Annotated in this window: 65 protein-coding genes (2 of these 65 running past the window's edge); 37 read left to right on the plus strand and 28 right to left on the minus strand. The window is 31.1% G+C overall.

Annotated features, from left to right (window positions below):
- From rpsA to DFQ07_RS09895, 7 genes are all read right to left on the minus strand, one after another.
- Positions 1–1,426, minus strand: partial view of a 30S ribosomal protein S1 gene (gene rpsA, locus DFQ07_RS09865; RefSeq protein ID WP_133536343.1) — the 5' portion only. Its footprint begins 344 nt before the window's first position; the window shows 1,426 of its 1,770 coding nt (coding positions 1–1,426); it begins with the start codon at positions 1,424–1,426; the stop codon falls past the left edge of the window.
- Between the two features lie 242 nt (positions 1,427–1,668).
- Entirely contained in the window at positions 1,669–2,253 is a 585-nt protein-coding gene (locus DFQ07_RS09870; protein ID WP_133536345.1) for a hypothetical protein, read from the minus strand.
- 185 nt (positions 2,254–2,438) lie between these two features.
- A complete protein-coding gene (locus DFQ07_RS09875) occupies positions 2,439–3,044 on the minus strand; it encodes an IMPACT family protein (protein WP_133536780.1) in 606 nt (201 codons plus the stop codon).
- Positions 3,045–3,052: 8 nt separating this feature from the next.
- Positions 3,053–3,916: an EamA family transporter gene (locus DFQ07_RS09880; protein WP_133536347.1), complete on the minus strand. Its 864-nt coding sequence runs from the start codon at positions 3,914–3,916 to the stop codon at positions 3,053–3,055.
- Entirely contained in the window at positions 3,913–4,524 is a 612-nt protein-coding gene (locus DFQ07_RS09885) for an HAD-IA family hydrolase (protein WP_133536349.1), read from the minus strand. The genes DFQ07_RS09880 and DFQ07_RS09885 overlap by 4 nt, the downstream gene beginning before the upstream one ends.
- Positions 4,517–5,599, minus strand: coding sequence for a bifunctional diaminohydroxyphosphoribosylaminopyrimidine deaminase/5-amino-6-(5-phosphoribosylamino)uracil reductase RibD (gene ribD, locus DFQ07_RS09890; protein ID WP_133536351.1), 1,083 nt, complete (start codon positions 5,597–5,599; stop codon positions 4,517–4,519). Before ribD ends, DFQ07_RS09885 begins: the two co-directional genes overlap by 8 nt.
- A 4-nt stretch (positions 5,600–5,603) precedes the next feature.
- On the minus strand, positions 5,604–6,068 hold the full coding sequence (locus DFQ07_RS09895; RefSeq protein WP_133536353.1) for an LEA type 2 family protein: 465 nt from the start codon (positions 6,066–6,068) through the stop codon (positions 5,604–5,606).
- Between the two features lie 52 nt (positions 6,069–6,120).
- Between DFQ07_RS09895 and DFQ07_RS09900 the strand changes: the two genes are divergently transcribed.
- The 5 genes from DFQ07_RS09900 (at position 6,121) to DFQ07_RS09920 (ending at position 8,683) form a co-directional block, all read left to right on the plus strand.
- Entirely contained in the window at positions 6,121–6,612 is a 492-nt protein-coding gene (locus DFQ07_RS09900) for a GNAT family N-acetyltransferase (RefSeq protein WP_133536355.1), read from the plus strand.
- Positions 6,613–6,637: 25 nt separating this feature from the next.
- Positions 6,638–7,495 carry a peptide chain release factor N(5)-glutamine methyltransferase gene (gene prmC, locus DFQ07_RS09905; protein ID WP_133536357.1) on the plus strand — a complete coding sequence of 286 codons (858 nt, stop codon included), beginning with the start codon at positions 6,638–6,640 and terminating at the stop codon, positions 7,493–7,495.
- A 178-nt stretch (positions 7,496–7,673) separates the two neighbouring features.
- Entirely contained in the window at positions 7,674–8,015 is a 342-nt protein-coding gene (locus DFQ07_RS09910; RefSeq protein WP_133536359.1) for a roadblock/LC7 domain-containing protein, read from the plus strand.
- A 31-nt stretch (positions 8,016–8,046) separates the two neighbouring features.
- Positions 8,047–8,421: a hypothetical protein gene (locus DFQ07_RS09915; RefSeq protein WP_133536361.1), complete on the plus strand. Its 375-nt coding sequence runs from the start codon at positions 8,047–8,049 to the stop codon at positions 8,419–8,421.
- The gene (locus DFQ07_RS09920; RefSeq protein ID WP_133536363.1) at positions 8,408–8,683 is read left to right on the plus strand and encodes a hypothetical protein; all 276 of its coding nucleotides are present in this window, start codon (positions 8,408–8,410) and stop codon (positions 8,681–8,683) included. The genes DFQ07_RS09915 and DFQ07_RS09920 overlap by 14 nt, the downstream gene beginning before the upstream one ends.
- A 38-nt stretch (positions 8,684–8,721) precedes the next feature.
- Here DFQ07_RS09920 and pdxR read toward each other — a convergent pair whose 3' ends face one another.
- On the minus strand, positions 8,722–10,209 hold the full coding sequence (gene pdxR / locus DFQ07_RS09925; RefSeq protein ID WP_133536365.1) for a MocR-like pyridoxine biosynthesis transcription factor PdxR: 1,488 nt from the start codon (positions 10,207–10,209) through the stop codon (positions 8,722–8,724).
- Between the two features lie 82 nt (positions 10,210–10,291).
- Here pdxR and DFQ07_RS09930 point away from each other — a divergent pair, with 82 nt between their 5' ends.
- The 6 genes from DFQ07_RS09930 (at position 10,292) to DFQ07_RS09955 (ending at position 13,947) form a co-directional block, all read left to right on the plus strand.
- Positions 10,292–10,810 (plus strand): DinB family protein, encoded by a 519-nt coding sequence (locus tag DFQ07_RS09930; RefSeq protein ID WP_133536367.1) that lies wholly within the window; start codon positions 10,292–10,294, stop codon positions 10,808–10,810.
- 27 nt (positions 10,811–10,837) lie between these two features.
- A complete protein-coding gene (locus DFQ07_RS09935; protein ID WP_133536369.1) occupies positions 10,838–11,455 on the plus strand; it encodes an FMN-binding negative transcriptional regulator in 618 nt (205 codons plus the stop codon).
- The gene (locus DFQ07_RS09940; RefSeq protein WP_133536371.1) at positions 11,456–11,746 is read left to right on the plus strand and encodes a DUF1272 domain-containing protein; all 291 of its coding nucleotides are present in this window, start codon (positions 11,456–11,458) and stop codon (positions 11,744–11,746) included.
- Between the two features lies 1 nt (position 11,747).
- Entirely contained in the window at positions 11,748–12,314 is a 567-nt protein-coding gene (locus tag DFQ07_RS09945) for a GNAT family N-acetyltransferase (protein WP_133536373.1), read from the plus strand.
- Positions 12,283–12,942, plus strand: a complete 660-nt coding sequence (locus DFQ07_RS09950) for a pyridoxamine 5'-phosphate oxidase family protein (protein WP_133536375.1) — start codon at positions 12,283–12,285, stop codon at positions 12,940–12,942. The genes DFQ07_RS09945 and DFQ07_RS09950 overlap by 32 nt, the downstream gene beginning before the upstream one ends.
- An 87-nt stretch (positions 12,943–13,029) precedes the next feature.
- A complete protein-coding gene (locus DFQ07_RS09955) occupies positions 13,030–13,947 on the plus strand; it encodes an ATP-grasp domain-containing protein (protein ID WP_133536377.1) in 918 nt (305 codons plus the stop codon).
- A 72-nt stretch (positions 13,948–14,019) separates the two neighbouring features.
- On the opposite strand, the gene DFQ07_RS09960 is transcribed toward DFQ07_RS09955, so the two are convergent.
- Positions 14,020–14,862 (minus strand): outer membrane beta-barrel protein, encoded by an 843-nt coding sequence (locus DFQ07_RS09960; protein WP_133536379.1) that lies wholly within the window; start codon positions 14,860–14,862, stop codon positions 14,020–14,022.
- Positions 14,863–14,987: 125 nt separating this feature from the next.
- On the opposite strand from DFQ07_RS09960, the gene DFQ07_RS09965 reads away from it, so the two are divergent.
- The 4 genes from DFQ07_RS09965 (at position 14,988) to DFQ07_RS09980 (ending at position 19,416) form a co-directional block, all read left to right on the plus strand.
- The gene (locus DFQ07_RS09965) at positions 14,988–16,169 is read left to right on the plus strand and encodes a class I SAM-dependent methyltransferase (RefSeq protein WP_133536381.1); all 1,182 of its coding nucleotides are present in this window, start codon (positions 14,988–14,990) and stop codon (positions 16,167–16,169) included.
- Between the two features lie 185 nt (positions 16,170–16,354).
- Complete coding sequence (gene fdhD / locus DFQ07_RS09970; RefSeq protein WP_133536383.1) at positions 16,355–17,152, plus strand: formate dehydrogenase accessory sulfurtransferase FdhD; 798 nt, start codon at positions 16,355–16,357, stop codon at positions 17,150–17,152.
- Positions 17,153–17,265: 113 nt separating this feature from the next.
- Complete coding sequence (locus tag DFQ07_RS09975) at positions 17,266–17,889, plus strand: SPOR domain-containing protein (protein ID WP_133536385.1); 624 nt, start codon at positions 17,266–17,268, stop codon at positions 17,887–17,889.
- Between the two features lie 9 nt (positions 17,890–17,898).
- Positions 17,899–19,416: a hypothetical protein gene (locus tag DFQ07_RS09980; RefSeq protein WP_133536387.1), complete on the plus strand. Its 1,518-nt coding sequence runs from the start codon at positions 17,899–17,901 to the stop codon at positions 19,414–19,416.
- 56 nt (positions 19,417–19,472) lie between these two features.
- Here DFQ07_RS09980 and DFQ07_RS09985 read toward each other — a convergent pair whose 3' ends face one another.
- From DFQ07_RS09985 to DFQ07_RS09995, 3 genes are all read right to left on the minus strand, one after another.
- Positions 19,473–19,589 carry a winged helix-turn-helix transcriptional regulator gene (locus DFQ07_RS09985; protein ID WP_317126696.1) on the minus strand — a complete coding sequence of 39 codons (117 nt, stop codon included), beginning with the start codon at positions 19,587–19,589 and terminating at the stop codon, positions 19,473–19,475.
- 74 nt (positions 19,590–19,663) lie between these two features.
- A complete protein-coding gene (gene recG, locus DFQ07_RS09990; RefSeq protein WP_133536389.1) occupies positions 19,664–21,775 on the minus strand; it encodes an ATP-dependent DNA helicase RecG in 2,112 nt (703 codons plus the stop codon).
- A 21-nt stretch (positions 21,776–21,796) separates the two neighbouring features.
- Positions 21,797–22,600 (minus strand): SH3 domain-containing protein, encoded by an 804-nt coding sequence (locus DFQ07_RS09995; RefSeq protein WP_133536391.1) that lies wholly within the window; start codon positions 22,598–22,600, stop codon positions 21,797–21,799.
- An 87-nt stretch (positions 22,601–22,687) separates the two neighbouring features.
- On the opposite strand from DFQ07_RS09995, the gene DFQ07_RS10000 reads away from it, so the two are divergent.
- The gene (locus DFQ07_RS10000; RefSeq protein WP_133536393.1) at positions 22,688–23,899 is read left to right on the plus strand and encodes an RsmB/NOP family class I SAM-dependent RNA methyltransferase; all 1,212 of its coding nucleotides are present in this window, start codon (positions 22,688–22,690) and stop codon (positions 23,897–23,899) included.
- A 282-nt stretch (positions 23,900–24,181) separates the two neighbouring features.
- On the plus strand, positions 24,182–24,613 hold the full coding sequence (locus DFQ07_RS10005) for a hypothetical protein (protein ID WP_133536395.1): 432 nt from the start codon (positions 24,182–24,184) through the stop codon (positions 24,611–24,613).
- 57 nt (positions 24,614–24,670) lie between these two features.
- Here DFQ07_RS10005 and DFQ07_RS10010 read toward each other — a convergent pair whose 3' ends face one another.
- From DFQ07_RS10010 to DFQ07_RS10025, 4 genes are read right to left on the minus strand one after another with little or no spacing between them, the layout of a single operon-like run.
- Positions 24,671–25,132, minus strand: coding sequence for a MaoC family dehydratase (locus DFQ07_RS10010; protein ID WP_133536397.1), 462 nt, complete (start codon positions 25,130–25,132; stop codon positions 24,671–24,673).
- 8 nt (positions 25,133–25,140) lie between these two features.
- Positions 25,141–25,761, minus strand: coding sequence for a trimeric intracellular cation channel family protein (locus tag DFQ07_RS10015; protein ID WP_133536399.1), 621 nt, complete (start codon positions 25,759–25,761; stop codon positions 25,141–25,143).
- A complete protein-coding gene (locus DFQ07_RS10020) occupies positions 25,762–26,880 on the minus strand; it encodes a DEAD/DEAH box helicase (protein ID WP_133536401.1) in 1,119 nt (372 codons plus the stop codon).
- A 36-nt stretch (positions 26,881–26,916) separates the two neighbouring features.
- Positions 26,917–27,303 (minus strand): acyl-CoA thioesterase, encoded by a 387-nt coding sequence (locus DFQ07_RS10025; RefSeq protein ID WP_133536403.1) that lies wholly within the window; start codon positions 27,301–27,303, stop codon positions 26,917–26,919.
- An 89-nt stretch (positions 27,304–27,392) separates the two neighbouring features.
- On the opposite strand from DFQ07_RS10025, the gene DFQ07_RS10030 reads away from it, so the two are divergent.
- Positions 27,393–28,730 (plus strand): MATE family efflux transporter, encoded by a 1,338-nt coding sequence (locus DFQ07_RS10030; RefSeq protein ID WP_133536405.1) that lies wholly within the window; start codon positions 27,393–27,395, stop codon positions 28,728–28,730.
- Here DFQ07_RS10030 and DFQ07_RS10035 read toward each other — a convergent pair.
- Together DFQ07_RS10035 and ychF are read right to left on the minus strand one after the other, a co-directional pair.
- Complete coding sequence (locus DFQ07_RS10035; protein ID WP_133536407.1) at positions 28,722–29,396, minus strand: DUF2461 domain-containing protein; 675 nt, start codon at positions 29,394–29,396, stop codon at positions 28,722–28,724. The two genes, DFQ07_RS10030 and DFQ07_RS10035, sit on opposite strands and share 9 nt — an antisense overlap.
- An 80-nt stretch (positions 29,397–29,476) precedes the next feature.
- Entirely contained in the window at positions 29,477–30,568 is a 1,092-nt protein-coding gene (gene ychF / locus DFQ07_RS10040; protein WP_133536409.1) for a redox-regulated ATPase YchF, read from the minus strand.
- 182 nt (positions 30,569–30,750) lie between these two features.
- On the opposite strand from ychF, the gene DFQ07_RS10045 reads away from it, so the two are divergent.
- On the plus strand, positions 30,751–33,438 hold the full coding sequence (locus DFQ07_RS10045) for a TonB-dependent receptor (RefSeq protein WP_133536411.1): 2,688 nt from the start codon (positions 30,751–30,753) through the stop codon (positions 33,436–33,438).
- An 82-nt stretch (positions 33,439–33,520) separates the two neighbouring features.
- Here DFQ07_RS10045 and DFQ07_RS10050 read toward each other — a convergent pair whose 3' ends face one another.
- Complete coding sequence (locus tag DFQ07_RS10050) at positions 33,521–33,871, minus strand: 4Fe-4S dicluster domain-containing protein (RefSeq protein ID WP_133536413.1); 351 nt, start codon at positions 33,869–33,871, stop codon at positions 33,521–33,523.
- A gap of 70 nt (positions 33,872–33,941) precedes the next feature.
- Between DFQ07_RS10050 and DFQ07_RS10055 the strand changes: the two genes are divergently transcribed.
- From DFQ07_RS10055 to DFQ07_RS10100, 10 genes are all read left to right on the plus strand, one after another.
- Positions 33,942–35,003: an acyl-CoA reductase gene (locus DFQ07_RS10055; protein ID WP_133536415.1), complete on the plus strand. Its 1,062-nt coding sequence runs from the start codon at positions 33,942–33,944 to the stop codon at positions 35,001–35,003.
- A gap of 53 nt (positions 35,004–35,056) precedes the next feature.
- The gene (gene serC / locus DFQ07_RS10060; protein ID WP_133536417.1) at positions 35,057–36,121 is read left to right on the plus strand and encodes a 3-phosphoserine/phosphohydroxythreonine transaminase; all 1,065 of its coding nucleotides are present in this window, start codon (positions 35,057–35,059) and stop codon (positions 36,119–36,121) included.
- Positions 36,122–36,216: 95 nt separating this feature from the next.
- Positions 36,217–37,170, plus strand: coding sequence for a D-2-hydroxyacid dehydrogenase (locus tag DFQ07_RS10065; protein ID WP_133536419.1), 954 nt, complete (start codon positions 36,217–36,219; stop codon positions 37,168–37,170).
- Positions 37,171–37,173: 3 nt separating this feature from the next.
- On the plus strand, positions 37,174–38,412 hold the full coding sequence (locus DFQ07_RS10070) for a DUF1015 domain-containing protein (RefSeq protein ID WP_133536421.1): 1,239 nt from the start codon (positions 37,174–37,176) through the stop codon (positions 38,410–38,412).
- Between the two features lie 33 nt (positions 38,413–38,445).
- Entirely contained in the window at positions 38,446–39,108 is a 663-nt protein-coding gene (locus tag DFQ07_RS10075) for a YggS family pyridoxal phosphate-dependent enzyme (RefSeq protein ID WP_133536782.1), read from the plus strand.
- A 33-nt stretch (positions 39,109–39,141) separates the two neighbouring features.
- A complete protein-coding gene (locus DFQ07_RS10080; protein WP_133536423.1) occupies positions 39,142–40,239 on the plus strand; it encodes an exonuclease domain-containing protein in 1,098 nt (365 codons plus the stop codon).
- A gap of 31 nt (positions 40,240–40,270) precedes the next feature.
- Positions 40,271–41,086 (plus strand): ion transporter, encoded by an 816-nt coding sequence (locus DFQ07_RS10085; RefSeq protein WP_394346864.1) that lies wholly within the window; start codon positions 40,271–40,273, stop codon positions 41,084–41,086.
- Positions 41,087–41,995 (plus strand): tRNA (adenosine(37)-N6)-dimethylallyltransferase MiaA, encoded by a 909-nt coding sequence (gene miaA, locus DFQ07_RS10090; protein WP_133536425.1) that lies wholly within the window; start codon positions 41,087–41,089, stop codon positions 41,993–41,995.
- Between the two features lie 58 nt (positions 41,996–42,053).
- Positions 42,054–42,557: an OmpH family outer membrane protein gene (locus DFQ07_RS10095; RefSeq protein ID WP_133536426.1), complete on the plus strand. Its 504-nt coding sequence runs from the start codon at positions 42,054–42,056 to the stop codon at positions 42,555–42,557.
- A 7-nt stretch (positions 42,558–42,564) separates the two neighbouring features.
- Complete coding sequence (locus tag DFQ07_RS10100) at positions 42,565–43,380, plus strand: DUF1853 family protein (protein ID WP_133536427.1); 816 nt, start codon at positions 42,565–42,567, stop codon at positions 43,378–43,380.
- Here DFQ07_RS10100 and DFQ07_RS10105 read toward each other — a convergent pair.
- From DFQ07_RS10105 to DFQ07_RS10120, 4 genes are all read right to left on the minus strand, one after another.
- Positions 43,355–44,278 (minus strand): EamA family transporter, encoded by a 924-nt coding sequence (locus DFQ07_RS10105; protein ID WP_133536429.1) that lies wholly within the window; start codon positions 44,276–44,278, stop codon positions 43,355–43,357. The two genes, DFQ07_RS10100 and DFQ07_RS10105, sit on opposite strands and share 26 nt — an antisense overlap.
- Positions 44,279–44,394: 116 nt before the next feature.
- The gene (locus tag DFQ07_RS10110; RefSeq protein WP_133536431.1) at positions 44,395–45,069 is read right to left on the minus strand and encodes a type 1 glutamine amidotransferase domain-containing protein; all 675 of its coding nucleotides are present in this window, start codon (positions 45,067–45,069) and stop codon (positions 44,395–44,397) included.
- 78 nt (positions 45,070–45,147) lie between these two features.
- A complete protein-coding gene (locus DFQ07_RS10115; protein ID WP_133536433.1) occupies positions 45,148–45,717 on the minus strand; it encodes a Crp/Fnr family transcriptional regulator in 570 nt (189 codons plus the stop codon).
- Positions 45,718–45,726: 9 nt separating this feature from the next.
- Positions 45,727–46,881 (minus strand): class I SAM-dependent methyltransferase, encoded by a 1,155-nt coding sequence (locus DFQ07_RS10120; RefSeq protein WP_133536435.1) that lies wholly within the window; start codon positions 46,879–46,881, stop codon positions 45,727–45,729.
- Between the two features lie 96 nt (positions 46,882–46,977).
- Between DFQ07_RS10120 and DFQ07_RS10125 the strand changes: the two genes are divergently transcribed.
- The 8 genes from DFQ07_RS10125 to DFQ07_RS10160 all read left to right on the plus strand — a co-directional run bounded on the left by DFQ07_RS10125 (position 46,978) and on the right by DFQ07_RS10160 (position 52,890).
- Positions 46,978–48,399, plus strand: coding sequence for an amidohydrolase family protein (locus tag DFQ07_RS10125; RefSeq protein WP_133536437.1), 1,422 nt, complete (start codon positions 46,978–46,980; stop codon positions 48,397–48,399).
- Between the two features lie 152 nt (positions 48,400–48,551).
- Positions 48,552–48,995: a DinB family protein gene (locus tag DFQ07_RS10130; protein ID WP_133536439.1), complete on the plus strand. Its 444-nt coding sequence runs from the start codon at positions 48,552–48,554 to the stop codon at positions 48,993–48,995.
- A gap of 10 nt (positions 48,996–49,005) precedes the next feature.
- The gene (locus tag DFQ07_RS10135; protein WP_133536441.1) at positions 49,006–49,422 is read left to right on the plus strand and encodes a VOC family protein; all 417 of its coding nucleotides are present in this window, start codon (positions 49,006–49,008) and stop codon (positions 49,420–49,422) included.
- A gap of 19 nt (positions 49,423–49,441) precedes the next feature.
- Positions 49,442–49,888 (plus strand): GNAT family N-acetyltransferase, encoded by a 447-nt coding sequence (locus DFQ07_RS10140; RefSeq protein WP_133536444.1) that lies wholly within the window; start codon positions 49,442–49,444, stop codon positions 49,886–49,888.
- Between the two features lie 31 nt (positions 49,889–49,919).
- Entirely contained in the window at positions 49,920–50,375 is a 456-nt protein-coding gene (locus DFQ07_RS10145; protein ID WP_133536446.1) for a GNAT family N-acetyltransferase, read from the plus strand.
- A 7-nt stretch (positions 50,376–50,382) separates the two neighbouring features.
- Positions 50,383–50,673 (plus strand): YciI family protein, encoded by a 291-nt coding sequence (locus DFQ07_RS10150; protein ID WP_133536448.1) that lies wholly within the window; start codon positions 50,383–50,385, stop codon positions 50,671–50,673.
- A gap of 131 nt (positions 50,674–50,804) precedes the next feature.
- On the plus strand, positions 50,805–52,010 hold the full coding sequence (locus DFQ07_RS10155; RefSeq protein WP_133536450.1) for a cytochrome-c peroxidase: 1,206 nt from the start codon (positions 50,805–50,807) through the stop codon (positions 52,008–52,010).
- Between the two features lie 13 nt (positions 52,011–52,023).
- Positions 52,024–52,890 carry an endonuclease/exonuclease/phosphatase family protein gene (locus DFQ07_RS10160; RefSeq protein ID WP_166627764.1) on the plus strand — a complete coding sequence of 289 codons (867 nt, stop codon included), beginning with the start codon at positions 52,024–52,026 and terminating at the stop codon, positions 52,888–52,890.
- A gap of 92 nt (positions 52,891–52,982) precedes the next feature.
- On the opposite strand, the gene DFQ07_RS10165 is transcribed toward DFQ07_RS10160, so the two are convergent.
- From DFQ07_RS10165 to hisA, 5 genes are all read right to left on the minus strand, one after another.
- On the minus strand, positions 52,983–54,716 hold the full coding sequence (locus DFQ07_RS10165) for a PAS domain-containing hybrid sensor histidine kinase/response regulator (RefSeq protein WP_133536454.1): 1,734 nt from the start codon (positions 54,714–54,716) through the stop codon (positions 52,983–52,985).
- Positions 54,710–55,837 carry an FIST signal transduction protein gene (locus tag DFQ07_RS10170; RefSeq protein WP_133536456.1) on the minus strand — a complete coding sequence of 376 codons (1,128 nt, stop codon included), beginning with the start codon at positions 55,835–55,837 and terminating at the stop codon, positions 54,710–54,712. Before DFQ07_RS10170 ends, DFQ07_RS10165 begins: the two co-directional genes overlap by 7 nt.
- Before the next feature lie 230 nt (positions 55,838–56,067).
- On the minus strand, positions 56,068–56,652 hold the full coding sequence (gene hisIE, locus DFQ07_RS10175; RefSeq protein ID WP_133536466.1) for a bifunctional phosphoribosyl-AMP cyclohydrolase/phosphoribosyl-ATP diphosphatase HisIE: 585 nt from the start codon (positions 56,650–56,652) through the stop codon (positions 56,068–56,070).
- Complete coding sequence (hisF, locus tag DFQ07_RS10180; protein ID WP_133536468.1) at positions 56,649–57,401, minus strand: imidazole glycerol phosphate synthase subunit HisF; 753 nt, start codon at positions 57,399–57,401, stop codon at positions 56,649–56,651. The genes hisIE and hisF overlap by 4 nt, the downstream gene beginning before the upstream one ends.
- Positions 57,402–57,414: 13 nt before the next feature.
- Positions 57,415–57,671: the 3' end of a 1-(5-phosphoribosyl)-5-[(5-phosphoribosylamino)methylideneamino]imidazole-4-carboxamide isomerase gene (gene hisA / locus DFQ07_RS10185; protein WP_133536470.1), read on the minus strand. The gene runs 460 nt beyond the window's last position; the window shows 257 of its 717 coding nt (coding positions 461–717); its start codon lies off the right edge, out of view; the stop codon is at positions 57,415–57,417.

Consider the following 57,671-nt stretch of genomic DNA (forward strand, 5'->3'; position numbering starts at 1 on the left):
CGTGAGCATCCCAAGGGTTATCTTGAGTTTGCTTGTGACCTAAGTTTAACTTACGGTTTTCTACGTCTAACTCTAATACTTGTACTTCTAATTGATCACCTACAGTTACGAAATCTGATGGATGCTTAATTTTCTTAGTCCAAGATAAATCAGAGATATATACTAATCCGTCGATACCTTCTTCTAACTCTACGAATACACCAAAGTTAGTGTAGTTACGTACAGTACCAGTGTGAGTAGAACCTACAGGGTATTTAGAAGTAATGTCTGTCCATGGATCTGGGTGTAATTGCTTCATACCTAAAGACATTTTACGCTCTTCGCGATCTAATGTTAAGATTTGAGCTTCTACTTCGTCACCAACTTTTACGAAATCTTGTGCAGAACGTAAGTGAGTTGACCAAGACATTTCAGATACGTGAATTAATCCTTCTACTCCTTCTTCAACCTCTACAAATGCACCATAATCAGCTAAAACAACTACTTTACCTTTTACTTTATCACCAACTTTTAAGTTAGCATCTAAAGCTTCCCATGGGTGAGCAGATAATTGTTTTAAACCTAATTGAATTCTTGACTTGTTATCATCAAAGTCTAAGATTACAACGTTTAATTTTTGATCTAATTCAACAACTTCGTTCGGGTGGTTAATACGAGACCAAGATAAATCAGTAATGTGAATTAATCCGTCAACACCTCCTAAGTCAACAAATACACCATAAGAAGTTACGTTTTTAACAACTCCTTCTAATACTTGTCCTTTTTCTAATTGACCGATAATTTCACGTTTTTGATCTTCTAAATCAGCTTCGATTAACGCTTTATGAGATACTACTACGTTCTTAAATTCGTGGTTGATTTTCACAACTTTGAATTCCATAGTTTTTTCTACATATTGATCGTAGTCACGGATAGGCTTCACATCGATTTGAGAACCTGGTAAGAATGCTTCAATACCAAATACGTCAACGATCATACCTCCACGAGTTCTACACTTAACAAAACCGTTAACGATTTCACCAGTTTCGTGTGCGTTGTTAACACGATCCCAAGCTTTGATTACACGTGCTTTTTTGTGAGATAATACTAATTGACCAGATGAATCTTCTCTTTTGTCAACTAATACTTCTACTTTGTCTCCAACAGCTAAATTTGGGTTGTAACGGAATTCGTTTAACGAAATTACACCCTCTGACTTAGAGTTGATGTCGATAATAGCATCACGATCAGTAATACGTACTACTTCACCTTCGATAACATCGCGCTCGTTTACGAACCCTACAGTACCTTCTAAGGCAGTTTCAAATTCTTTTAATTTAGACTCATCAACTTCATCAATACCTTCTTCGTATTTATGCCAGTTAAAGGTTGCTAAAAATTCTGCTGGATTTACAGCTTCTGCTGTGTTTTTTGTTTCTTCAGACATGTCTGAAATAAGTTTTGTATCTTTTTGTTAACCAGATTTTTAACGATACTAACGCCAAGAGAAATTAAACTTAATAAATATAATTTTTAACCTTTTTTAAATCTGTACTCGTAAAAAGGCGTGCAAATTTACGAATAATTCTTGAAGTAACCTAAAATGTTTTGGTTTTTAGAGGGTTATGCAGGTTTTAGTTAGTGGTTAACTTGATAAGTGTTACAAAAAGAGTAAAATTATGTCATAAATTATAAACAACTCATGTTAGAGATACCTCTAAACATTCTATTAAAGTCTCCATGATCTGTTGTATATCTATAATGTTTTTTTGTGTTTTCATTGACAAGTCTTACGAAAACAAAACATTCTTTAAAATAAGGTAAAATAAATTTTTTAAATTTTTTCTGATCTCTTTTATGATTCCAAGAGATTTTTATCTTCTTTTCGACAAACTTACCTGTTGTTTTATCTTTAACATAAGCATAATGAAAACCTGCCTCAAAATATTGTGTTAAAAGGTACTTGTCATTTTGTATAATTACTTCATGTAATCTACGGAACCCAAACATAGAACCTATTTTCATATTAATATATTTTTTTTCTCCATCTACCAACTCTTTTAATCTCGATTGAGCAATCTTTTTTAACTTACCTTCTTTATTGTGGTAATGTAAATAATATCCTCCATAACCATAATCCCCTTCTATATTAGTTTTATTAGTAGTGTTTTTATACATAATGGTTTTAATCCCATCATTGTCTATAAAATATGTTTCTTGAGAGAATACATTGTAACAAATAAAAAGTAGGAAGAATAAAATTGTCTTTTTCATATTTTTAAAATTTTAGGAGGCAATATTAATAAAAAATCCTCTATTTTTATTAATACCATAAATCAATTAAAAATGATTTTAATCATCTTTCAAAAATCGTTAATGTTTATGGTGTTTTCTTTAAATAAAGCCACATTTAGGGTGTTGAAAATTTTATGCAAGCAAATAGAGTTACTTAAACATACTTATTCTATTTCCTTAATCTCCACCTTAAACAAATTATCAAAAATTTCAAAAATACTCTCAGCTTCTTTTTTACGAACAGAAATAGTGTATTCGCAGTCTAATTCTAATTTTTGATTGATAATATCTAAGCTTCGTTCTTTTATAATACGCTGAACTTTATTCATCATATCGTAGCCAAACTTTAACTGATAATGTATATCTATAGTTTTCTCTATAATCTCAGAAGCTTCTAAAGCAAGTTGTGCAGAAGATCTATAAGCATTAATCAACCCTCCTACTCCTAATTTGGTGCCTCCAAAATAACGTACTGATACAATTAAAATATTGGTTACGTCAAAAGCTTGTATTTGTCCGTAAATTGGTTGTCCTGCTGAATTACTAGGTTCTCCATCATCATTGGCACGAAAACGAATCTTTTCGGTTCCTAACTGCCACGCGTAACAATGATGACGTGCAGTGTGGTGTAGTTTACGGAGTTCTTCTAGTCGTTCTTTAATATCATCTTCAGAAAACACAGGAAAAGCATAACCGAAAAATTTACTGTTTCGATCTTTAAAAAGGGTTTCTCCTGAAGGTTTTATAATTGTTTTGTAAGTGTCTTTCATCTCATTCATCACGCCGAAACTACTAATAAAATACTAATTATAGCGAGTCCAATACCAATCCAGTTTTTTTTGATGAGTTTTTCTTTGAAAAATAAAAGGGCAAAAACGGTCGTTAAAATTACTACAGAAACATTATTTATAGTAAAGACAGAAGAACTCTCTAAGCCTTCAGTTTGTAATGCTTTTAATAAGAATTCCATTGAGTAATAATTCGGAATTCCTAAGGCTATTCCACCGATAATACTCATCCAGTGAAACTTAAATTTTTTATCTAAAAGTTGAATAATTACAAAAAAACTTCCGAAGATAAAAGCGCATCCAAAAATAGTGGCGAGGAAAAACGGAACAGCTTCTGCAGCAACATAGTTTGTTTCTACATATTTTAAAAGTGTATCAATACTTCCTGAACCTAAAAAAAGTAATAAAGGAAATAGTAAATTCTTAAATTTCACAGGAGAAGTATCGCTTTTTGCAGAGGATAAATACACGGCAATTAAAGCGAGTATAATTCCGATAACCTTCACGAATCCAATGCTTTCATTGTATAAGAACATTCCTACTACAACAGGGATTACTACAGACATTTTTCCTGCTACAGAGGCAACAGATAAACCATTTTTTTGAGCGGTAATTCCCATAACATTAAATACGGTAATAAATAAAAAGCCTAAACAAATAGCTCCAAAAAACCACGATTGTTGTGGAATGTCTGGTACTGTAATTGTTGCTTCAGAATTTAGGAGACCCAAAGATAATGCAATAGCGTAGTTGATAACAATTGCATGTATCGTATTGATTTTAAAAACATCAAATAATTTAAAAACAACAAAAAGTAAACTAGATATTAAAACGCTTAATGCTAAGTATATCATTTTGCAAACTCTTTTCGTTTTAGTAAATCAACTATATCTTCAGTTTGTGGACAATTATTCCATACCTGTATGCCCAATTGTTGTGCAGCATTAGTATTTTCTCTGGTATCATCAATAAAATAAGTTTCAGAAGCTTGTAGATTGTTTTCGCTTAACACAAACTCAAAGATATCTGTGTTTGGTTTTCTAAAATTAATTTCATGTGATAAATAAAATTGCTCGAAGCAATTTTTAAATTCACTATACAACTCCATTCCCCAGTCGTTTTGAATCCATGAAATATGTAAATCGTTAGTATTACTTAATAAAAACAATCGGTATTGATTGCTTTTTGCTAATTCTTTTAAGAAATCAAAACGATGTTTTGGAAAATCTAACAAAATTGCGTTCCAAGCAAAAACTAAATCTTCTTTGGGTATTTTAAACTTATTGAAAAAGAACTCTATAAATTCATTGGTAGAGATTAATCCCATTTCATACTGAAAATATTGATGCATCATCTCTTCGCTAATTTCAGTAACTCCAAGTTTTGCAAGTTCTTTGTACGTTGCTTCTTTATCTAAATTGATGAATACATCACCAAAATCAAAAATGATGTTTTTAATCATTTCTATATATTCTTAAAATATCGTTATTTATTTTTTCTTCGGAAAAAAGCTTAGCATTAAAACTAGGGCGCTTCACTCCTGCTCCAAAATTTACATCACCAATAAACACTCTGGCTTCGTCCCATAAACTTGCATTAATAAATGTTAGCAAGGTTTGTGCGCCTCCTTCAATAATTACTGATTGAATATGGTGTTTGTGTAAAACTTTGCAGATTTGTTCCGCTACTCGGGAAGAAAAATCGATTTGTTCGTAAATGAGTCCATGAGATTTCTCACTATCGTTCGGAATGACATCTACAATTTCTCCTCTCTTTTCTCTTTTCTCTTTTGTTTCAAAAAGAACTATTGTTTTAACTTTTCCGTCTAGAACAGTTGCTGTTGGAGGGATTTTTAAATCTTTATCTATAACAATTCTGATAGGATGATTCCCTGACCAACTACGAACCGTTAATGAAGGATTGTCAGCAATCACAGTATTGGTTCCTACTAAAATAGCATGCTCTTCACTTCGCCATTTATGAACTAACTGCTGAGAATAAGTATTAGAAATCCACACAGGTTTTTGTTCATCTTTGGTCAAAGGAGCTATAAATCTATCTTTGGTTTCTGCCCACTTTAAAATTATATACGGGCGTTTTTTGTTTTGAACAGTAAAAAAGCGTTTATGATGTTCTTTGCAAGCTTCATCATAAATACCTACAACTACATTTATACCAGCCTTTTTAAGACGTTCAATACCTTTGCCAGCTACCAAATTATTAGTGTCTATAGAGCCAATTACTACATTCGGAATTCCTTTTTCAATAATTAAATCAGCACAAGGAGGTGTTTTTCCGTGGTGAGAACAAGGTTCTAGAGTTACATAAATAGTAGCTTCTTTTAATAATTCTTGACTTTTAACTGAATTGATAGCATTTACTTCAGCATGAGGGCCGCCATAAGGAGAGGTAAATCCTTCTCCAATAATTTTGTTATTATACACAATTACTGCGCCTACTGATGGATTAGGACGTGTTGTCCCAATTCCGTTTTTAGCCAGTTGTATGCAACGTTGTATGTACTTTTCGTGATTCAAATTGTTAGAATTTTATTTTTACATCTTCAACTTGATCAATCGGATAGATATGTGAGAACCCCAAAACTTTATATCTTATATCACCTTTAAAATGGACTTTTAAACTCTGGTTTAAGAGTGAGGAAAGAAGTCCGCCTAAAACACCGTTTTTATTATTTTCAAAAACTCTTTTAGCTGGGATAACTACTTTTAAAGGAATAGAAAATTCTTTACGAGCAGGAACTTTAAACTCTTCAGAAGATACCTGAGCTACTTGTACTTGATTTACCAAAACTTTAATTTCGTCAGTCGCAATTTTACCACCAATATCATTAGGGTTTTTAAAGTAGGCATTTGCCCCCACTCTAATAGTATCGGTAGTGGCTGATAAAAGCTTTATATCGTCAACTTTTAAGAAGATTGGTTTTTGTTTTACAGAACAACTAAAGATGAATATTAAAAAAGATAAAAAATAAATTATTTTCTTCATGAAAACTCTCGTTTTTTTAGGTAATTTGCTTTAGCAAAAGTACTATATTCCTATGATACCAACAGATTTTATTATTAGAGAAATTCAACCACAAGATAATGCAGAGATAGCCAAAGTTATTCGTAATGTGTTAATCGAATTTGGAGTGCCAAAAGTAGGGACTGCTTATGAGGATAAAGCTACAGATGAGATGTATGAAACCTATCAAAAAGAAAAAGCGGGGTATTTTGTTGTTGAACATAAAGGTACAATAGTTGGAGGAGCTGGTTTTTCTGCCTTAGATAATTTTGAAGGGAATGTATGTGAATTACAAAAAATGTACTTTTTACCCATTGCTAGAGGAAAAGGTTTGGGAGGTAAGTTAATTAATTTTTGTTTAACTAAAGCAAAAGAACAAGGCTTTGAACAATGCTATTTAGAAACAATGCCTTATATGGAAGCTGCAAGAGCATTATACAAGAAAAATGGATTTGTAAATCTAGATAAGCCAATAGGAAACACAGGGCATTATTCATGTAATGTGTGGATGATTAAAGATTTATAAATTCAAAGAAAAAGTATAGAGACAGATGCAGTTAAAACAATATAGGGTGTATTTTACTAAACAATTAGAAAATACATATCCTCAAACAGAAATAGATACTTTTTTCTTTTTAGTAATTGAAGAGTATTTGAGCTTACAGAGAATAGACTTGGTTTTACAACCAACTTTTGAAATTCCTTCAGATAAAATTAAATTATTAGATGAAGTTTTGGTTAGGTTACAAAAAGAGGAGCCTATTCAGTATATACTTGGAAAAACAGAATTCTACGGACTTCCCTTTTATGTAAATTCAAATACATTGATACCAAGACCAGAAACAGAAGAATTGGTTGAATGGATTATTAAAGAGATTGAAGTTATTGATAGAAAGAAACTGTTATCTATTTTAGATATAGGAACTGGTACAGGTTGCATCCCTATTAGTTTAAAAAAATACTTACCGAGCGCTAACGTTAGTGCTATAGATGTCTCAGAAGAAGCACTAAGAGTGGCCAAACAAAACGCTGTGTTAAACAATGTAGAAGTCTCTTTTATTCATCTAGATATTTTACAAACAGAAAACTTGTCTGAACAGTTCGATGTTATCGTTTCTAACCCTCCTTATGTACGTGAATTAGAAAAAGTAGAGATTAAAAATAATGTTTTAAAAAATGAGCCGCATTTAGCGTTGTTTGTTGAAGATAATAATCCGTTACTTTTTTATAAAAAAATAGCAGATTTAGCTAAAAAACAGTTAACTAAAAACGGAGTGCTCTTTTTTGAAATCAATCAATATTTAGGTAAGGAAACTGTTGAAATGTTAAAAGGTAAAGGTTTTACAAAAATTGAACTCCGGAAAGATTTATTCGGGAATGATAGAATGATTAAAGCTTGTTTTAGTTAAGTAATTTAGAGTTTTGAATAGTGTGAAACATTATTTTTTATATTTTAATTATATAGTTAATTTTTAGTTTAGTTAGTAATTTTTTAACATTAAATTTAAAGTTCTTAAGGTGTTTATATGGAAGAAATATTTTTTTTTCAAAACTTAAAAAGTTATATTAGCAGAAAGAACTTGAAAAGTGGAATTAAAAAAATTACTAGAAGAAACTAAAACAAAAGCTATCTATCTTATCGATAATAAAGGAAAGGTGATTGACTTTTTTTGCCCAGAAGAAAGTGAGTTGTCTGAAATTAAAGATAAAATTGCTGCATTTGGTGCAGTGGTGTTTAATGTAGGGAGTAATTTTCTTAATCTATTTTTTCAAACTGAGCTTAATGAGGTTAAATTAAAAGCAAAAAACGAAACCCTATTGTTTTTTAAGTATAATGAATTTCTGTTGTGTTTTGTAACAGATAAAGAAACTAATATTGGGCTTATAAACCTTATGGTGAAAAAGCAAACTAATACTATTAAAACTTAACTTAATTATTAACCACTAACACTTAAATCTTATGGAAAAAATCCTAACCTCTCTAATTAAAAATGTAAAAGAAAATGTACCAGGGTACATTGCAATTAGTGTAGCAGAAATTGCTTCAGGAGAATCTTTAGCTTCAGACTCTGTAGATACCACCTTCGACCCTGCTTTGGCAAGTGCTTATAATGTAGAAATTATAAATGCTAAACGTAAGGCAATAGAAGTTTTAGGCTTAGATGAAAATATTAGTGATATTCATTTTAAACTTGACAATCATATTCATGTTATTGATATGTCTCCAAGTGGTGAGTATTTTATTTACTTAGCGGTAGATTCTAACAGGGCAAATTTAGCACTTACTAGAACTATGCTAAATAAGTATAAAAAAGAACTGAATGAAGTATTATAAGGCTTTAAATTTAAAAGAAATTGGAATCGATAATGAGGTTCTACAATTGTTAGAAAGTTTTCAAGATGAATATAAACTTAAAGTTCTAGCAAATGAATCTGTTATTGATGATGAACAAATAGCTGATAGTTCTAATGAACAAGATTTAAAAATGGCTATTTATGATTTCTTTTTTGAACCTAAATTTGATAGTGTTTTTGATTTGGTAAACTTTAAAAAAATGAAGTTTGGCAACTCAAAAAATAATCAAGATCAAGAATAGTCTTTAATCTTCTTAAGGTTAGAAAAGCCCATGATTGTTTAATCATGGGCTTTTTTAATGGTGTTTAATGTGGTTTTTAATTTTTGTATCAAAGCGATAATTTCTGTTTCATTATAACTAGCAAAACCTACTCGTATAGCATTATGATTTAAGTTTGCCAAATCGTAACGCTTCCAATCCCCTATTTCTAACAGGTGTTTTTTAGCTTCGATAGTAACATCTTTCCAAGAGTACTTTTTGTTTAATTGTAACCATACTGCCATCCCTCCTTTAGGAATTTCAAACTCAAAATAATCTTTTAATTCTTCATTTAATAATTTACAAAACAAATCACGACGCTGTTGGTATACTTTTATAATTTTACGAATATGTCTATCCAAATCTCCAGATTTAATAAACTCAGAAAATGTTAGTTCTAATAAAGCATCTCCTTGCCTATCAACAAAACCTCTTAACTTGGAAGCTTCCGTAACAAAATCTTCAGTAGCAATCAAATATCCAATTCTAAAAACAGGAGCTACTGTTTTACAGATAGAGCCAATATAAATCACATTCCCATTAGAATCATGACTTGCTAAAGGTAATATTGGAGCGTGATTGTAGTTAAAGTCATAATCATAATCGTCTTCAATAATTGCAAAATTATATTTTTGCGCAAGATTTAATAAATGAATTCTTCTCTCTGCTGATAGCGTTACCGTTGAAGGATGATGATGATGTGAGGTTGTATAAACAGCTTTTATACGTTGCTTTTTACATAATTCTTCAATTTCGTTAACAACTAAACCATTGTTATCAACAGTAATTCTTTTAATCTGCGCATTTTGATGTATAAAAGTAATATCAGCAGATGAGTAATTAGTTTCTCCTACCACAATAATATCGTCGGGTTGTATAAGTAGTTGAGAAGATAGCCACATACCCATTTGACTTCCTCGAGTAATTAGAATATTTTCTTTTGTAATTTTTAAACCTCTTGAAGTATTTAAGTATTCAGCTAGAGTTTCTCTTAGTTGTGTATTTCCATAAGTAGAAGTATAATCTAAGTATTTGTAGATTGTTTTCTTTGAAGCAATTCTTCGGTAGATTCTTGCAATTTCATTTGTTGGTGTAAGTCTAGTATCAGATGTTCCGTCGTTAAGGTAAATAACCCCTTCCTTTCTATTTGTATCCTTTATAGGAAAGCGGTCATTTTTATAAAATATAAAACCTGCTTTTTGTTTTAGAGTATTGTTAATTTTCGAAGTAAAATCTAATTGCTGAATTATAGGTAGGTTCGTATTTACGAAAGTGCCTTTTTTAGGAATACTTTCTACCCAGCCTTGTAACAGTAATTCTTCGTAACAGGCTACAACCGTTTTTCGATGAATTTTAAGTAAATCGGCCAGTGCTCTTGAACTTGTTAATTTAGTTCCAGGGGTTAGTTTTCCTTCACTCATCAATATTATAAATTGATTTGCAAGTTGCAGGTATATAGGTTCTTTTGAGTTCTTATCAATCTTTAAGGTTGTTTTGTAAGGAAACATCTGGACTATTTATTATTTTAATTCTGGACGATTATTATAGTCCATAAATGTACTATTTTTGAGTAATAAAACTATACGAAAAATGATAAAACAAGATTTAAAACAAGTTGAATTTAATGAATACTATAGCGGATATTTGAATAAATTACCCGATACTCTTTCGCTAATTAAAGGTTACGAAAAAGGTAAAAAAGATGTAATTGATTTTTTCACTTCTATTCCAGAAGAAAAATTAACATATCGATACCTGCCAGAAAAATGGAGTATTAAAGAGGTTTTTCAGCATTTGATAGATACAGAGCGTGTTTTTATGTATAGATGCTTTAGAATTGCTCGTAAAGATGCTACTCCTCTTTCGGGGTTTAATCAAGATACATACATTACCCCTTCAAGAGCAGATTATAAATCGTTAGATCAACTAGTCAGTGAATTTGAAATAAATAGAAGTAACTCAATCAGCTTATTGCAAAGTTTATCAGATGAAGATTTGCTGTTTATAGGTAATTCAAACGGTGGAGCAATGTCGGCAAGAGCTGCAGCATTTATTGTGTTGGGACATGATATTTGGCACATTGATATAGTTAAAGAGCGTTATTTATAATTGTTTTTGATATAAAAAATAATAAGGATGCATATACCTTCTATATTTAAATTCGAGGATGATAAGGAGAAAATTGCTTTTATGAAAAAGTATAGTTTTGCAACAATCATCACAAATAAAGGGAGTGTTCCTATTGCAACTCAACTACCATTTGTTGTGAAAGAAGATTCAGGTAAATTGGTATTGTCTGGTCATTTTGGTGTCGCGAATGAACAAGTTAAGTTTATAGAGAATAATACTTCTTTAGTTATTTTTACAGAACCACACGCCTACATTTCTCCTGTTCACTATGAAAAAAATAAAAATGTACCTACTTGGGATTACATTTCCGTGCATGCATACGGAGAAGCTAAAGTTATTCATGACAATGAGAAAAAACTAAGCGCTATTGAAGAAATGATAAACTTCTATGAAAAAGATTATCAAAAGCAATGGAGTGGTTTGCCAGAGGGCTATAAAAATGGAATGCTAAGAGGAATCGTTGCTTTTGAACTTGAAGTAACTGAATTACAAGGGCAACAAAAATTGAGTCAAAATAGAACAGAAAAAGAGATAGAAAGAATAACTGAGCATTTAGAGAATAGTGAAGTGGGAACTGAAAAAGATTTAGCTCAATATATTAAATCAAAAAACTATTACGTATAAATGTTAGAGGTTAGGCCTAATTGTGAACATTGTGGTAAAGATTTACCTAATACTTCTACTGAGGCTATGATTTGCAGTTTTGAGTGCACTTATTGCAAAGAATGCGCTTTAGAAATTTTTGAAAATGTGTGCCCAACGTGTTCGGGAAATTTTGTTTCTAGGCCTATTAGACCTCAAAAGTTTATTGAAAAATACCCAGCATCAACCAAAAGAGTATTTGATAAGAAAAATATAGAAAAAGCTAGGTTGAATTCTGATAAGTATAAAAGTATAGTTCCGGAAAAGCGATAAGATGATTGAAATTAGAACAGCATCAGGAAAAGATATTGAAATCATAGCCTTGTTAGGTAGAGTAACATATTCTGAGTCTCATGGTCATTTCATTGATAATTTTTCAGACTTAGTAAAATATAATGATGAGGCCTTTTCAATACAAAAGACTAAAGAAAATTTATTAGATAAAAATAATATATACTTTATCATGTATGCAGATAGCTTTCCTGTAGGCTATGCAAAACTTGTTTTGCATGCTACAATTGATTGTGTAGCTGCTAAAAATGTATGTAGATTAGAAAGGATATACATACTTAATGAGTTTATTGGGAGGCAAATAGGAAGTAAATTACTTGATGCTTGTATTCAAAAGGCTACACAGCAAAATTTTGATGAGCTTTGGTTAACTACCTATATAAAAAATGATAAAGCTATTCAGTTTTACCAAAAACAAAAGTTTCAAAGAATAGGAAGCTATAATTTTTTAGTAAATGGAAAAGGATATGAGAATATTGTTTTTTCCAAAGAATTAAAAACAAAAAATAGTTCAAATAATGCAAGAGTATTCAAAGTCAAAGCTGAATAGAGTTAAAAGAGGGCAAAATCGAGCTAATTACGATGTAGCTCAAATCAACGCTATTTTAGATTCAGGTTTTATAGGTTTTGTAAGTTATGTTTATAAAGGAAATGCAATTTCTTTACCAATGGCTTACGGAAGAAAAGATGATAAAATATATTTACACAGCTCGCAAGCTAATAGAATGTTGTTGTCACTTTTAGAAGCAGGAGAAATGAGTATGACAGTAATGCTTTTAGATGCATTGGTGTTGGCGCGTTCAGGGTTGCATCATTCAGTTAATTATCGTTCTGCAACATTGTTCGGTACTGTTAAAGTACTTGAAAATGATAAAGAAAAAGAAGAAGCCTTAGAATGTTTTATGGATCATATGATTCCAGGAAGATGGAATGAAATACGTCCAATGCATCAGCATGAACTAGATAGAACTTTAGTTGTTGAGATGACAATTAAAACAGCATCTGCTAAAATTAGAGATGTTGGTGTAAATGATGAACCTGAAGATGAAAGTTTGCCTGTTTGGGCAGGATTGGTACCTTTAAAACAAGTAGCACTCTCTCCTATTTCAGATGAAAAATTAAACAAAGATATTCAAGTGCCAAACCATGTAATTGAGTATTACAATATGCATAAATAAGTATTTTGTAAAAGTGAAATTAACAGTACACTGCAAATATGAATAAAAGGTTGTATGTGTCATTAAAAAATCAATAACAATAAACACATGAAAAAATATGACGTTGTAATTCTTACAGATAAAAGATATATAAAACCTAAAGAGGTTAGTAACTATGTCCAAAATATTTTAGATGAGGATAACCATGTAAAAGTGGCGTTAGAGAAACAAGGATTAACTGTATTAAGGTTGTCTTGGGATGATGCTGATTTTGATTGGAACACAACTAAGTTTGCTTTGTTTAGAACTACTTGGGATTATTTTGATCGTTTTGATGAATTTTCTGAATGGTTGAATAAAGTAAGCAAGCAAACAATTTTATTGAATTCAGAAAACATTATTCGATGGAATATCGACAAGCATTATTTACAAGATTTACAGCAGAATGGAGTTCATATTTGTGAGTCTTATTTTATCGAAAAAGGAACGCAATCAACTTTAAAAGAGCTTTCTATTAAATACGGTTTAAAAGAGTTTGTTTTAAAACCATGTATTTCGGGTGCAGCAAGACACACTTATAAAGTTGATTTAGAAAATTCTGAAATGTATGAAGGTGTTTTTTCTGAGTTAATAGCCCAAGAAGCGATGATATTACAGCCTTTTCAATACAATATTGTTGATAAAGGAGAAATTTCATTGATGGTTATGAATGGGAAATTTACCCATGCGGTCTTAAAAATAGCTAAAAAAGGTGATTTTAGAGTACAAGATGATTTTGGAGGAGCGGTTTATGACTATACCCCTACTGAACAAGAAATAGAATTTGCAGAGAATGCTGTAAAGGCTTGTATAGAAATGCCAATTTATGCGAGAGTTGATGTTTTTACTGACAATAATAATAAGTTAGCTATCGCTGAATTAGAACTGATTGAACCAGAGTTATGGTTTAGAAATTATCCTGAAGCGGCTAATGAGCTTGCAGATGGAATTAAGCAGCTAATTAATCAGAAAGAAAAAGTAGTTTAGGAAAATATAGTGAAGTGTAAAAAAAAGAGCAGTATAGTAACTGCTCTTCTTGTTTTTTATAGTATAGAAAAATTACTTTCCAAAATAGAATGTGGCTCCAATATTAATTCCAAAAGAAGAATAAGGAACTTTTTGAGATAATTGCTTATCACCTGCTGGGTTTGCACCTAAAGGTAATTCATCAACATATTCAATGTTTTTGTTAAATACAGCTGCTAAATTAGAATAGCTTGGATGAGAAGCAAAAATAGCTCTTACATCATCAATAGATCTAGCTTGACCATTTACGTTTGCTGAAAATTCAGTAATTTCTGAAGAATCTCTAGTAACACTAACTCCCATATACTCTAATTCAGCAAAAAGAGATACTTTGTCGCTTAAGTCATATTTGTACCCTACTGCTCCAATAAAACCTAAAGGAAGTCTCCCTTTATAGTCTTGAGTGTAATCAACATTTAACATTTCAGTTTGAGATAATGCAATGTTTATTTTTCCATCTGACTCAGTTTTTCCTCCAACTTTAATTAAGGCCCCGAAACGTCCGTAGATGTTATTGGTAAATTTATACACTAAAGAAGCAGAAGCTCCATAAGCTTTTCCTCTAGCTTCAATATTAATATATTGTGCTTGAGCAGGTAAATCAACTAGTAAAGAAGTTTGGTCAGCTCCATTTAAATAGCCTAAACCTACTTCAACACCAAAAGTGTCATTAAAAAAATAACCACTTCTTAATTGAGTGTGCATACCCTCACCGTAGCTTCCATAGGTGTTTTTTACTTTAGTAGCAGTTGTTTCTGTTCCAAATCTTACACCTGCGCTAGATATTGAATATCCTCCACTAGCAGACACATAAAATTGAGCACTTACGCTCATTGCTGCTAAAATCATAGCAAGCGTTAAAATACTTTTTCTCATAAATAAATTATTTGTTAACTTTAAATTGATTAAAAAAGATAACAAACCTAGTAAAAATCTATGATTGTGAACAGTAATAACTGTTAAAATATCAGTATTATTGTCAGGAAAAACAACCCTTTTTTGTGAATAAAGCTATACTACATCCTGAGGTTCAGAATTATATTGAAAACCATTTGAAAGTTAATGTTGAACAGTTAATTTTTAAAGGGAGTCCTTTTGACGAGGTTTCTGTTCAAGAATTAGCTAATCAAATTATAGCGAAAAGTAAATCAGAGAAAAAATTACCTACATGGTTTCAAGCAGAAAACATCTATTATCCTCCGAAACTCAGTATTGAGCAAACCTCTTCAGAAATTACTGCCGATTATAAATCGACATTAATAGAAGGGAATTTAATTATTGATATAACTGGAGGGTTTGGTGTTGATTGCTATGCTTTTTCTAAACATTTTAACAGGGTTACACATTGTGAAATTAATGAGGAACTATCAGAAATTGTTTCATATAATTATAGACAGTTAGGAATTGATAATATTGAAACAATAGCTGAAGATGGATTAGAATACTTAAAAAAGACTACAACAAAATTTGATTGTATTTATGTTGATCCTTCTCGAAGAAACGATGTAAAAGGTAAAGTATTTTTATTGAGTGATTGTTTGCCAAATGTTCCAGATAATTTAGATTTTTTGTTTACAAAAACAGATACTATCTTAATAAAAAACTCTCCAATTTTAGATATTACTGCAGCTATAAATGAGTTAAGTTTTGTAAAAGAAATTCATGTAATTGCAGTTAAAAATGAAGTTAAAGAATTACTTTTTTTATTAAAAAATAAACATAAAGGAAAAGTTGAAATAAAAACAATTAACATATTGAAATACAGTAATCAAGAATTTTGTTTTTTACTAGATGGGGATTCTGTATTTAAGTATTCGTTACCTCAGAATTATATTTATGAACCCAATGCAGCTATATTAAAATCAGGTGGATTTAGTGAGGTAGCAAATCAACAAAAAGTTGCAAAATTACATCAACACTCTCATTTGTATACTTCAGAGATTTTAATTGAAAATTTTCCCGGGAGAATCTTTAAAATAAAAGAGGTATTTCATTATAACAAAAAGACTTTTAAAAAATATATTAAAGCAACAAAAGCTAATATAACAACTCGTAATTTTCCTAAAACAGTAGCACAAATAAGAAAGGAGACCAAAGTTAAAGATGGTGGTGATACTTATCTCTTTTTTACTACTAATATGAATAATGAGTTAATTGTTGTTAATTGTGTAAAAAACAATTAATTTTATATATACGATAATAAAAAAATAATCGTTTTATTAATGAGAAGGGAAAAGTCCCTAGGAAGGTATGTTTTATTGTTTAGGGGTAATGAAACATATCGAAAAGCCTTGAGTTTTAAATAGTTTTAAATCAGGGCTTTTCTTTTTGCTTTACTTTTATACTTTTAGTTAAATTTGCTTACACTATGAAGCAAACACATATTTACCAGTCTTTAAAATTATCAGAAAATTCTTTAGAAAAAGTTGATGATACACTTGTTGTAGAAGCACCTTTACAAATAAACATAAACAAAGAATCGTATACAGTTGTGATGCGTACGCCTGGAAATGATGAAGAGCTTGTAAGGGGGTTATTGTATGCTGAAGATATTTGTAAGCGAAAGAATGACTTAAAGATAACTGTAACAAAAGAAGAAAAAGATTATTCAACTGTAATAAATGTAAATATTCCTTATGGTAAATTAGGTAAAGGTTATATGAATAAACGTACACTTTTATCTGTTTCTTCTTGTGGAATTTGTGGAAAAAAAGAGTTAAATGATTTAAAGGTTGAAGGAAAACCACTTAAACCTTTACTTAATCAATCTGTTGAATCTGTATATAACATGTTGTTGAAAATGAATAATTTACAAAAAACATTCAAGGTAACAGGAGGAAGTCATGCGTGTGCTATTTTTAACTCTAACCAAGAATTACTAACCATAAAAGAAGATATTGGTAGACATAATGCGGTAGATAAGTGTGTGGGAGATTTAATAGCTAAAGAAGTTTTAAAACATGGTACTTATATGATAGTAAGTGGTAGAGTGTCTTACGAAATTGTTTCTAAGGCATTTTTTGCTAAAATACCTATTATTATTGCTGTTTCAGCATGTTCTTCTTTAGCGGTTGATTTTGCTAAAGAGTTTGGAATATGTCTTATAGGGTTTACAAGAAATCAAAAAATGACTATTTATTCAAATCCTCAATATCTAAACCTATAATTGAGGTTAATATATTTTTGGTAGAATTTCTTTGTTTTTTTTGTAAATCGGCTAGATTTATTGCTAATTAAAAAAGATTCGTATTTTAGTGGCAAACTAATCATTATATAATTATGCCTTTTATAGAAGAAGATAAGTTTAAGTTAATGCAAGAAGACTTAGACAATGCAAAACTAAAAAGAGAAGAAGCTGAAAATGAACTGAATACTGTTCAAGAAGAATTAAGCTCTTTAAAAAGAAGTTCAAAAAACTTACCAATTTTATTAGGTCTTTTATTAGGTCTTGCGCTAGGTGCTACATATTATTTTTATGAAAATGGTGGTGCCGACGCATTAAACAACATAAATATAGAGCAAATAAAAAAAGACGAAGCCTCTAGAGTACTAGACAGTATTAACAGAGCTCAAGCAAGAGCTACTAGAAATAACTCCACAGATGATAGTTCCTCTGATATTGATGTTGAAACTACAGCTGATGATGTGGCAAAAAGCACGAGTGGAAAAACAATTTATTCGGTACAAATAGGTGTGCTTTCAGAAAAGCAATACCCATTATTATCTTCAGCAGTAATTCCATCAACAGTTACAGTTGATAATGGTTATTTTAAATACTCATTAGGGTTGTTTACTACTTTAGAGGAAGCTAGAAAATTAAAAGGTGAATTAGTAAAAATCGGATTTAGTGATGCTTTTGTAGCTTCTTATATAGATGGAGAACGTCAGAAAATACTCAATTAATATTCTTTAATGCAAAACATTATTTACAAACGAGCACTCATAGTATGTTTACTAATGAGTGTTCATTTTTTTTATGCACAAACGAGTGCAATTCCTGAAAGAAAAACACAAATAGGATTTGGGCAGATAGACTTTTTATCTATAAAAATGCCTGAAGGAGAACAGAATATGGATTATACGGGTCTCCACTACAATTTAAAATTGAACGATTGGAGTTATGCAGGAATTGGCTTGTACGGTGCAGTTGGAGGTATTCGGGGAGGTTTTTTTACGCTGGGAGTAAATGCAGGCATACAACAAAAAATTACTAATAAACTTTTTATTGATGCTGGATTTCACTTCGGAGGAGGTGGAGGAAAAAGTGCAAAAGATGGCGGGGGAGCTTTTATCTTGCCTCACCTTAATTTAGGTTATGATTTCAAGTACTTCTCAGCTACTGCAGGATATAGTTATGTCGATTTCTTTGACGGAGGTGAAATTAAAAGTAACCAATTTAATGTGGCAGTACAGATTCCGTTATCATTTGAAGCAGCTAGTTTTAAAGAAAGAGAAAACTCATTTTCAGTTGAAGATTTAAAAACTACATCATGGAATGCCTTAAGTAATAGAATTTCGTTACTAATGCACTTAAATAATGCCCATGTAACTAAAGGTTCTTATGAAGGGAATACAATACGTTTGGCTGGATTTGAATTAAATTCATATATAACAGATGATATTTTCTTTTTTGTAAGAGCAGATGGTGCTTATCACGGTATTAAAGCAGGTTATATGGATGTTTTCTTAGGAGGTGGTTATCATTTATCAATGAATAAAAACCGTACAAACATCCTTGCTAAATTTGGTGTAGGTGCCGGCGGTGGTGGTGGCGTAGATACTAAAGGAGGTTTTTTAATTTATCCCGATATATCTTTAGAACAAAAATTATTTGATAATGTATATGTTTCTATTAACAAAGGATTTATGATGAGTCCAGATTCACATTTCACATCATCTACTTTTGGACTAGGATTGAAGTATTATGTCGATAGAGATGGTATTTTATCTGATAAACAAGAGTTTTCAAAAGGGAAGTTCAAAGGATTCGAAGCAATTATTAAGCAAGACTTATATTTAGATGCCGCAAGAGATGGTGGATTTAATCAAAATATGCACCAAATATCACTACAGTTAAATTTCTTTTTAAACAAGTACTTGTATGCAGCAGGACAAACCTCTTTTGCTAATTTTGGTGATGCTGGTGCTTATGCTGAAGGAATTGTAGGTTTGGGAGTACAAACCAATGAATTTTTTGGTAATACAACTTCTGTTTTTGCTCAAGTATTAGGAGGTGCTGCAGGAGGCGGTGGTATTAGTACAGGTCAAGGTTTAATAGTTAAACCAAGTATGGGTATAAATCATAAGATTACTGATAAACTGCATATAAGAGGCGGTTTAGGATATGTAAAAGCAAGAGGAGGTAATTTAAGTAGTACCTACCTTAATTTAGGTCTTTCGTACCGTTTTTCTTTTTTAAGTGTTAAATAAAACGATTAAGACTTAGCATAATTTTTAACGGCATAATCCCTCCAATTGGCAATAGACTAGATTAACGGAATTAGAGTTTCACCTAGTTCCGTTAATTTATATTCTACCTTTAAAGGAGGTTTATGAGTGTATACTTCCCTCCTATAATTCCCATTGTTAAACTGGTACAACAAGGCTGTTTTTTACCTTTAAATAAAAGTTCACAGTGTTGGTTTTATACTATTTTTTTAACCGTTATTGTTATAGTTTAGCTAATATTACTCCATATACCACTCGTTTTACAAAGTTTTTCATACACATTAAGTAAACTAGCATTTTCAGGTTTTGATAAGTTAGGGTCTTCTTGTAATAAGTTTATAGCTACCTGACGAGCTTTATGTAGTATTGGGCTATCTTTTACAACATCAGCTATTTTAAGATTTAAAACACCGCTTTGTTGTGTTCCCATAATATTTCCAGGACCACGGAGTTTTAAATCTACTTCTGCAATTTTGAATCCATCTGTAGTTTCTACCATGGTCTGTAAACGAGTTTTTCCGTCAGAAGATAGTTTATAACTCGATAGTAAAATACAATAGCTTTGTTCTGTACCTCGACCTACTCTACCTCGTAATTGATGTAATTGACTCAAACCAAAACGTTCAGCACTTTCAATAACCATTACAGAAGCATTAGGTACGTTTACCCCTACTTCGATAACAGTGGTTGCTACCATAATTTGAGTATCACCTTTTGCAAAGCGTTCCATTTCATAATCTTTATCAGCAGGCTTCATTTGACCGTGAACAATACTTATTTGATATTTTGGAGAAGGAAACTCTCGAGAAATACTTTCATAACCATCCATTAAATCTTTATAGTCCATTGCTTCTGACTCTTGAATTAATGGATATACAACATAAGCTTGTCGACCTTTGGCTATTTCATCTTTTAAAAATTTGAAAACACCTAAACGATTGCTATCGTAACGATGTACAGTTTTAATTTCTTTACGTCCAGGAGGCAATTCATCTATAACTGAAATATCCAAATCACCATATACAGACATGGCTAAAGTTCTGGGAATTGGAGTTGCTGTCATCACTAAAATATGAGGAGGAATAGCTCTTCCGTCAGAAGGGCTCTTTTCCCATAATTTTCTTCGCTGTGCAACACCAAAACGGTGTTGCTCATCGATAATAGCAATACCAAGATTTTTAAACTGTACTTTATCTTCTAAAATAGCATGGGTGCCAATCAAAATATGTAAAGAACCATCTTCCAATCTTTCATGAATTTCTCTACGCTTTTTTGTTTTGGTTGAGCCTGTAAGCAATTCTACTTGAATATCAGTGTTTTTTAATAAGTCAACAATTCCGTTGTAGTGTTGTATAGCTAAAATTTCGGTCGGAGCCATAATAGTAGCTTGGTGACCATTATCTATCGCTAACAACATTGTTAATAAAGCCACAATTGTTTTACCAGAACCTACATCTCCTTGTAGTAAGCGATTCATATGAGCTCCGGAGCCTACATCTTTACGAATCTCTTTTAACACTCTCTTTTGAGCTCCAGTTAAGTTAAAAGGTAAATGATTGTTGTAAAAATTGGTGAACTCTTCTCCTACGTGCTCAAAAACAAACCCTTTTAGCTTTGATTTTCGAATGAGTTTTTTTTGTAACAATTGTATTTGAATAAAAAACAACTCTTCAAATTTCAATCGGTATTGTGCTTTGGCTAATAATTCTTGATTTTTTGGAAAGTGAATATTTAAAAGCGACTCTTTTTTACTTAAGAATAGATGCTCTTTAATAAAATACTGTGGAAAAGTTTCTTCAATACTACCATACGCTTGCTGAAACAAATTCTGAATCATGCCACGCATAACCTTATTACTTACTCCTTTTGTACTCAGCTTTTCGGTTGATGGATATACAGGTTGCATAGCCATTTGTAGTTTGCTTTTGTATTCTTTTACCGTTTCCATTTCTGGATGTGGCATGTTAGGAGTTCCGTTATACCAATTTAACTTTCCATAAATTACATACGGCAGGTTTACCTTTAAGCTGTCTTTTATCCATTTTACACCTTTAAACCACACCAACTCCATAGATCCTGCATTATCAGAAAAAGTAGCAACTAACCTACTCCCTCTTTTTTGTTTTACAGTTTTTACGTCTGTAATTTTTCCTACAATTTGAACTTCAGCAGAATTTTGCTGTAATTGATTGATGGTATAAAACTGTGTTTTATCAATATATCGAAACGGAAATAGGTGCAACAAATCTCCGCAAGTTTTAATACCTAGCTCGCTATATAACAATTCGGCTCTTGCTACGCTAACACCTTTGATATATGTTACAGGATGGTTTAAATTCATGAAAATCTGTAGTAATAGGGATTATTTAACATTAAAGATTAACTGTGTTCCTTCCCAACTAAATTCTTTTGTTTCTAGAGTTACTTTTGTATGATTACTTTCTTCATCTATTATTTGTCCTCCTTCTCTTTTTAAAATTATTTTCCCTTTTTGTCCTCCCAGGTCAGTAGGAAAAACAACATCTTCTTTAAACCAAAATAAACCTGCTTCTGATATACTAGACAGCTCAATTGATTTAACTAAAGACTTTCCATTGTTAAACAGATAACAACCACCTCCTTCAACTCCACAAGCTTCGGCTAAATAATCTATATAAATCATGTTTTTTATAGAGCTTATTCCTTTATTATCATAAACTTTTATAGAAAATGTCGTGCTTTTTAGTATTGAACTATTTTCTATATACTCATCATTTCCATTAACAACTCTTACCAATACCTTTGTGTCATTTTTCTCTTTTCTTAGAGTAACTAGGTATACAGAGTCATCTATTTTTTTTGAATCTAGAGCCAATAAACCTCCTAATACAAATCCTTCTTTGTCTTTATGTTTTACTTTATACCAATGATGTGAAAAACCGTTATACAATTGTTTTTCAGTAGATTTCTCTACAATTGTTACTTCTGAAGCTATTTTTAATAAAGAGATTACTTCTGAACCAGTATTTGGTTCTTTTCTTAATTTCACATCGTTACCAAATAAATAGACTTTTTGATTTGTTGTAAATTCAAATTCTCTTAAAGGTTCAATATAAACTTCTTGTCCATAAACATGTTGTATAGCAGTTCCTAAAAAGACAAATAGAATAATTTTAAACAATTTCATATGTAACTTTTATCAACTCTTTTTACTTTTAACGAAAATACAAAAAGCCATTAAAATCAACTATCTTTGCACTCTTAAATTCATCAAATGAGATTACATAGAAATTTAGTATACGCGGTTATTGATAGCTTACGCGATATTTTTAATGAAGAGGTGTATGCAGATAAAGCGGTTGAACAAGCATTAAAAAGAGATAAACGTTGGGGAGCACGTGATAGAAAGTTTGTTGCCGAAACTATTTATGATATTGTTCGCTGGAAACGTTTGTATGCAGAAATAGCGAATGTTAAAGTGCCTTATTCTCGTCCTGATTTATGGAGAATGTTTGCCGTTTGGTGTGTATTGAAAGGAATTCAATTACCAGACTGGAATCAGATAGAGCCTACACCTACTCGAAGAATTAAAGGGAAATTTGATGAATTATTAAAAATTAGAAAGTTTAGAGAGTCTATTCCTGATTGGATAGATGAAGTAGGAGTTCAAGAATTAGGAGAGGAAGTTTGGACCAAAGAAATAGCTGCATTAAATAAACAAGCAGAGGTTATTTTACGAACAAACACCTTAAATATAACCAAAGAGAAGCTTCAAAAAATGTTAGCTTCAGAAGGAATTGATACTGAATTTATCAGAGGGTATGACGATGCTTTAAAATTGGTAGAAAGAGCAAACGTATTTAAAACGGAAGCATTTAAGAAAGGTTTTTTTGAAGTACAAGACGCTTCATCACAGTTGGTAGCGGCTTATTTAGATGTAGAACCAGGAATGAAAGTGATAGATACCTGCGCTGGTGCTGGAGGTAAAACACTTCACTTAGCTTCGTTAATGAAAAATAAAGGGCAAATTATAGCGATGGATATTTACGAAAGTAAATTGAAAAAGTTAAAAGTTAGAGCTCGAAGAAATGGAGCACATAATATTGATACTCGTGTTATCGATTCTACCAAAGTAATAAAGAAGTTACAAGGAAAAGCTGATAGAGTTTTAATTGATGCCCCATGCTCTGGTTTAGGAGTTATTCGTAGAAACCCTGATAGCAAATGGAAGTTACAACCTGAATTTTTAGATAAAATTAGAGGAACACAGCAAGAAGTATTACAACAATATTCTAAAATGGTAAAACCAGGAGGAAAAATGGTATATGCAACTTGTTCTGTATTACCTTCTGAAAATCAACAACAAGTTGAGTTCTTTTTAGCTTCAGATGCAGGAAAAGATTTTTCTTTTGTAAAAGACGAAAAAGTATTGTCTCATAAATCAGGCTATGATGGATTTTATATGGCACTTTTAGAAAGAAAATAAGCTTTTACAAAATATAAGTAAATAAAGAAGGCTCGGGATAATATCTCGAGCCTTCCTTTTCAATCAACTATTAAAAACTAACTAATCACCTAAACATTACTTGTTAAGTAATTATATATATGACGATGATTTTTTTAAATCGTTACGCTAGCTAATTAGCTTTAACATTATTTTAAGAGAGGGTAAATAAAGAATTCTTGTTAAGTATTGATTTACAGTTTGTTTTGCTTTTTGTGTTATTTATAAGTACATTTAACTATAACTAACTAAAAATTATTTTTTATGACAAACTCAAACAAACCTACAACGCTTTTTTGGATTATAGGTATTGCAGCTTTACTATGGAACGGTTTAGGTGTAATGTCGTACTTAGGTCAAGCCTATATGACCGAAGAAATAAAAGCAGCACTACCAGAGGCTGAAAGGGCATTATATGAAAATATCCCATCCTGGGTTACTGCAGCATTTGCAATTGCTGTTTTTGGTGGTTTACTTGGAAGTGTATTTTTATTAATGAGAAAAAAAGTAGCAAAAACAGCTTTTCTTATTTCTTTAATAGCAATTATTGTTCAAATGTCCTATAATTTATTTATGAGTAGAGTTACTGAAGTATATGGGCCTGGAGGAATGATAATGCCAATTATGGTAATAATCATCGGCGCTTTCTTATTGTTGTATTCGAAAAGATCTACAGAGAAAGGTTGGTTGTCGTAATTTTGAAGAGATTCAAAAATACAATATATATGCTGCTTTTGTCTAAGCAGCATTTTTTTATTCAAATAATACAAAAATAAACTCAGCAACACATGCTGGCTTTTCTTGCCCTTTTATTTCAATTACACAGTCAAAAGTTAGTTTCTTACCATTTTGAAATTCTTCTATTTGTTTGATAGAACTTAGTAAACGTAATTTACTGTTTACAGGAACTGAATTAGGGAAACGAACTTTATTCAATCCATAATTCAAAGCCATTTTTACACTTTTAACTTCAAATAAGTTTGAAATTAACTCAGAAAGCATAGAAACAGACATAAAACCATGTGCTATTGTTGTTTTTGTTGGCGAATATTTCTTAGCTTTTTCTTCGTCAACATGAATCCATTGCTTGTCGTGAGTTGCATTAGCAAAATCGTTAATCATCTGCTGTGTTACAGTATACCACTCCCCTACAAGTAACTGTTTCCCTTCAAGTTCTGTTAACTCATTTAAGTTAGAAAATACTAATTTATTCATTGTGTAAATTATTTACCAAAGACATCCTTTTTAATTCTTGGGAGTTCTAATTTATATTGTACAGCAATAGTTCTTATAATAACAATAATACTTGCAGAAATTATAAACTGTATATCTTCATTCATGTGTAGTGGGGTTAAAATGAGGTACATGATTCCACCTGCTAAACAAGCAGAAGCATAAATTTCTCTATGAAAAATTAACGGAATTTCATTGGTCAACACATCTCTGATAACTCCTCCCATTACAGCAGAAGACATACCCATAACTAGTGCAACAAACGGATGTAAATCAAAACTCAGCCCTTTTTGAACTCCTAATAAGGTAAATACACTAATACCAATAGTATCAAATAAAAACATGGTTTTTCTTAAAGGAGCTATTTTACTTCTGAATAAAAAAGTAACCACAACAGCGGTAAGTATGGTCCAGATATAATTAATATCACCAATCCAATTTATAGGATGTGCATTAATGAGAACATCTCGTGTCATACCACCTCCAACAGCAGTAACAAATGCAATAATAAGTACTCCAAAAACATCGAACTTCTTTCTAATTGCTACAAGTGCTCCACTAATAGCAAAAGCAAACGTTCCTGCGATATCTATGGCATAAATTACACTCATTTATATTGATATTTCTGAAAACTGTATTTGTAATTCTTTTTCTATTTCTGTAACACGATTTCTCTCATTTTGAAGAATTAATGCTAAAGATACTCCTCTTTTACCAGCTCTGGCTGTTCTACCGCTTCTATGTGTATAATATTCTAACTTTTCTGGCAATTGATGATGAATTACAAAACCTAAATTTTGAACGTCAATTCCTCTAGCGGCTACATCTGTAGAAACCAATACTTGAAGACTTTCATTTTTAAAAGCACGCATCACTTTATCACGTTCCTTCTGTTGCATATCGCCTTCTAAAGCTTCAACAGAAAATCCTTCCTCTTTTAATTCTTTGGTTAGTTTTTGAGCTCCAGCCTTGGTTCTTGAAAAGATAATACCTCTTTCTGTGTGTCTTTTTTCTAAAAACGAAACAATTAAACTAGTCTTTTCTTGAATGGTAGTTTGCGCAAATTGATGTGTAATATTGGCATTCACCAATGAGTTTTTATTCACTTCTACTTGTTTTGCTGAAGCACTCATGTATTTTTTAATGATACTTCTAATCTCATCAGGCATAGTAGCAGAAAACAACCAAGTTTTACGAGTTCCAGAAGTATATTTTAAAATACGATTCAATTCAAGTTTAAATCCCATACTTAGCATTTCGTCAGCTTCATCAAGTACTAAGGTTTTAATGTTTTTTAAATCTACCTCTCCTCTTTCAATCAAATCGATTAAGCGTCCGGGAGTTGCAACAACTATATGAGTAGTTCTTTTAAGGTTGTTCATTTGGCGCTCAATTTTTTCTCCTCCGTAAACAGCTTCAATAAAAATTTTATTATCTGTATATTTTGTAAACTTAAATAGCTGTTTTTTAATTTGTTGCGCCAATTCTCTTGTAGGTGATAAAATCAATGTTTGAATATGGTCTTTAGAGGTGTCTATTTTATGTAAAATAGGTAAACCGTATGCTGCTGTTTTACCTGTACCTGTTTGTGCTAATCCAATAAAGTCTGAATTGTTTTCTAACAAATAAGGTATAGTTTCTTTTTGTACTTCAGTAGGAGTTGTTATTCCTAACTCTTTCAATCCTTTAACATATTCTTTTTGTACTCCTAATGCGGTAAATGTTGTCATTCTATAATTTTATAAGTGCAAAGATATTGTTTCTTTTTACGGTAATAGTAAGTTTGTTACTTCTTTCGTAATTCTTCTAGGTTTTTTGGTAGTGGCGTCTAATAAACAAAAGGTAGTTTGAGATTTAACTAAAAGAGTATCGCCTCTATACATCTCGAAGTGACGTACAGATTTTATCCCTTCAGTTTTACCAACCCAGGTTTTAAGAGTTACTTCGTCACCTAAGACAGCTTGATTTTTATAATCAACTTCATGACGAATAACAAACCAGACATAATCGAGATTTGTTACATTTTTTGATAGCTCTTTCCAATGAGCATCAGAGATATTTTGCATCCATTGTACGTAAACTACATTATTTACGTGGTTATATTCGTCTATTTCGTCTGAAGTTACAATATGTTTTTGTTCAAATAAATTCATTTAACAAACTTACAGGATTGATGTTAATTATTACTTAAATCTAACCTAGTTTTTAATTTTGATAGATAATTCGTATTAATTTAGTCAGCATGAATAGAATCGCTAACGACTTAGGCACTAAAAGTATTAGTCAACTTCTTTTAAAGCAAGCCATTCCTGCTTCTATAGGTATTTTAGTAATGTCAATTAATATGATAGTTGATACCATTTTTGTAGGTAGATGGATAGGTGTATTAGCTATTGCAGCAATTACAGTTGTATTGCCTATTGCTTTTTTGATTTCATCTATAGGAATGGGAGTTGGAATTGGAGGAAGTTCTATCATTTCAAGAGCTTTAGGAGCTCAAAAAGAAGATAAAGCTTTTGAAGTTTTTGGAAACCAGATTTCCATCACTATTGGATTGTCAATTTTATTTGTGCTATTAGGCACTTTCTTTTGTCAGCCTATTCTACAACTTTTTGGGGCAAATGGAGATATTATTATTCCAGCAACTGAATATTTTCATGTGATTGTTTGGGGAGTTCCTTTTTTAGCCTTTGCCATGATGGGTAACCCTGTTATTAGAGCTGTTGGTAAGCCGAACTATGCAATGCTCACCATGATATTACCTGCTATAGCTAATATTCTTTTGGATGTTGTTTTTATAAAATTCATGAATTTAGGAATGTTTGGAGCTGGATTAGCAACCTCTATTTCGTATGCAGTTAGTGGATTATTTATTTTATGGTTTTTCCTTTCAAAAAATACGGAACTAAAAATTATTCCTAAATATTTTAAGTTTAATTATTCAATCTTAAAGGAGATTATATCTTTAGGAGGGGTTACTATTGTACGACAGGGAACCATAAGTGTTTTGGTAATTATTTTAAATTATACTCTTTTTAAATATGGTGGAGAAATATCTATCGCTATTTATGGAATTATTAATAGAGTAATGATGTTTGCTCTGTTTCCTGTTCTAGGAGTAACTCAAGGTTTTTTACCTATTGCAGGATACAACTATGGTGCTAATGATGCTCAAAGAGTTAAAGAAACTATTAAAACTTCTATTTTATTTGGTACTGCAATAGCTACTCTTATTTTTATAGTAATAATGCTGTTCCCTAACGAATTAGTTCATGTTTTTACAGAAGATAAAGAGTTGTTAAATCTCACTCCAAATGCTTTGATTATTGCTTTTTTAGCAACCCCCGTGATTACAACTCAATTAATAGGTTCAGCATATTTTCAAGCAGCGGGAAAAGCTTTACCAGCATTACTATTAACCCTATTAAAACAAGGAATTTTTTTAATTCCTTTGGTGTATGTATTGCCAAAGTTTTATGGAGTAAATGGTGTGTGGATGTCTTTTCCAATTGCAGATGTTTTATCAACAATAGTTACTTATGTTTATTTAAAAAGAGAAGTAAAGTATAATCTAATTTAAGAGACTTTCTCCATTTAAATTGGTGGTTAAAACATCGCTCATATAATCAAAAAAAGGACGAAGCGCTTTAAAGGCATCATCTACTTTTGTTAAAAAATCAGGAGCTAAGACCTCTTTGTCTGAAAATCTTTGAATGGCTATATATCCTTTTTTACGGATTAAGTCAATATCTGGGTGCTCTTTATCAAATCCTTTTGGTGCTGTTTTTAGTTCATCTCCTTCAAGTTTACCTCCAAAATATTTTACGTAGTTTTTTTCTTGTAAAATTTCTCTAATTTCTGAAGCATCCATTTCAAATTCTTTACGAATGCGTAGTAAATCTTCTTTGTTAGGTTCCCAAAAACCACCAGCTAAAAAGCTATCTCCAGGTGAAATGTGTAAATAATAACCTCCTCTTAATTCGGGTTTTTTCCTGTGAAAAGAACCACCAAAATGTGTTTTATAAGGTGTTTTATCTTTTGAAAAACGAACATCTCTATAAATTCTGAATAATTTATGCTTGTCTATTTCATCATGTTTATTAAGATTTTCTTGAATGGTTTTGTACACATTTTTCACATTATTTTGTGCTTTGGTAAAATCTTTTTTATACTCGGTAAACCAATCACGATTGTTATTCTCTTTTAAATCTTTTAAAAATTGAAATGTTTGTTTTTCTATTTGCATTTTTAGCGAATTTGAAATTCTAAGGTACAAAAAAACTCCACTAGACAATAGCGGAGTTTGTATTTTATGTTTAGAAAAATTTACACGTTAAATCTAAAGTGCATAATGTCACCATCTTTAACAATGTACTCCTTTCCTTCTACTCTCATTTTACCAGCTTCTTTTACTTTCGCTTCGCTACCATAGGTTACATAATCTTCATAACCAATAGTCTCTGCACGGATAAATCCTTTTTCAAAGTCAGTATGAATAACTCCAGCTGCTTGAGGAGCTGTAGCCCCTACAGGAATAGTCCAAGCCCTAACCTCTTTAACTCCGGCAGTAAAATAGGTTTGTAAATTCAATAATTTATAAGCCGAACGAACCAAACGAGATACCCCTGCTTCTTCTAAGCCTATATCGGCTAAAAACATTTGACGCTCTTCATAGTCTTCTAATTCAGTAATATCAGCTTCTGTACCTACAGCTAACACAATAACTTCAGCATTTTCATGTGACACAGCTTCTTTAACTTTATCAACATAAGCATTTCCTGAAACTGCTGAGTTTTCATCAACATTACATACATATAAAACAGGTTTTGCTGTGATAAACTGCAAAGGTTTTACAAACTCTTCTTCCTTTTCAGTAAATTCAATAGAACGTACCGATTTACCTTCTAATAAAGTAGTTTCAACTTTTAATAAAATTTCTAATTCTACTTGCGCTTCTTTATTACCAGTTTTAGCAGTTCTTTTTACACGTTCTAAACGTTTTTGAACTGTTTCTAAATCTTTTAACTGAAGTTCAATGTCAATAGTTTCTTTATCACGAATAGGATCAACTGAACCATCAACATGTACAATATTGTCATTATCAAAGCAACGTAATACGTGTAAAATAGCATCAGTTTCACGAATATTAGCTAAGAACTGGTTACCTAAACCTTCTCCCTTACTAGCTCCTTTTACCAATCCAGCGATATCTACAATTTCTACAGTTGCAGGTAATACCCTTTCTGGGTTTACTAATTCTTCTAATTTTTCTAAACGGGTATCAGGTACATTAACTACACCTAAATTTGGCTCTATTGTACAAAACGGAAAATTTGCACTTTGTGCTTTTGCGTTTGATAAACAGTTAAATAAAGTTGATTTTCCTACATTAGGTAATCCTACAATTCCAGCTTTCATTCTATGTTTTTATTGAAATTTTGCGAGTGCAAATATAGTGCTTTGCTTTCTAAAAATGCTATTTATTTAAAATTCGTGAATTAAGATATTTTTTATGATAACCTAAAAAAATTAACATTTATTTAAGTTAATTGGTGTTTTTCATTACATTTAGAGAGTATTAACTAAAAAAAGCTTTTCTCATGACGAAACAGAAACTCTTTATCATTTGTATTTTATTACTAGGAATCCAAGTAATAAATGCGCAAACACAAATTAAAGGAACAGTAAAAGACATAAATAATGAGCCTTTACCAGGAGCTAATATTATAGAAAAAGGAACAACAAATGGAACTTCTACCGATTTTAATGGTGAATTTTCGTTGAGTGTTAATCCAAATGGAACATTAATTATTAGTTTTTCAGGCTTTGAAACACAGGAAATTTCAATTGATGGAAAAACTAATTTCAATATTGTTTTAAAAGAAGGATTAGAATTGGAGGAAGTTGTTATTGTTGGGTCTAGAAATGCAAGAAGAACGGCGATAGATACGCCTGTACCAGTTGATGTAATTGATGTAGGAGATTTAGCAACTAAAAATGGGAAAGTAGAAGTAAATGATATTTTACAATATGCTGCTCCTTCATTTAATGCTACAAAACAATCAGGTTCTGATGGTGCTGACCATATAGTACCTGCTTCATTAAGAGGTTTAGGTCCAGATCAAACCTTAGTGCTTATTAACGGAAAAAGACGTCATCAATCGTCATTGGTCAATATTTTCGGAACACGTGGACGTGGTAATTCGGGAACGGATTTAAATGCGATTCCAACAGCTGCTATCAAAAGAATAGAAGTTTTAAGAGATGGGGCTTCTGCACAGTATGGTTCTGATGCTATTGCTGGAGTTATCAATATTGTTTTAAAAGACGATACTGACGGTGTTTCTGGAAGTTTAGGATATGGTGCTTACAGTACAGCTATAGGAAGTGGATGGGCTGAAGCTACTGGAGAAACATTATACAATGTTGAAGGAAAAAACAGATTGGATGGTGAAGACAAGAGCTTTGACGGTGGAACTTTTAAGTTAGACTTGAACTATGGTGCAAAATTGAATGATAAAGGAGGTTTTGTTAATTTTACCACCGAATTATTGTCAAAAGAAAGAACATTAAGACCAGGTTTTTCTTGGCGTAAGGGATATGGTAGTGCAGGTATCGACGGATTCAATTTTATGGTAAATGCAAGTTTGCCTATCAATGACAATACAGAAGTATATGCTTTTGGAGGAAGAAATTATAGAGATACCGATGCTTATGCTTTCTCAAGAGATAGTTATGCAAATGGAGATAATCGTAGTGTTCCTAGTATACATCCTAATGGATTCACACCAAGAATTACTTCAAATATTACAGATATTTCAGTTTCTACTGGAATTAAACATAAATTAGGAAATGGTTGGGAAGTTGATTTTAACAATACCTACGGAGAAAATAAGTTTCATTATTTTATAAAAGACTCTAACAATGCATCATTAAAAGATGCTTCACCTACTGACTTTAATGCAGGAGGGCATAGTTTATCACAAAACACTACAGGATTAGATTTTACTAAATATCTAGAAGACTTGATGAGTGGTGTTAATTTAGCTTTTGGGTTAGAATATAGAACAGAAAACTTTATCATTTTTGCCGGTGAAGAAGCTTCATATGGGTTATATGATGACAATGGAGTTTTAATGACAAATCCAGCGGTTCAACCAGTAGCTGTAGATAGTAATGGGGATGAGTTACCAGGAGGTTCTCAAGGATTCCCTGGGTATGGTCCAGATAATGAAGTAGATCGATCAAGAAGTAATGTTGGTATCTATTTTGATTCTGAATTTAACTTTACAGAGAAGTTTTTAGTAGGAGCAGCGGTTCGTTTCGAAGATTATAGTGATTTTGGTAGCACATTTAACTTTAAGTTAGCATCAAGATTTAAAGCGAATGACAATTTAACCTTAAGAGGTTCAGTTTCTTCAGGCTTTAGGGCTCCTTCTTTAGCTCAATTATACTACAATTTAAAATTTACCAACATTGTTAACGGAGAATCACTTCCTTCATTGTTATCGGCCAATAATAGTACAGTAACTAGAGCTTTTGGAATAGAGCAATTAAAAGAAGAAACAGCTTTCAATGCTAGTTTAGGATTTACGTACAAAATAGGTGGATTTACAGCTACAATAGATGCCTATTCTATTACAGTTGACGATCGTATCATTTTAACTGATAATTTTGATGCTTCAGGATTGAATTTAGGAGTTGATGCTGCGCAGTTTTTTGCCAACGGTGTTGATACCAAAACTCAAGGTTTAGATATTGTTTTAAATTATAAAAAATCGTTTGAAGACCATAGAATTGATGTAGGGTTAGTAGGTAATTTTAATGATACTAAAATAGAAGATATAAAGAATGGAAGTTTAAACAGATTTACGTTCTTTAGTCCGTTTTCAGAAGCTTATTTAAAAGCAGCAGCACCAGATCATAAATTTGGATTAAACTTAGGGTATGGTTACAAAAAGTTTGATGTATCTTTAAACCTAACAAAATTTAGTGAAGTACAATTACAAGATTTTCAATGGGTAGACACACCAGCAACAACTCAGGCAGAAGCAGATGCTTTATACGCTGTGGCAACAGATACTTATGAAAGTAAAATTACCGCCGATTTAAGTTTAAGCTATGCTTTTACAGATAAAATTACCTTTACTATTGGGGGGAACAACATTTTTAACGTGTATCCTACTCCACAATTTGATGGGTGGACAGATCAAGGAGGATTGGCAGATTCTGTACAAATGGGATCTGACGGTGCTTACTTCTTTACTAGATTAGGTTTTAAACTTTAAAAAAGAGATTGTATAAAAAAATCCCGAGAATATTCTCGGGATTTTTGTTTTTATCTTAATTCTAAAAGTCTAATCTCTTAGATTATTCGTTATGCATAAAACGTTGTTTTGCCAATAACTCCTCTTCTGTTTCTACATTATCTTCATCAGGAACACAACAATCTACAGGACAAACTGCCGCACATTGTGGCTCTTCATGAAAACCTTTACATTCAGTACACTTGTCAGCAACGATGTAATAAATTTCATCAGAAATAGGCTCTTGATCTTCATCAGCATTGGCAGATTTACCGTTTGGTAAAACGATATTTCCTGTTAAATCAGTACCATCAGAATACTTCCAATCATCAGCTCCTTCATAAATAGCTGTGTTTGGGCATTCAGGTTCACAAGCCCCACAATTTATACATTCATCAGTTATTATAATTGCCATAATTAATCTCTTTCAGTTTTGTAACTTTGCACACGCAAAAATAGTTCCAATTTAATTTAGAACCAAATAAATGGATAGTATAAAAAGTAGAATTAACGCTTTTCATAAACTAGGAGAATTTTTAAGCCAGTTTTCTCAAGAAAAAATCGAGAGAAAAGAGCATCTAGAACACAATGAGTTATTTTTTGATGGTTTTAAGCATCAGCTTAAAATAGCTGAAGAAAATAATTCTTGGTTTACAAGAGAAAACCTACTGTTTTCAATAGAAAGTTGGGCAAAAGCACTTACGTCAGATAATTTAACTCAGTGGACTTCTAAAGAAAACTTGGGAGAAAATGAAACTAAATTAGTTGCTGTTATTATGGCAGGGAATATTCCTTTGGTAGGGTTTCACGATTTTTTATCGGTATTAATCTCTGGACATTCTGTTTTAGTTAAACAATCGTCTAATGACAAGCATTTATTACCTTTTTTAGCAAAGTATTTGGAGTATGTTGAACCTGAATTGAAAGGAAAAATCACATTTACAGAAGAAAAACTTGCTGGTTTTGATGCGGTGATAGCTACTGGAAGTAACAATACAGCGCGTTATTTTGAATACTATTTTAAAGACAAACCAAGCATCATCAGAAAAAATAGAAATTCTGTAGCTGTTTTGACAGGAAATGAATCAGAAGAACAATTACAAAATTTAAGCGAAGATGTTTTTCGTTATTTCGGGTTAGGTTGTCGTTCGGTATCAAAATTATTCATTCCTAAAAACTACAATTTTGATGCTTTTTTTAATGGAATGTATCAACGTCATGAAATTATCAACAATGTTAAATACGCTAATAATTACGATTACAACAAAGCGGTATATTTAATGAGTGAGTTTGATATTTTAGAGAATGGGTTTTTGATGATTAAAGAAGATGAGAGCTATGCCTCTCCTATCGCTTCAGTTTTTTATGAGTATTATGATAATACTGATGATTTAAAAATTAAACTTTGGGAAGATAGGAATAAAATTCAGTGTGTGGTAGCAGACAATTTTATCGAAAATGAAATTGAGTTCGGACAAACACAACAACCGAAACTATGGGACTACGCAGATGGGGTAAATACGCTAGAATTTTTATCAAAAATTTAAAACAGAGTCTCTATATAAATTTGCACCTTTGTGTAACCAAACACAACTAATAGATGAAAAAACATAACTTTAGTGCAGGTCCTTGTATTTTACCTGAAGAAGTGCTTCAAAAAGCGTCTGAAGCAGTTGTTAATTTTAATAATGATAACCTATCTTTAATTGAAATATCACATAGAAGTCAGCCTTTTGTAGATGTAATAGAGAAAGCGAGAAGTTTAGCTTTAGAATTACTAGGATTAGAAAACAAAGGTTACAAAGCATTATTTTTACAAGGAGGTGCAAGTATGCAATTTTTAATGGTTGCCTACAATTTATTGAATAAAAAAGCAGCATATTTAAATACCGGAACTTGGAGTAGTAATGCGATTAAAGAAGCTAAACTATTTGGTGAATTAGTAGAAGTTGCTTCTTCAAAAGATAAAAACTTCAACTACATTCCGAAAGGATATCAAATTCCGACCGATGTAGATTATTTTCATTGTACAAGTAATAACACAATCTATGGAACACAAATGAAAAGTTTTCCTGAAACTTCAGTTCCGATGATATGTGATATGAGTTCAGATATTTTTTCTCGTCAATTAGATTTTTCAAAATTTGATTTGATTTACGCGGGTGCTCAAAAAAATATGGGACCAGCAGGTACAACTTTAGTTGTGGTGAAAGAAGAAATTTTAGGTAAAGTAGAACGTCAAATACCTTCGATGTTAAATTATCAAGTGTTTATTGATAAAGACAGCATGTTTAATACACCTCCTGTATTTCCAGTATATACTTCTATGCTGACTTTAGAATGGTTAAAAGATTTAGGAGGAATCGAATTTATCGAGAAAGTAAACGAGAAGAAATCAGCTTTACTATATAATGAGATAGATAGAAATCCTTTATTTAAAGGTGTGGCTTCCATAGAAGATCGCAGCCATATGAATGCGACATTTGCCTTAGTAGATGATAACCTGCAAACTAAGTTTGATAGTATGTGGCAAGAAGCCAATATTAACGGATTGCATGGTCATAGAAGTGTAGGTGGCTACCGTGCAAGCATGTATAACGCATTACCGTTGTATAGTGTTCAAGCCTTGGTAGATGTGATGCAAGAATTAGAAAGAATAAGTTAGATACAACGTCATTCCGAAAGAAATGAAGGAATCTTATTAATCAAAAGATTGCCAAGTCATTTCATTCTTCTCAATGACATACTATTAAGATAGAAATGAAAATATTAGTAAACGATGGAATTTCCGTTAGCGGGATAGAAGCTTTAGATAAAGCAGGATTTGAAGTGATAAATACTAAAGTTGCACAAGAGCAGCTTGAAAACTATATAAATGAACATAATATTGACGCTATTATTGTAAGAAGCGCTACTCAAGTACGTCAAGAATTGATTGAAGCTTGCCCGAGTATTAAATTAATTGCTCGTGCAGGTGTTGGTATGGATAATATAGATGTTGATTATGCTACGGAAAATGGAGTACATGTAATTAACACGCAAGAAGCGTCAGCCCCTTCTGTAGCAGAACTTGTGTTCGCGCACTTATTAGGAATGGTACGTTTTTTACATCAATCAAACCGAGAGATGCCGTTAGAAGGTGATTTGCATTTTAATGCCTTAAAAAAGCAATATTCTCAAGGAGTTGAGTTACGAGGTAAAACCTTAGGTATTATTGGTTTTGGACATATTGGGCAAGAAGTTGCAAAAATGGCTTTAGGATTGGGTATGAAAATAATAGCGATGGATACAGAAGTAGAGAATGCTATAATAACAATTCCTTTTTTCGATGGGCAATCGGTTAATTTTTCTATACAAACGCAGCCATTAAATGATGTCCTATCAAAGTCAGATTTTATTACGTTGCATTTACCAGCCCAAGGAGAGTATGTTTTAGAAGCAGCACAATTTAAGAAAATGAAAGATGGTGTAGGTATTATTAATACTTCTCGTGGAGGCGTTTTAAATGAAGTAGATTTGGTTAATGCTATTGAAAGTGGTAAGGTAAAATATGCAGGATTAGATGTTTATGAAAGTCAACCAACTCCAGAAATTCAATTGTTGATGAATCCTGAAATTTCAATGACACCTCATATAGGAGCATCTACCATCGAAGCACAAGAAAGAATTGGAATTGAGTTAGCTAATAAAATTATAAAACTGCTAAGCGAATAATTCATGGCAATTGTAAAACCATTTAAAGCTGTAAGAGCTACACGAGATAAAGTTGCGTTAGTTTCCTCTAAATCGTATGAGATTTATACTCCTGCGGAAATTGGGGCTAAACTTGATTTTAATCCGTACACATTTTTACACGTTATTAATCCGGGATATAAATATCACAAGCAAGATGTAACGGGGGAGCAACGCTTTAAATTGGTACACAATCGTTACTTAGAATTTAAAGAGAACGAAGTTTTTAAACAAGACAAAGCTCCTGCATACTATATATATCAAAAAAGAACTCCTACAGATAACTTTTGTGGAATTATTGCAGCAACTTCGGTTGAAGATTATCATAATAATGTGATAAAAAAACATGAAGATACTTTAAGAGAACGCGAGTTATTGTTTGAAAACTACTTAAAGAATACAGGTTTTAATGCAGAACCAGTACTTCTCACCTATCCTGATAATGAAGTGATAAATTCTATCATAAAAAAATATCAGAACCAACGAGCAGAATACGAGTTTTCTACTTCAGATAAAGATTTACACTTTTTATGGGTCGTTAGCGATAATAATGACATTGAAATAATTTCTAATGCTTTTGAACAGGTAAACACTTTGTATATAGCAGATGGTCATCACCGATCAACATCTTCTTGTTTATTAGCTCAAAACTTAGCTAAAAATAACCCAACCCATACAGGTACAGAAGATTATAACTTTTTTATGAGTTATTTGTTATCTGAAAGTCAATTAAAAATATATGAGTTCAATCGATTTATTAGAGATTTAAATGGTTTAACCCCAGAAGAGCTTTTGATAGAATTGGATGCACATTTCAGAATTGAAAACCGCGGACAAGAATTGTATAAACCTAAAGAAAAACACCATTTTAGTATGTATTTAAATGGGGAGTTTTATGCTTTGTACTTACGTAAATCAATTTACAATTTTACAGATTGTTTAAGTGAATTAGATGCTTACATTTTATACACAACAGTATTGCAACCTATTTTAGGAATAGATGACATAAGAAATGCTTCTAAAATTGTGTATTCTCAAAACAAATCAGACGGATTAGAACTAAAAACAAAAGTTGACAGCGGAGAATTTAAAGTGTCTTTTGGAATGTTACCTACTAATATTTCAGAATTAAAAACAATTGTTGACGCTGGCCTAATGATGCCTCCAAAGACTACATATATAGAGCCTAAATTGCGTAGTGCTTTGACCATTTATGAATTTTAATGTGGAAAATTTGCACAGACAGTTATTATGATGATAGGAATTAAAGAGAATATTCAAAAAGTTAAATCTAGTTTACCTGATAATGTAACCTTAGTAGCGGTTTCTAAAACTAAACCTATTGCAGATATACAAGAGGCTTACGATGCTGGCCAACGAATATTCGGTGAAAATAAGATTCAAGAAATGGTTGCTAAATACGATGTATTGCCTAAAGACATTCAATGGCACATGATAGGGCACTTACAACGTAATAAAGTAAAGTACATGGCGCATTTTGTTGATTTAATTCACGGTGTAGATAGTTTTAAAACCTTGGAGGAGATAAATAAACAAGCAAAAAAACATGATAGAGTTATCAATTGTTTATTGCAAGCTCATATTGCCAAAGAAGACACCAAATTTGGATTGACTTTTGTTGAAATAGAAGAAATTTTAGCTTCAAATGAATTAAAAGAATTAAAAAACATCAAAATTGTTGGGTTAATGGGAATGGCAACATTTACCGATAACGAAGAACAATTACAAGAGGAATTTTCATCCTTAGCTAGTTTTTTTAATAAAAAGCAAGAGAATTATCCAGCTTTACAAATACTTTCAATGGGAATGAGTGGTGATTATAAATTAGCCATTAAAAAAGGGAGTACCATGGTACGAATAGGGAGCTCAATTTTTGGAGTTAGAAATTATATTGCTTAGATTTACATATATCAGCTAAAAAAGGAAAGAGATTTGTACGCTATTTTAGACATAGAAACTACAGGAGGAAAATATAACGAGGAAGGAATTACTGAGATTGCAATTTATAAATTTGATGGACATCGAGTCGTAGATCAGTTTATTAGTTTAGTAAATCCTGAAAGAGAAATTCAAGAATTTGTTGTCAAACTAACAGGAATTAACAATAAAATGCTTCGTAATGCTCCTAAATTTTACGAGATAGCCAAAAGAATAATTGAAATTACCGAAGGCTGCTTTATCATTGCACACAATGCTAGTTTTGATTATCGCATTTTACGTACAGAATTTGATAGACTAGGCTATAAATATAAGCGCAATACACTTTGTACTGTTGCCTTGAGTAAAAAGCTAATTCCTGAGGCTCCTTCCCACAGTTTAGGAAAGTTATGTAGATTTTTAGGTATTCCAATGTCTGATCGCCATAGAGCTACAGGAGATGCATTGGCCACTATTCAATTATTTAAGCTGTTATTGGAGAAAGATGTTGAGAAGAACATTATTCAACAATCAATAAAATATTTTGATAACCGTCAAGAAAAGCACCGAATTCAAAGAATATTAGATAGTCTTCCTGAAAATCAAGGTATTTATTATATACATAATAATGAAGGAAACATTATTTATATTGATAGAGGAAAGAATATAAAACAAGAAGTAACCAAGTTATTCTTAAAGGAAACCCGCAAAGCTTTAAAAATAATAAAAAGGGTAACAAAAGTAACCTATGAAGAAACGGGGAATGTACTTTTCACAAGGTTAAAGTACCATTTAGAACTGGATAGAGTTAAGCCAAAGTTCAATATCATTCGAAAAAGAAAGATTACTGATAAAGACTTTAATCATGGCCATATGGTTATTGTAGATAAAGGCCGTACTCCAGATGAAAATGCCGTTATTTTAATTGAAAATAATGAAGTTGTTGGCTATACATATACAAACTTAGCTTTTCAAGAAAATCAAATATCAATTTTAAAATCGATGTTAACTTCTGTAGAAAACAAAGAATTGGCAAAAACTATTATTAAAAACTACTTGATTAGAAATAAAGTCTCTAAAATTGTACGATTACAAGTTGAAAATAATTTGTAATATTGTTTAAATCACCTATAAACTCATTCTTTTGGGTACAAAATCACAAAATTGGAAAGATAAACTGCATGAAGTAATTTACGAAGCAGATACGTCGGCTGGCAAATTATTTGACATCATATTATTATTTGCAATTTTAGCAAGTATAGTATTAGTAATGCTTGAAAGTGTTGAAAGTTTTGACACAAAATATCATATGTTTATATATGTGTCGGAATGGGTAATTACGATACTTTTTTCAATAGAATATATACTCAGAATTATTTCAATTAGTAAGCCTACGAAATACATTTTTAGCTTTTACGGTATTATCGATTTTCTATCGACAATTCCTATGTATTTAACCTTCTTTTTTGTAGGGGCACATAGTAGTCTTATTGCCTTGAGAGCTCTGCGCTTGCTTAGAATATTTAGAATTCTTAAAGTTTCAAGATATATTGGAGAGTCAAATCAGTTGATAAAAGCATTAAAAGCAAGCAGAGCTAAAATTGGAGTATTTCTTTATTTTGTATTGATTATTTGTATCATTTTAGGTTCTGTAATGTATTTTATTGAAGGTGCAGAAAATGGTTTTACCAGTATTCCTAGAAGTATTTATTGGTCTATTGTAACTCTTACTACTGTTGGATATGGTGATATTGCTCCTCAAACGCCTTTAGGGCAATTTATAGCAAGTATTACGGTAATTATTGGTTATGCCATTATTGCTATTCCGACAGGGATAGTAAGTTCAGAAATGACAAGAAAAAAAGTAGATCTCAATACACAATCTTGTCCTAATTGTTCATACGAAGGGCATAAAGATGACGCAGAATTTTGCTATCATTGCGGCACAAAACTTAATTAAATGTCACAAGAAAATACGTTAATTACTATTGTTGGAGCTACAGCTATTGGAAAAACGGCGTTAAGCATTAAACTAGCCCAACATTTTAACTGTGATATCATTTCATGTGATTCTCGTCAATTCTATAAAGAAATGGCTATAGGAACGGCTGTTCCTGATACTAATGAATTGGCTGCTGCACCACATCATTTTATTCAAAATCGTAGCATTTTTGAGGATTATTCTGTTGGTCAGTTTGAAAAAGACGCTTTGGCAAAATTAGAGGAATTATTTACTAAAAATCCCATTCAAATTATGGTTGGGGGTAGTGGATTGTACGTAGATGCCGTATTAAAAGGGTTGGATGATTTTCCTGATGTAGATTCACAGATAAGAATTGATTTAACCTCAGAACTTGAAAATAAAGGTATAGAACATCTTCAACAACAATTAAAAGAATTAGATGAAGAAACCTACAATACCATTGCTATTGACAATCCACATCGACTAATTCGTGCGTTGGAAATTTGTATTGGAACAGGAAAAACGTATGCCTCTTTTAAAAACAAGCCAAAAATGCCACGTAATTTTCAGTCTATAAAAATAGGATTAAAAGCAGATAGAGAAATTATGTACGATCGTATCAATCGTCGTGTTGATATTATGATTGAAAACGGTTTAATTGAAGAAGCTCAACAATTACATCAGTATAAAGAGTTAAATGCATTACAAACGGTAGGCTATAGAGAATTGTTTGAATATTTTGATAGAAGTTTTACTAAAGAATTTGCCATAGAAGAAATTAAAAAGAATTCTAGAAGGTTTGCCAAACGACAAGGTACTTGGTTTCGTAAAGATTCAGAAATCATTTGGTTTGATTTTCAAGAAGATGTAAAAAACATCATTACAACTATTGAAAATAAACTTTAACGAATTTTAAGGTTTGTACATGAACCACTTTTTTATATTTGTCAAAAAACAGAAATATATGAAACTAAAAATCACTTTTATACTAGCTTTATTTTTTATCGGATTTACCAGTGCGCAAACTAAAGTTGGTACTGTAAATAGCGAATTGATTATTGGTAAAATGCCACAAATGAAGGGAGTTTTACAAAGAGTAGAAAACTATGGGAAACAATTAGATTCAAGTTTTCAAGTAAAAGCTACAGAGTATAAAGAAAAAGTGAATTCTTTTAAAGCTGAAGAAAAGTTAATGACGGATGATGACAAAAAAGCTCGAATTCAAGAATTAAGAACACTTGAACAAGAAATGGGAAAGTTTCGTCAAAATGGAACAGCTATGATGCAATTACAAAAAGAGCAAAATATGCGCCCATTATATAAAAAATTAAGCGAAGTGATTGCTGAAGTTGCAAAAGCTAATGGATATACTCAAATTTTAACCACTACAGGAAACGAATTTGGATATATTGATGAGCGCTTTGATATTACTCAATTAGTGTTAGATAAACTAGGAATTAAAGAGTAACTCTTTTATGTACCACAAACAAAAAGACTTACAATTACAATACGAAGGATTTTCACAAACACCTTTTCTATGGTATGGAAAAGGTGTTTTTAATTTAGAACAATTTGCCATTTCACCTACACTTATAAGTTCTTTTAATGAAGATATCACGCAAAAATTACGTTTGGGTAAATTGGTAGAAAGATTTGTTTCTTTTGAATTACAGCACGATAATGACATAACTATTCTTGCTGAAAATATTCAAATTCAACAAGAAAAACTCACATTGGGAGAGTTAGATTGTATATTAAAACAAAACACACATCTTATTCACCTAGAAATTATTTATAAATTTTATTTGTACGATGCTTCAGTAGGAAATTCGGAAATAGATCATTGGATAGGACCTAATCGACGAGATTCTTTTATTCAAAAATTAAACAAATTACAAGAAAAACAATTACCACTACTCTACTCTAGTCAATGCAAAAAGCATTTAGACCAATTAGGGTTAGATGTTTCTGAAATAGTCCAAAAAGTATATTTTAAAGCTCAATTGTTTGTTCCTCTACAAGATATAAATAAAGAGTTTCCTTTAGTAAATAACGAGTGTATTTATGGTTTTTATATCTACTCGAAAGAGTTATCGCGATTTTCAGATTGTAAATTCTATATTCCTAATAAACATAACTGGTTGGTAACCCCATACCCTAAAGTTGATTGGTTAAACTTTAATGCATTTCAAAACAAGCTTCAGCAATTTTTAGATGAAGAAAATGCACCGCTATGCTGGCTCAAAAAGCCTAACGGTGAATTACTTAAATTTTTTGTGGTTTGGTGGTAACCTTTAATTTTGAGACTCTTTTTCTTGAAGTAATAAAATATACTCCAGATAGCAAAACTATAGAAGCAACAATAGATTGAGCTGTTAAGGTTTCATCTAAAAAATACCATCCTAAAAATAATGCTACAACAGGATTAACATAGGCTGATGTAGATACTTTTTCGGCAGATACCACTTTCAATAAATAATTAAAAGCAGTAAAAGCTACAATACTTCCAAAGGCAATTAATAAAACCATCGAACCTTGAGCTTTCAGTGACCAGTTTATAGGAGAAGACCATGTTTCATTTAATAAAAACGAACCAGCAAAAAGAAAACTCCCTGCAATAAGCATTTGATATCCTGTACTTACAAAAAAGTTTTTAGGAAGTTTAGCTTTTGCTACAAATACACTACCATAACTCCAACTTAAAATACATGAAAAAATCATAAAAATACCTATGAGCATATCTTTTGAAGTAGTAATCTCATTTTGACTTACCAATAAATACATTCCTATAACTCCTAAAACAACCCCAACAATTGATTTCTTTTGCATTTTTTTTCCATCAATCAACCGTAAGAGTAATAATACAAATAAAGGCTGTGTCGCGGCTAATAAAGCACCAAAACCACTATCAACATATTTCAATGCCCAAACGAACATTCCATTACCATATACCAAAAACAGAAATCCCGCAATAGCAGAATTTAATAATTGTTTTTTAGTTATTTTAATGGGAACTTTTAAAAACTTTGCAATTAGTATAATTAATGCTCCTGATATTGAAAAACGGATAGCAGCTAACAATAATGGTGAAACCTCTGTAACAACAATTTTATTTAACAAATAAGTTGATCCCCAAATAATATAGATTGCAATAAAAGCAGTTATAATGAGCGGTTTTGATTCTTTCATTTCATCGTGTTCTAATGAGCTAAAAATACAATAAAACCTTTTGCATGTTCTTGAAAAAAACAAAAAAATCGTTTAATAATATTATTAAACGATTTTTTAAATTTATTATTAGGCAATTATAATTTTGCTAATAATTTTTCTGCTACTAATTCTGATGATGCTGGATTTTGTCCTGTAATTAAATTACCATCTTCAATCACATATTCTTGCCAATCTTCTGCTTTGCTATAAATTCCTCCCTTATTTTTCAGCTCATCTTCCACTAAAAATGGCACAATTGAAGTTAATTGTACTGCATCTTCTTCTGTATTAGAAAAACCAGTTACTTTTTTACCTTTAACTAAAGATTCTCCTTTTAATTTAGCATCTTTTAGTACTATCGGTGCATGACATACAGCTCCTACTGGTTTATTATTAGAGTAAAAAGACTCAATTAAAGCTATAGAATCTTTATTTTCAGCTAAATCCCATAAAGGTCCATGTCCACCAGGATAAAAAATAGCATCATAATCAGCTTCTTTAACATCGCTTAGCTTTGTAGTGTTTGCTAAGATGGTTTGAAGTTCTTTATCTTCATTAAAACGAAGTGTCGCTGGTGTTTGAAAATCTGGTTCGTTACTTTTTGGGTCAATTGGTGGCTGTCCTCCTTTTGGCGATGCTAAAACAACTTCCACTCCTTTATCTTTTAAAAAATAATAAGGTGCTGCAAATTCTTCTATCCAAAATCCTGTTTTTTCTCCTGTATCTCCTAGTTCTTCATGACTAGTAAGTACAAATATTACTTTTTTCATATTATTTCTGTTTTTTAAGTTACTTCAAAATTAGTGTATGAAAATTGCAAAAAAATTGATGTATGGTAATAAAGAACTTTATAAGGTTTCTTTTCGTATTCTGCTTAAACTTTCTGTTGTTATTCCTAAGTAAGATGCTAAATGATAATTTTTAATTTGCTGCTCTATGTTTGGATAAGTTTGCAAAAATAGATGATACCTCTCTTTAGCAGACAATACTAAGTTATTTAAAATCCTTTTTTGAAATCGGACAGTTGAACGTTCTAACTTTTTTCTAAAAAAATGCTCTATTTTAGGTACTTTTTCATAGATGTTATCCAAATCATTTTTAGCTACTTTTAGCACAATAGCATCTGTAATGCATTCAATGGTTAGTACAGATTCAGATTCAGAAAAATAACCTATATAATCACTAATCCACCAATCGTGAATTGCAAACTGTATGGTATGCTCTTTTCCTTTAGCATCCATAAAGAACGTTCGTAAGCAACCTTTTACTACATAGTATTGATAATATACTTTTTCGTTAGTATGCAATATAGTATCCCCTTTTTTATAAGTTACTTCCGAAAAAATATTCTCAACCACTTTTAATTCTTCATCTTCTAACAGAAGATCTTTAAATACATTACTAACAGATGTACTCATTGCAAAATATTATAGTAGGCTTTCTAAATAATGTTGGTCTATTTGATAAGTATCTTTTAATTCTGAAATTTTAGTCTCAATACGTTCTGAGTCTACTTTTTTAGAAGATTTTGCACCAATTAGCATTACATTTTTACGTGTATGTTCATTGCTAATGAATTCAAATACTTTGGTGTTGTATTGGTGTTTTTCAAGAATTAAAGCACGAATGGTATCAGTTACCATTTCAAACTGACGCTCTTTAAAAATTCCATATTTTAATAAGGGACTCTCCTGTTCTTTTCCTTTTACTTGCTGACGAATTTGTTTATGACAACACGGAGCACAGATAATCAATTCTGCTTTAGAAACCAATCCTTTGTATATAGCATCATCTGTAGCAGTGTCACACGCGTGCAAAGCAATTAAAATATCAATTTTATCATTGTCATATTCCTGAATGGGTTGTGCTACAAACAATAAACCTTTAAAATCACATTTTTTTGCAATATCATTACAATAATTCACTAAGTTTTCTCGTAACTCAATACCTGTCACACTAGCAGTATATCCTTTTTGATTTACTAAATAATCGTACAAGGCAAAAGTTAAATATCCTTTTCCTGACCCCATATCTACAATATTGATATGATTAGGCAATTTAACCGATTGTATTTGGGCTTCAATAATTTCTAAATACTTGTTAATTTGACGGTATTTATCTGCCATTTTAGGAATTACCTTTCCTTCTTTATCTGTTACTCCTAAATGATATAAGTATTCGCTGTTTTCGGCTCTTTTTTCTTTAGGCTTATCGTGGGTTTCTGGTAATTTATTTTTAAAACTAGGTTGTGTAGTTTTATAACTTACTTTTTTCTTTTTAGAAATAAAAACCAACAAATCGTTTTCTAACGTAAACAATATTGCAGCCCTAAATTTTTCTGAAAGTAGATGAGTTAGTTCTTCAATACTTTCTTCAAATGAATAGTTTTTTGTCTGGTCATTTGTTTTATATCGATATAAAAATTGAAAACACACGTCTCCTTTTAATGTTATTTGACGAACGTATACATTCGACAAATCATCACTTTTACGAATGGGCTTACTTAAAGTTAATTTTACAAAATCATTTTTTTGTATGCTATTTTGAAACTCAGTAAACAGTTGATGCAAGGCTTCTTTCATAATACAAAAATAGGCAATCGATTATTAATATTTCCCTCATTTCTTATCATCTGTAACATTTTTTATACTAAAACGTCTACAAGAAAACTAAACTGCATGAAATATCTAAAAATTAGTAATTTACTATTATTGTTAGCAGTATCTTTTTTCTTATTTAACTGTACAAAAAGTAATAAAACTAAAAATGAAAAAGAAAGCAATACCTACGTTATAAAAAACGTCAATGTAATACCAATGACAGAAGATAATAATGTAATTGGAAATGCTACAGTGCTAATTCACAATAACAAAATAGAGTCTATAAATGATTCTATTCCTCCTGAGGCAACAATTATAGATGGAAAAGATAAGTGGCTTATTCCTGGACTAATTGATATGCATGTACATACGCTAAGCAATGGTAGCTTTTCTCAAGGACATGCAACTAGAGGTTCAACAGTAAATTTTAACACTCAGAATTTAATGACTCCATACATAGCCAATGGAGTGACTACTGTATTTGAGTTAAGTGGAAGACTTGGGCACTTTTCACAAAGAGATAAAATAATGGATAAAAGCGTTATTGGTCCTCGTATGGCAATTGCTGCTGTAATTGATGGTGAGGGCAATGAAATAAAAGCTACGACTCCTATAGAAGGACGACAATCGGTTAGAAACGCTAAAGGTTTAGGTTATAGGTTTATAAAGGTTTATACTTGGCTAAACGAAGAAACTTTTAAAGCTGTTATTGATGAAGCTGAGAAACAAAATATGAAAGTTGTTGGACACATTCCTACAGCTTTTGATGGGAAACCTGCTGAAAATTTATTTGTGCCACATTTCGGACTAATAGCGCATGCCGAAGAATTATCGAAACAGACTAATGATTTCAGTTATGAAAAAGCCCAAGAATTTGCTCGCTTAGCTAAAGAAAATAACACTTGGTTAATTCCGAATTTATCCAACATGGTCTGGATTTCAAAACAAGCTAAATCATCAGAAAGTATTCAAAACCTACAAAGTTTAAAGTATGTACATCCATTGATGCAGAGTAAGTGGTTAAACTCGAATCGTTTTTATGGAGCTTCTCCCAAATTAATTGAATTTTATGATAAACAAAAAGATTTTCATAAACAGATTGTTAAAGCTTTTAAAGAAGAAGGTGTGCCAATGCTTGCAGGAACAGATGCTGGTATTTCTGGAATTGTTTGGGGATTTTCTCTTCATGATGAATTAGAACTATTAGTAGAAGCAGGCTTAACACCTGAAGAGGCCTTAACTTCTGCAACTAGATTACCTGCTGAATGGTTAGAGATAGGTGATAAAATTGGAACTGTAGAAGTTGGAAAGTTTGCTGATTTAATTTTATTAGATAAAAATCCTTTAGAAAAAATTGGAAACACGCGTTCAGTTTCGGGAATTTTCGTCGATGGAAAATGGTTAAATAAAAATGTAATTAACTCTATGCTTCAAAAAGTAGAACAATGGAACAACGCTAATAAAGAAAAGTATCAGTGGAAAAACAGAAAGAATTTATAAATTTGAACTAAGTAAAAGTTCTATAAAAATTTATTACCAATATAAACCGAATTGATATCCTAATTTGATTGTCAATTCGGTTTGTACATTTATAATTAATAACATTTTAGGAAACTCTTATAAAATATAAAAACTAATCAAAAATTCGAAAAATGAAAGAAACCATAAATAAACTAAATCAATTGCTAAAATTTGGAACTGAGTATATTTCTACATTTTCAGAAGCTGAATTGACTCACAAATCCAACCCTAAAAAGTGGTCTAAAAAAGAAATTTTAGGACATTTAATAGATTCAGGGATTAATAACCTTCAAAGATTTACAGAAATTCAGTTTCAAAATAAGCCATACAGAATAAGAAAATACAATCAAGATGAATTGGTTAAGGCAAATGATTATCAAAATTCCGAAACTAAAGAAATTCTAGAGTTTTGGAAGTCGATTAATAATCGAATTCTTTATGTAATAAAGCAGCAGACCGAAGAAACGTTAGCTTTTAAAATAAAATTAGAAAAAGAAAATTTCTCCGACTTAAGGTTTTTAATGAACGATTATGTCGATCATATGGAACATCATTTGAATCAAATAAAGAGTTAATATTGTTAACATGAAACAATCTATAGTTCATATTGCCTTAGTTGTAAAAGATTATGATGAGGCCATTGAATTTTATACCGAAAAATTAAATTTTAATCTGATAGAAGACACCTATCAACCAGAACAAAACAAAAGATGGGTTGTTATAGCTCCACCCAACTCTACCGGAACAACAATTTTGTTGGCTAAAGCTTCAAAATCAGAGCAAGAAAAATTTATAGGAAATCAAACTGGTGGAAGAGTCTTTCTATTTTTAAATACTGATGATTTTTGGCGAGATTATAATGAAATGATCTCTAAAGGAGTCGAATTTGTTAGAGAACCTAAAAATGCAGATTATGGAACAGTTGCTGTGTTTAAAGATTTATATGGAAATTTGTGGGATTTATTGGAGTTAAACCCTGACCATCCAATTAGAAATAAATAATAACTTACTAGAATATCACATGAAAATTTTTGAAGAAAATAAAAATGAATTTCTTATTTCAACTGATAAGAATAAATTAGACATTTCTATGATTCATGATTTTTTAACAAATGAATCAGGCTGGAGTGATGGAATACCATTAGAAAGGGTAAAAAAGTCAATAGATAACTCGTTAAATTTTGGAATTTATACAGAAGGTAAGCAAATAGGATTTGCAAGAGTTATATCCGATTTTTCAACCATTGCTTATTTGGGTGATGTTTTTATTCAAAATGAATATAGAGGTTTTGGATTAAGTAAGTGGTTAATGGAAGTAATTACAGGGCATGAAGAATTACAAGGCTTAAGACGATGGATTCTATTAACAGACACTGCTGAATGGCTTTATGAAAAGTACGGATTCAACAAGCTCCCTAACCCAGAAGTTTATATGGAAAAGTTTAATCCTAATGTTTATGTAAACTAAAGGGAATAGATAATATTAAAAAAATAAAGAATTGATATACGAAGTAGATAAAATCGATAAAACAGAATACAAAGAAGTAGTAGATATTTGGGAAGCTTCTGTTAGGGCAACACATCACTTTTTAAAAGAAGAAGATATAGAATACTTTAAACCGCTAATTTTAAATCATTATTTAGATGCTGTTGATTTGAAATGTGTTAGGAATAGTAATAAAAACATTATCGGATTTCTTGGAGTAGCTAATCAAAACATAGAAATGCTATTTATTCATCCAAAATACCGAGGTAAAAAAATAGGAAAAACCTTATTAGATTATTCTACGGAAAACTTAAGTGCTACCAAAGTTGATGTGAATGAACAGAATGAGCAAGCAGTAGGATTTTACCAGTATTATGGGTTCGAAACAATAAGTCGTTCAGAATTAGATGCATCTGGTAAACCTTACCCAATACTACACATGGAATTGAAAAATAATTTAAAAAAATAGAATCAGAATGTTTATTATTAATCTAACATATAAAGTTCAACTAGAAAAAGTAGATAATTATTTAAACGAGCATATTGAGTTTTTAAATGAACAATATGAGCTAGGTCATTTTGTAGCTTCAGGACGTAAAGTACCGAGAACTGGAGGAGTAATTCTATCTAATGTTAACAGCAAACCTGAGTTAGAAGGAATTATTGAAAAAGATCCTTTTAAAATAAATAATCTAGCAGATTATGAGTTGATAGAATTTGTTCCAACTAAAACAAGCGAACAATTAAGTTTTTTATTGGAATCATAAGATAAAAATAAAAACTTATCACTTTTGATAATCAGCTAATTAAACCATTTTAATTAGCTGATTTTTTTAAAAATTAAACTTTTTTCCATGAGTGAAGTCTTAAAGCTATAACTATTTTAAGATCCTCATATATGAAATCAAGTGCTTTTTTGTGTTTATTTTTAATTACCTGTTTTTTTTCGTGTTCAAAGGAAGAAGCTGAATATACTCCTGTAGGTCAAAGTTCAGTTTTAAACTTACCAAAAGTTCCTTTCAATTATTCCAATCCAAATTTTCCTAATTCTTTTAATAGTTTCGTTATGGATGTATTAGATAATACACCAACTAACAACCCTACTACTGATGCTGGAGCTACATTGGGAAGAGTTTTATTTTATGATAAAAATATGTCTGCAAACAACACAGTTTCATGCGCTTCGTGTCATATCCAAAATAAAGGTTTTTCTGATGACAGAAAACTTAGTGTTGGTTTTGATGGAGGTTTAACAGGACGAAACTCTATGGGATTAGCGAATGCTCGTTTTGGAGAAAATGGAAAGTTTTTTTGGGATCATAGAGCAGCAACATTGGAAGAACAAGTATTGATGCCTATTCAAGACGAAATAGAAATGGGAATGAATTTAGATGATTTGATAGTTAAATTATCTGCTTTAGAATATTATCCAGCTCTATTTACTGAAGCTTTTGGTTCTTCTGAAATTACTTCAGATAAAATTTCTAAGGCACTTGCACAGTTTGTAAGGTCTATGGTTTCTTACCAAACGAAATATGACGAGGGATTAGCTCAAACAGGTAACTTATTTGATAATTTCCCTAATTTCACTGCTCAAGAAAATCTTGGAAAATCTATTTTCAATGGTTCTTTTAGAGCTGAACCAGGAGGTAACTGTGCCATTTGTCATATGAATAATGGAGCAATTCCAGTAAACCCTACTTCAAATCTTCAAAATTTAGCAATATTTACTATGGTTGCCTCTCCAAGAAATAATGGAATAGATCCAGATGGTAATGTAGCCGATACAGGAATTGGTGGTGCTACTGGCGCTATTAATGCTACAGGTGCATTTAAAGCTCCTTCTCTTCGTAATATAGAATTAACTGCTCCTTATATGCACGATGGAAGATTAGCAACTCTTGAAGATGTAGTTGAGCATTACAGTACTGGTGTATTAGGTCACCCACAATTATCAGCTCCTGCTTTAGTAGACGCAAATGGAAATCCTATTCATTTAAATTTATCGCAAATAGAAAAAGATGCATTAGTTGCTTTTCTTAAAACTTTAACCGATTATGAGTTTATTACAGATGAAAAGTATGCAAATCCTTTTAATGACTAATCAATTTATGTATATGAAATTTCAATCTGTATTAGGCTTAATAAAGAAATTTTCCTTTTTATTCTTTTTTATCATCATTTCTTGTTCTGTTAATAATTCTTCGGAATCAGATATTGAAAATGAAATTGAGGAAACTGAATTTAAAGTAATGTCCTATAATATTTCTGGAGGTACATTTTCTACCTATAAAGATTCAATTATATCGTTAATAAAGAAGAATGCCCCAGATATTTTAGGAGTACAAGAATTGAGTGGTTCTATTAAATCTGAGTTTTTATCTTTCTTAGGATCGAGCTATTCTATTATAGAAACGTTTCCTTCAAACGTGAATATTAACACTCACAATATTATATACAACAATCGATTATTCAATGTTACAAATTTTGGATATTTTGAAACTGAAACTTGTGGTCCAAGACGCTTTATAAATTGGACGTTGTTGAAAAGGAAAGACAATAATGAAGAATATTACATCTATAACAATCATCTGTGCAATTCAGATTTAGAGCTAAGAAAACAGCATTTAATTGATTTAGTAAATCTAATGGTTGAACATAAAGCTCAATTTGGAGGTGATTACAAAGCTATAATCACAGGTGATTTTAATTCAGGACTGGATACTGAGTTTATTCAATTTATACTAGGGAAAGAAAGTCTTACTATTGATCTTGATACTTATATAAATCCAGTAAATATAATTGATACTTGGAGAGAAATAAACCCAACAATTACAAAACCATCTCAAGGAGAAATTTCGGTAGATTGGATATTTTCTACTCCTAATATTGAAATTATAAGTTCATCAGTAGACATGACAGGAACAAATACTCAAAATGAATTTCCATCAGACCATTCTCCAGTTATTACAGTGTTTAAATAACTAATTACTTATTGCATATTTTAACAAAAAAACATCTAATTATAGATTTAAATATAGGAAGCTGAATAAGCATTACTTACAACAGACCAATTTTATTTTTTACAATATTCTCTACTATAAGATTTCAATAAGAGATATAATTTTTCTGGGTTAAAAGGTTTACTCATAAAACCATTCATTTTATGGAGCTTTGTTTTCCTTTTTATATCAGTTTGCGCAAATGCTGTAAGTGCTATAATTGGAATATTCGCTTTCTGCTTATTAGGTAAGGCTCTAATAATTTTAGTTGTTTCATACCCGTTAAGTTCTGGCATCTGCAAATCCATTAAAATTAGGTCAAAATCAAAATCTTTATAAATAGCTAATACCTCTTTTCCGCTTTCAGCAATTTTATATTTCACATTCCATTTTAAAAAGAATCGCTTTAAAATAAGCGTATTTAATTTATTGTCTTCTGCAACCAATACATTGATAGTTATAGGTTCATAGTCTGGTTGCATTTTAATCATTTCTGGTTCAAAAACATTAAGCCTATTGCTAATTTTATATTCTATAACAAATGAAAAAGTAGATCCTTTTTTTAGTTGACTTTTAACTTTTAAATCGCTTCCCTGCAAATTCAGTAATTTTTTGCTAATAGATAATCCTAGACCAGTACCACCGTATTTTACAGATGTTTTAGAATTAGCTTGTATAAAACTTTCAAAAATTGATTCTTGCTCTTTTTTAGATATACCAATACCTGTATCTATTACTTTAAATTTAAGTTTAACTTTATTTTTCTTTATCCCTAAATTTTTAACACTTAAGGTTATACTTCCTGTTTCTGTAAACTTCAACGAATTACTTAATAAATTCTTTATTATTTGTGTCAACTTTAGTTTGTCTCCAATAATATTATTTGGGATATCGTTTTTTTGAATTAATTTAAACACCAACCCCTTCTCTTCAGATCTTAAAGTAAAATGGGTTTTAATGTTTTCTAAAAAATAATTTAGACTAAAATCGTCCTCTATAATTTTTACTTTTCCAGATTTTATTTTATCAAAATCCAATAAATCATTAATCAATCCTAACAAATGTTCTCCTGAATACTTTAATGCTTTGAGGTTTTCTATCTGTTCTGGCAAATGATCTTCCATCAATAAGATATTTGTTAAACCAGTAACTGCATTTAAAGGCGTTCTTATTTCATGGGACATTGTTGATAAAAATTCATCTTTTGACTTACTTGCTTTTTGTAGTTCAATTTCGGTTACTTTTAAATTAGTTATATCGGTTATGGTTCCTATAAAACCTGATGGCTCTCCTTCTCTATTGACAATTAGTTTGGATTTCAATTCAAACCACATCAATCCGCCATCTTTTTCATGCTTAAAAATTAATTTTATATGCTTTTTCTTTAAAGAGAACATGTTGTTAATTATTCTCTTTCCTTCAATACCATCTCTTTTAAGAAACTCTTTAAAATTTTTTCCAATAGATTCTTCTATTGATATTCCTGAATACTCTACCCAAGCACTATTTAAGAATGTAAAGTTACCTTTTAAATCAGTTTTAAAAATAACACCTGAAACATTATCTACTATATTTTCTAATTGGGTTTTGGTATGGTCTCTTTCAAGGGTTAATTTCTTGTTTGCAGCAAACAGTTCCTTTGAGTTTTGTTCAAGAATGTTCTCAATATGCTTTATATCTTTATCAAAGCTTTTATAAGCATCATTAACCATATTTATAAACTCAAAAAACCTTGGATTTTCTAAAAAATCCAGTCCAGCTTTTTTTAGCTGTCTGTTTAATAACCTATGATACTCATTTTTTACCATTCTGAAAGCGTTGTTATTGTCATGGTTTGATTATGAAGCTCACAAGGAGAGAACTCTCCAAATGGAGCTATTTCGCCATATGAATAAAAACCTGTTACACAAGGTTTTTCTCCTAAAACGTCACGTACTACTTCTACTTCCTCTTCAACTAATTGCTTTAATACTAACCTTCTACCAACACAACTTATTAGTATTGCTAATTCTGAACTATTTTTAAATTCTTTATTGGCTAATTTTGCTGAATCTCCAGCTCCGTCAATTAATCGATCTACATTGGCTTTCATCAAACGAACATAAACTCCTTCAGGAATATTACCCGCAAAGGTTAAACTTTGTGTTTCTTCATCTACAGCTAAAATTGTTCTTACTATGGGTTCTGAATTCTCATTTATTCTCATACTCAAAGGAAACAATAACCCCGAGCTTGGTAAGTTATCTGCTTGATCTCCCAAGAAGGATTTATACAGCTTTAAAGCTGGTAAGCCATCTAATTCAAAAAGTTGATTTTTAGAAGATTTTGTGACCTGTCTTTCTAAACCAAAGCTATCCCAACCACCTTTAGAACTGAAACCAATTTTTAAACCTTCTCCATAAAACCCTATAGCCACAATGGTCTTGTCTACGATCTTATCATCATTAATCACAAACGTTTTTGTAAATTCTGCTCCATCTGCAGCCAAGCCTCCAGTAATACTTATATTTGGCAATTTCAATTTTAAACCCGAAACCAGATCTGCTCCGTTGACATTTAAACCATCGCTCAAAATAAAGACATGTTTTAAATCCTTACTATAAAGCTTATCAGCCAGTTTTTGACCTGCTTTATAACTGTCTTCCATAGCTTTAATTTTGACAAACTCCTTTTTGTAGGTTATTTTTTCTAATTGAATTGCTGTAATTGATATAGTGCTATCTTTTACTGTAATATCTGATATTTCTCCAGCAGTAGAGCACCCCATTATACCTGCTTTAGGGTAGTTCTTATTTAGAAAGTTTACTACTTCTTTTTTGTTATGGTATTGAGGAGAAACAAAAAGAAGGAAAATATCTACATCTATATTTATTATAGAAAGCATTTCTTTCCAGTTATTCTCTGCTAAGGAAATTTGCTGGATTTTCATAACTAAGTAATTTTTAACAACTTAAATATAATGATATAAACGTATCTTCAACATATTTTACCGAATTATTTTAAAACTTCAACACCAAAAACATCATAAAAAAATAATTAACTAACTCGAATTGTATCGGAATGCCTGGTTTGTAGATAGAAGAAAATGACATATTTAGCTCTTCAGAAAACGTACAAAATAAAAACAGCTATATCTATGTTATAATTAGACACTTATTTTTAACTACGTCCTTTCAACACACTTTCTATATCTACTAAGGCAAAACCTTTGGCTTTTAGTAAAATTAAATAGTGATATAGTAAATCGGCTGCTTCGTTTTTAAATAACTCGTCATTATTGTCTTTCGCTTCAATAACTACTTCTACAGCCTCCTCTCCTACTTTTTGTGCTACTTTATTAATACCTCTTTTAAAAAGCTTATTAGTGTAAGAAGTTTCAACATCATTATCTATTCTATCAGAAATAATGCTTTCTAATTCATATAAAAAACCTTTAGAAGTTTCTTCGGCAAAACAAGAAGTTGTTCCTTTATGACAGGTTGGCCCCTCAGGAGTTGCCTTAATCAATAACGTATCGTTATCACAATCTATTTGAATGTCATTTACCCATAAAAAATTCCCTGACTCTTCTCCTTTTGTCCATAACCTATTTTTAGTTCTACTGAAGAACGTAACCTTACCTTCTTTTTGTGTTTTAGCTAATGCTTCTTCATTCATATAACCTAACATCAACACTTGTAAAGTAATATTATTTTGAATTACGACTGGAACTAGTCCGTTTCCTTTTGTAAAATCTATGTTCATCGTATAGGTATGTTTTGAGTTTTTAATTTGTTTTTTAGTGTAGGTATGGGGATTTCACCAAAGTGAAAAATACTAGCAGCTAATCCTGCACTGGCTTGGGTTTTGGTAAACACTTCTGTGAAGTGCTCTACTTTTCCAGCACCACCAGAAGCAATTACAGGAATATTTACAGATGAACTCACTGCTTTAGTTACTTCAATATCAAATCCGTTTTTTGTTCCGTCACTATTCATAGAAGTTAATAGAATTTCACCAGCACCTAATTTTTCAACTTCTTTAGCCCAATTCACAGTTTCAAGTGTGGTTTCAAAAGTTCCTCCTTTTGTAAACACTTTCCATTCTCCGTTTACATTTTTAGTATCAATGGCAACTACAACAAATTGACTTCCGAATCGATTTTTTAAATCAGTGATTAACTGTGGATTTTTTACTGCGGAAGAATTGATGCTTATCTTGTCTGCACCAGCTTGTATAAGTGCTACTGCATCTTCAACAGTACTAATGCCTCCACCAACTGTAAATGGAATATTGATTTCTTTGGCTATTTTTTCTACCAGTGTTACGAATGTTTTTCTATTTTCTAAGGTAGCAGTAATGTCTAAAAATACCAATTCGTCAGCTCCTTCTTTTACATACTGTTTGGCTAGCTCAACAGGATCTCCAGCATCTTTTATATCTACAAAGTTAACCCCTTTTACAGTTCTCCCATTTTTAATATCTAAACAAGGTATAATTCTCTTTTTTAACATGTCTTTGAACTTATTAGCTTACAAATTGTTGTAATTCTTTTAAACTGATATTCCCTTCGTAGATAGCTTTGCCTACAATGGTACCTTCGCAGCCTATTTCTTTTAACCGAAACAAATCATTGATATTAGAAACACCTCCACTTGCAATTAAGTTGATAGCTGTTTTACTTAAAATGTCTAAGTATAAATCTACAGAAGCTCCTTGCAACATCCCATCTTTGTCTACGTCAGTACATATACAGTTTGTTACCGATTTTAACTCGTATTGTT

This window comes from Tenacibaculum caenipelagi, from assembly GCF_004363005.1.
GTDB classification, from domain to species: Bacteria; Bacteroidota; Bacteroidia; order Flavobacteriales; family Flavobacteriaceae; genus Polaribacter; species Polaribacter caenipelagi.

Bases quoted from the DNA above. Each gene is read 5' to 3' on its own strand.
- DFQ07_RS10095 (WP_133536426.1), top strand. From the start codon at position 42,054: ATGAAACTAAAAATCACTTTTATACTAGCTTTATTTTTTATCGGATTT.
- DFQ07_RS09950 (WP_133536375.1), top strand. From the start codon at position 12,283: ATGCAAGAGTATTCAAAGTCAAAGCTGAATAGAGTTAAAAGAGGGCAA.
- DFQ07_RS09870 (WP_133536345.1), bottom strand. From the start codon at position 2,253: ATGAAAAAGACAATTTTATTCTTCCTACTTTTTATTTGTTACAATGTA.
- DFQ07_RS09885 (WP_133536349.1), bottom strand. From the start codon at position 4,524: ATGATTAAAAACATCATTTTTGATTTTGGTGATGTATTCATCAATTTA.
- DFQ07_RS09935 (WP_133536369.1), top strand. From the start codon at position 10,838: ATGCATATACCTTCTATATTTAAATTCGAGGATGATAAGGAGAAAATT.
- DFQ07_RS10125 (WP_133536437.1), top strand. From the start codon at position 46,978: ATGAAATATCTAAAAATTAGTAATTTACTATTATTGTTAGCAGTATCT.
- DFQ07_RS10065 (WP_133536419.1), top strand. From the start codon at position 36,217: ATGAAAATATTAGTAAACGATGGAATTTCCGTTAGCGGGATAGAAGCT.
- DFQ07_RS09960 (WP_133536379.1), bottom strand. From the start codon at position 14,862: ATGAGAAAAAGTATTTTAACGCTTGCTATGATTTTAGCAGCAATGAGC.
- DFQ07_RS09995 (WP_133536391.1), bottom strand. From the start codon at position 22,600: ATGAAATTGTTTAAAATTATTCTATTTGTCTTTTTAGGAACTGCTATA.
- DFQ07_RS10150 (WP_133536448.1), top strand. From the start codon at position 50,383: ATGTTTATTATTAATCTAACATATAAAGTTCAACTAGAAAAAGTAGAT.
- DFQ07_RS10160 (WP_166627764.1), top strand. From the start codon at position 52,024: ATGAAATTTCAATCTGTATTAGGCTTAATAAAGAAATTTTCCTTTTTA.
- DFQ07_RS09930 (WP_133536367.1), top strand. From the start codon at position 10,292: ATGATAAAACAAGATTTAAAACAAGTTGAATTTAATGAATACTATAGC.
- DFQ07_RS09940 (WP_133536371.1), top strand. From the start codon at position 11,456: ATGTTAGAGGTTAGGCCTAATTGTGAACATTGTGGTAAAGATTTACCT.
- DFQ07_RS10105 (WP_133536429.1), bottom strand. From the start codon at position 44,278: ATGAAAGAATCAAAACCGCTCATTATAACTGCTTTTATTGCAATCTAT.
- DFQ07_RS09915 (WP_133536361.1), top strand. From the start codon at position 8,047: ATGGAAAAAATCCTAACCTCTCTAATTAAAAATGTAAAAGAAAATGTA.
- DFQ07_RS09980 (WP_133536387.1), top strand. From the start codon at position 17,899: ATGCAAAACATTATTTACAAACGAGCACTCATAGTATGTTTACTAATG.
- DFQ07_RS09975 (WP_133536385.1), top strand. From the start codon at position 17,266: ATGCCTTTTATAGAAGAAGATAAGTTTAAGTTAATGCAAGAAGACTTA.
- DFQ07_RS09880 (WP_133536347.1), bottom strand. From the start codon at position 3,916: ATGATATACTTAGCATTAAGCGTTTTAATATCTAGTTTACTTTTTGTT.
- recG (WP_133536389.1), bottom strand. From the start codon at position 21,775: ATGAATTTAAACCATCCTGTAACATATATCAAAGGTGTTAGCGTAGCA.
- DFQ07_RS09920 (WP_133536363.1), top strand. From the start codon at position 8,408: ATGAAGTATTATAAGGCTTTAAATTTAAAAGAAATTGGAATCGATAAT.
- DFQ07_RS10050 (WP_133536413.1), bottom strand. From the start codon at position 33,871: ATGGCAATTATAATAACTGATGAATGTATAAATTGTGGGGCTTGTGAA.
- miaA (WP_133536425.1), top strand. From the start codon at position 41,087: ATGTCACAAGAAAATACGTTAATTACTATTGTTGGAGCTACAGCTATT.
- DFQ07_RS10035 (WP_133536407.1), bottom strand. From the start codon at position 29,396: ATGCAAATAGAAAAACAAACATTTCAATTTTTAAAAGATTTAAAAGAG.
- DFQ07_RS10070 (WP_133536421.1), top strand. From the start codon at position 37,174: ATGGCAATTGTAAAACCATTTAAAGCTGTAAGAGCTACACGAGATAAA.
- DFQ07_RS10020 (WP_133536401.1), bottom strand. From the start codon at position 26,880: ATGACAACATTTACCGCATTAGGAGTACAAAAAGAATATGTTAAAGGA.
- DFQ07_RS09895 (WP_133536353.1), bottom strand. From the start codon at position 6,068: ATGAAGAAAATAATTTATTTTTTATCTTTTTTAATATTCATCTTTAGT.
- DFQ07_RS09945 (WP_133536373.1), top strand. From the start codon at position 11,748: ATGATTGAAATTAGAACAGCATCAGGAAAAGATATTGAAATCATAGCC.
- DFQ07_RS10155 (WP_133536450.1), top strand. From the start codon at position 50,805: ATGAAATCAAGTGCTTTTTTGTGTTTATTTTTAATTACCTGTTTTTTT.
- DFQ07_RS10165 (WP_133536454.1), bottom strand. From the start codon at position 54,716: ATGGTAAAAAATGAGTATCATAGGTTATTAAACAGACAGCTAAAAAAA.
- DFQ07_RS10010 (WP_133536397.1), bottom strand. From the start codon at position 25,132: ATGAATAAATTAGTATTTTCTAACTTAAATGAGTTAACAGAACTTGAA.
- DFQ07_RS10115 (WP_133536433.1), bottom strand. From the start codon at position 45,717: ATGAGTACATCTGTTAGTAATGTATTTAAAGATCTTCTGTTAGAAGAT.
- DFQ07_RS10120 (WP_133536435.1), bottom strand. From the start codon at position 46,881: ATGAAAGAAGCCTTGCATCAACTGTTTACTGAGTTTCAAAATAGCATA.
- DFQ07_RS10055 (WP_133536415.1), top strand. From the start codon at position 33,942: ATGGATAGTATAAAAAGTAGAATTAACGCTTTTCATAAACTAGGAGAA.
- DFQ07_RS10045 (WP_133536411.1), top strand. From the start codon at position 30,751: ATGACGAAACAGAAACTCTTTATCATTTGTATTTTATTACTAGGAATC.
- DFQ07_RS10110 (WP_133536431.1), bottom strand. From the start codon at position 45,069: ATGAAAAAAGTAATATTTGTACTTACTAGTCATGAAGAACTAGGAGAT.
- DFQ07_RS09900 (WP_133536355.1), top strand. From the start codon at position 6,121: ATGATACCAACAGATTTTATTATTAGAGAAATTCAACCACAAGATAAT.
- DFQ07_RS09875 (WP_133536780.1), bottom strand. From the start codon at position 3,044: ATGAAAGACACTTACAAAACAATTATAAAACCTTCAGGAGAAACCCTT.
- DFQ07_RS10100 (WP_133536427.1), top strand. From the start codon at position 42,565: ATGTACCACAAACAAAAAGACTTACAATTACAATACGAAGGATTTTCA.
- hisIE (WP_133536466.1), bottom strand. From the start codon at position 56,652: ATGAACATAGATTTTACAAAAGGAAACGGACTAGTTCCAGTCGTAATT.
- DFQ07_RS10130 (WP_133536439.1), top strand. From the start codon at position 48,552: ATGAAAGAAACCATAAATAAACTAAATCAATTGCTAAAATTTGGAACT.
- ychF (WP_133536409.1), bottom strand. From the start codon at position 30,568: ATGAAAGCTGGAATTGTAGGATTACCTAATGTAGGAAAATCAACTTTA.
- DFQ07_RS10000 (WP_133536393.1), top strand. From the start codon at position 22,688: ATGAGATTACATAGAAATTTAGTATACGCGGTTATTGATAGCTTACGC.
- DFQ07_RS10135 (WP_133536441.1), top strand. From the start codon at position 49,006: ATGAAACAATCTATAGTTCATATTGCCTTAGTTGTAAAAGATTATGAT.
- DFQ07_RS10030 (WP_133536405.1), top strand. From the start codon at position 27,393: ATGAATAGAATCGCTAACGACTTAGGCACTAAAAGTATTAGTCAACTT.
- DFQ07_RS10005 (WP_133536395.1), top strand. From the start codon at position 24,182: ATGACAAACTCAAACAAACCTACAACGCTTTTTTGGATTATAGGTATT.
- pdxR (WP_133536365.1), bottom strand. From the start codon at position 10,209: ATGTTTCCTTACAAAACAACCTTAAAGATTGATAAGAACTCAAAAGAA.
- hisF (WP_133536468.1), bottom strand. From the start codon at position 57,401: ATGTTAAAAAAGAGAATTATACCTTGTTTAGATATTAAAAATGGGAGA.
- DFQ07_RS10015 (WP_133536399.1), bottom strand. From the start codon at position 25,761: ATGAGTGTAATTTATGCCATAGATATCGCAGGAACGTTTGCTTTTGCT.
- serC (WP_133536417.1), top strand. From the start codon at position 35,057: ATGAAAAAACATAACTTTAGTGCAGGTCCTTGTATTTTACCTGAAGAA.
- DFQ07_RS09955 (WP_133536377.1), top strand. From the start codon at position 13,030: ATGAAAAAATATGACGTTGTAATTCTTACAGATAAAAGATATATAAAA.
- DFQ07_RS10140 (WP_133536444.1), top strand. From the start codon at position 49,442: ATGAAAATTTTTGAAGAAAATAAAAATGAATTTCTTATTTCAACTGAT.
- DFQ07_RS10025 (WP_133536403.1), bottom strand. From the start codon at position 27,303: ATGAATTTATTTGAACAAAAACATATTGTAACTTCAGACGAAATAGAC.
- fdhD (WP_133536383.1), top strand. From the start codon at position 16,355: ATGAAGCAAACACATATTTACCAGTCTTTAAAATTATCAGAAAATTCT.
- prmC (WP_133536357.1), top strand. From the start codon at position 6,638: ATGCAGTTAAAACAATATAGGGTGTATTTTACTAAACAATTAGAAAAT.
- DFQ07_RS10170 (WP_133536456.1), bottom strand. From the start codon at position 55,837: ATGAAAATCCAGCAAATTTCCTTAGCAGAGAATAACTGGAAAGAAATG.